Source organism: Streptomyces sp. NPDC008092 (genome assembly GCF_042957285.1).
GTDB lineage: Bacteria > Actinomycetota > Actinomycetes > Streptomycetales > Streptomycetaceae > Streptomyces.
Genome location: NZ_JBIBHY010000005.1, coordinates 1 through 56,929 on the forward strand (window position 1 = coordinate 1; position 56,929 = coordinate 56,929).

Here is a 56,929-nt window from a genome sequence, read left to right on the forward strand (position 1 = left end):
ACTCTCCGTGAATGTTTACCGGTAATCCGGTGCACACACACGAGAGCGGAACAGTCGGAGGAATGATCCGACCGTTCACAGCGTCCTCGCTGTGTTTTTCTTCAAAGGAACCTCGCCCCAGCCATGACGGCCGGAGACGGGGTATCAACATATCTGGCGTTGACTTTTGGCACGCTGTTGAGTTCTCAAGGAACGGTCGCTTCCTTTGTACTCACCCTCTCGGGCTTTCCTCCGGGCTTCCCTTCGGTGTTTCCAACCTTACCAGATCCGTTTTCCGTTCCGTTTCCGGTCGGAATTCATTTCCGGTGGCCGTTGGAGGGCCTTTGCCTTTTCGATTGCCTTCCGGCTCTCTTTCGGCGAGTCCGACTTTATCAGAAGTTCTTGGCCGGTCTGACCAGCCACTCATTTCTGAGTAAATCGGGGGTGGCTTCAATGTCTCGGAGAGAACTCTCCGTTGTGAAGCAGATCGATTCTAACGATCAGCCCTGAACCTGTCCAGTTCTAGGCAACTGTTTGAATCTACCTCCTCGTCCAACCCGTGTCAACGGGTCTTCCGGGGCGAAGAGGAGACTAGCAGCTCACAGGAGGTCTCCGCACATCAGGCGGCCGTGGGGACGAGCGCGCTGCGCTCGGTCTCGTCGAGGTCGCCCGTCTCACCGGCACGAGCGGCACGGCCGCCGACGATGAAGACGTAGGCCAGGAAGGCCAGCTCAGCCGCCACTCCGATGGCTATTCGCGCCCAGGTCGGCAGGCCCGACGGGGTGACGAAACCTTCGATGGCGCCGGACACGAACAGGACGAGAGCCAGGCCGATCGCCATGCCGACGGCGGCGCGTCCTTCTTCTGCCAGGGCTGTACGACGGCTGCGTGGGCCCGGATCTATGAGGGTCCAGCCGAGGCGGAGTCCGGTTCCCGCGGCCACGAAGACCGCGGTGAGCTCCAGCAGCCCGTGCGGGAGGACCAATCCCAGGAAGGTGTCGAGGCGGCCGGCCGAGGACATCAGGCCGAAGCCGACGCCCAGGTTCAGCATGTTCTCGAAGAGGATCCAGAGGACCGGGAGACCGAGAAAGACGCCCAGGACCAGGCACATCGCGGCGGCCCTGGCGTTGTTGGTCCACACCTGGGCCGCGAAGGAAGCCGCGGGATGGCTTGAGTAGTAGGTCTCGTACTCGCCGCCGGGGCGGGTCAGCTCGCGGAGCTGACTCGGGGCCGCGATGGTCGACTGCACGTCCGGGTGGGCGCCGATCCACCAGCCCAGGACGATCGCGACGGCGGTGGACACGAGCGCGGTGGGGACCCACCAGTGGCGGGAGCGGTAGACGGCGGCCGGGAATCCCTGTCCGAGGAAGCGGGCGACATCGCGCCAGGAGGCGCGGCGAGTGCCTGTCACGGCACTGCGCGCGCGTGCCACAAGTTGGCTGAGACGTCCGGTGAGCTGTGGATCGGGAGCGCTGGACTGGATCAGGGAGAGATGGGTCGCGGTGCGCTGGTAGAGCGTGACGAGTTCGTCGGCCTCGGCTCCGTTGAGGCGTCGCTGGCGGCGCAGGAGCGCGTCGAGGCGGTCCCACTCTGCTCGGTGTGCGGAGACGAAGACGTCGAGGTCCATCGGGTCTGCCTGCTCCTCGGCTGGTCGTCGACTGCCTGGTGTAGCAATGTCGCAGCTGTCAGCTTGTCGTACTGCGGCGCGATGCGTGCTCAGCTTGGCAGACTTGCGGTGTACAGGGCAGACCAGGGGAAGGCGGCGGGCGTGAGTGAGCTGGTGACGGGCGAGGCGGTGGCGCTCGAACTGCGTCCCGCGAGGCTGCCCAGCAGGGCACTCGCCGTGCTGCTCGACCTGATCGTGGCCTTCACCGTCTACATCGGTGTTTCGATCGGCCTTGCGGCGGCCACGGCCTCGCTCGACGACGCCGCGCAGATCGCCCTGACGATCGCGGCCTTCCTGCTGGTGCTGGTCGGTGCGCCGATCGCGGTGGAGACGCTGAGCCATGGGCGCTCGCTGGGGAAGATGGCGTGTGGACTGCGGGTCGTGCGGGACGACGGCGGGCCCATCCGGTTCCGTCATGCGCTGGTGCGGGGCGCTCTCGGCGTGGTCGAGATCCTGATGACGTTCGGGGTCGTCGCTTGTATCGCCTCGCTGGTCTCGGCACGTGGACGGCGGCTCGGGGACGTGTTCGCGGGGACCCTGGTCGTGCGGGAGCGGGTGCCCGTCGGGCAGGCCCGTTTCGTTCCGCCGCCCCCGCCCTGGCTGGCGGGGCGTTTCACCGAGCTGGACCTGTCGGCAGTTCCGGACGCGCTGTGGCTGGCTGTACGGCAGTACCTGACGCGGATGCAGCAGCTCGATCCGCAGGTCTCGTGGGCGATGGCCGTGCAGCTCGCGGGCGATCTCGCTTCGCGGACGGGTACTCCGGCGCCTCCGGACATCCCGCCGGCCGCGTATCTGGCGGCCGTCGTGCAGGAGCGGCAGGCCCGGGAAACCCGGCGGGCCTTCGCCGACCAGGTTGCTCAGTCCCCGGGTATCCCCGCCATCCCCACCGCGTACGCGCCTCCGGTACCCGGGGCGCACCCCTCCCTCGCACCTGCGCCCAGGGCTGCAGCTGTCCCGCCACCGCCTGCTGCGCCCCTGTCTCCCCCAGCGGCGGTTCCTCCCGCAGCGCCGGCCGAGCGGCCGGCCACCGGGTTCGTGCCGCCGGCCTAGGCAGGGTCCGGTTCGCGGGGCCTGCTGTTCAGTCCTCGGGGTCGGTGAAGAACGACGGCGGTGACCGCAGGTCCTCCAACTCGATCCCGGGGGCTGCCAGGACCACGTCGCCGGCGAGGTGGACGGGGTGCTGTTCTCCGGTGTCCAGGGCTGTGACCTGGTACTCGTCCACGGTCAGAGGGCCGTTGTCAGTGGCGTGTGTTTCTCTTCTCAGCAAGGCCCAGGACTGGTCCACGGTGCGGGGGGCGAGCACGGGATCCGTGAAGGCCACGAGGCGTACGCGGGTCGCGGTGGATGAGGGGGTGAGGCGCAGGAGACGGGCGGTGGCGACAAGGAACGCGGGGGACGTGCCGGTGAAGGCGTGGGCGCGCACATTGCCTTCGGTGGCATGGGTGCCGGTGGGGTCCGTACGGACCCAGGTGACGCCGTCGAGGGCGGCACCACGGACCTGCCAGCCCCCGGCGTGGAGTTCCATGCGGATCGGGCGGCCGAGTTCGTCGAGGGCGAGATCGACGGAGCCGCCGTGGTCACCGGAGGGGGTGGTCACTTGGGAGACGTATCGCCAGCCGGACGGACCGGGGGCGCACTGGAAGTGTTCCTCGCCGAGGGGGGTGTGATCGTGCGGATCGTGGAGCGAATAGCGGCCGCGGGGCATCGGAGTCCTGGGGCTTGACGGGGCGTGGGTCCGGCGCTCGGACCTGCGGTACGGCCGCGCGGGCGGTCGACGGACCAAAGGGGCAGGCCCCCGGCACGGGGGTGCGGGGGCCTGCCTCGGCGGACCGGAGGACCTGCCGCCGGGAGAGCGCATCGGTGCACGGGTGCGCTTCCCGGTGGGCGGGTCTCGGGCTCAGTAGCGGTAGTGGTCCGACTTGTACGGACCCTCGACCTCCACGCCGATGTACGAGGCCTGCTCGGGGCGGAGCGTCGTCAGCTTCACGCCGAGCGAGTCCAGGTGCAGGCGGGCGACCTTCTCGTCGAGGTGCTTGGGCAGCGTGTAGACGCCGACCGGGTACTCGTCCGGCTTGGTGAACAGCTCGATCTGGGCCAGGGTCTGGTCCGCGAAGGAGTTGGACATCACGAACGAGGGGTGGCCGGTGGCGTTGCCCAGGTTCAGCAGGCGGCCCTCGGAGAGGACGATGATCACCTTGCCGTCGGGGAACTTCCAGGTGTGGACCTGCGGCTTGACCTCGTCCTTGACGATGCCGGGGACCTTGGCGAGGCCGGCCATGTCGATCTCGTTGTCGAAGTGGCCGATGTTGCCGACGATGGCCTGGTGCTTCATCTTGGCCATGTCCGAGGCCATGATGATGTCCTTGTTGCCCGTCGTGGTGACGAAGATGTCGGCCTTGTCGATGACCTCGTCGAGGGTCGTGACCTGGTAGCCGTCCATCGCCGCCTGCAGGGCGCAGATCGGGTCGATCTCGGTGACGATCACGCGGGCGCCCTGTCCGCGCAGGGACTCCGCGCAGCCCTTGCCCACGTCGCCGTAGCCGCAGACGACCGCGGTCTTGCCGCCGATCAGGACGTCGGTGGCGCGGTTGATGCCGTCGATCAGCGAGTGGCGGCAGCCGTACTTGTTGTCGAACTTCGACTTGGTGACGGCGTCGTTGACGTTGATCGCCGGGAAGAGGAGGACGCCGTCGCGCTGCATCTCGTACAGGCGGTGGACGCCGGTCGTGGTCTCCTCGGTCACGCCGCGGATCTCGGAGGCGAGCTGGGTCCACTTCTGCGAGCCGTCCGTGATGGTGCGGTGCAGGAGTTCGAGGATGACGCGGTGCTCGTCGGACTCGGCGGTCTCCAGGCCGGGGACCTTGCCGTCCTTCTCGTACTCGACGCCCTTGTGGACGAGGAGGGTGGCGTCACCGCCGTCGTCGAGGATCATGTTGGGGCCGCCGGTGGGGCTGTCCGGCCAGGTCAGCGCCTGCTCGGTGCACCACCAGTACTCCTCCAGGGTCTCGCCCTTCCAGGCGAAGACCGGGACGCCCTGCGGGTTGTCGGGCGTGCCGTTCGGGCCGACGGCGATGGCGGCGGCCGCGTGGTCCTGGGTGGAGAAGATGTTGCAGGACGCCCAGCGGACCTGTGCGCCGAGCGCGACCAGGGTCTCGATCAGGACGGCGGTCTGCACGGTCATGTGCAGGGAGCCGGTGACGCGGGCGCCGGCCAGGGGCTGGGCGTCGGCGTACTCCTTGCGGATGGACATCAGGCCGGGCATCTCGTGCTCGGCGAGGGTGATCTCCTTGCGGCCGAACTCGGCCAGGGAGAGGTCGGCGACCTTGAAGTCCTGTCGGTTGTCGACAGTCGTCATTGCGAGCTGCTCCTCGGGTTGGGTCGAGGGTGGGTACGGCTGGTCTGCGCGGCGGCGGACACCGGGTGCCCGAGAAGAGGACACAGGCATGCCCGCGTGCGCGCAGCGCAGTCCGTCGGAGGCCCTCTCTCCCTCGGACGGTCCGCAGGGGGACCGCCCGACCGCCATCAGCAGCGACGTCTGGCTCCGTCCCAAGCTACACCGGAGGAGCGGGCCGTCCCCAGTCCGCCTCCGAACAGATCACGCCGTTCGAGGGGGTCAGTGGCCGGCGGGGTGGGGGGTCGGGCCGCCCGGGGTGGCTGCCGGGTCGGGGCCCTTGGCGGCCTCTGCCTCGCTGTAGATGTCGGGTTCCAGGTAGATCACGCGGGCGATGGGGACCGCGGTGCGGATGCGGGCCTCGGCCTCGTTGATGGCCCTGGCGACCTGGGCGGCCGTGTCGTCGTGCTGGACGGCGATCTTGGCGGCGACGAGGAGTTCCTCGGGGCCGAGATGGAGCGTGCGCATGTGGATGATGCCGGTGACGGTGTCGCCGTCGACGATCGCGGCCTCGATCTTCTTGACCTCCTCGACGCCGGCGGCCTCGCCGAGCAGGAGGGACTTGGTCTCGGCGGCCAGGACCAGGGCGATCATGACGAGCAGGACGCCGATGCAGACCGTGCCGATGCCGTCCCAGACGCCGTCGCCGGTGATCAGGGCGAGGCCGACGCCGAGGAGGGCGAGGACCAGGCCGATGAGTGCGCCGAAGTCCTCAAGGAGGACGACCGGCAGCTCGGGAGCCTTGGCGCGGCGGATGAACTGGGACCAGGACAGCTTGCCGCGCAGTTCGTTGGACTCCTTGATGGCCGTCCGGAAGGAGAAGCCCTCGGCGATGATCGCGAAGAGGAGCACGCCCACCGGCCAGTACCAGTGCTCCACCTCGTGCGGGTGGCTGATCTTCTCGTAGCCCTCGTAGATGGCGAACATGCCACCGACGGAGAAGAGGACGATCGAGACGAGGAAGGCGTAGATGTACCGCTCGCGGCCGTAGCCGAAGGGGTGTTGCGGGGTCGCCTCGCGCTGGGCCTTCTTGCCGCCGATGAGCAGCAGGAACTGGTTGCCGGAGTCGGCGAGCGAGTGGACGCCCTCGGCGAGCATCGACGAGGAGCCGCTGAACGCGAACGCCACGAACTTCGATACCGCGATCGCGAGGTTGGCGCCGAGTGCCGCCACGATCGCCCTGGTGCCGCCTGACGCGCTCATGTGTCCGCGGTGTCCCTTCTCGTTCTCGCCGTCGTCCGTCTACGCCGGTACTCGTCTTTGCCCGTGCTTTGCCGGTGGGTCATTCTTGCAGCCCCCTCGGCGGGAGATACGGACCCCCTCAGACGATCACCGTGGCACGGAAGACCGTGCCCGCGCCCGACACCTCCGCCTTCTCGCCGGCGGGGACGAACACCGAACGGCCGGGAGCCAGGTCGTACTCGCCGACGCGCACCGCACCGGCCGTGCAGAGCAGTATCTGCGGGGTGGGCAGGGTCAGGTCGTGGGCCGCGGTGCCCTCGGGCAGGACGTACCGGGAGAGCCGGAACTCGTCGATCGGCGTCTCGTAGACCTCCTCGCCGTCCGGGGCCGCCTCGGGACGCAGTACACCGGCGTCGCCCGCCTCGAAGCGGACGATGCGCAGGAGTTCGGGGACGTCGACGTGCTTGGGGGTCAGGCCGCAGCGCAGGACGTTGTCGGAGTTGGCCATGATCTCGACGCCGAGGCCGTTGAGGTAGGCGTGCGGGATGCCGGCGCCGAGGAAGAGGGCCTCGCCGGGCTGCAGGCGGACGTGGTTGAGGAGCATGGCGGCGATCACGCCGGGGTCGCCCGGGTAGTGGTGGGCGATGTCGGCGTAGGGCAGGTAGTCGCCGCCGAGGCGGGTGCAGGCGGCCGTGGTCTCCGCGACCGTGCGGGCCATCTCCTCGCGGTCGGCGCTGAGGATCGCGGTGAGGACCTCGCGCAGGGCCGCGTCCTCGGGGTGGGCACGCAGCAGGTCGACGTACGGCTTGAGGGAGTCCACGCCGAGGCCGTCGAGGAGTTCTGCCGTCCGCTCCGGGTCGCGGAAGCCGCACAGGCCGTCGAACTCGGTGAGCGCGCAGATCAGTTCGGGCTTGTGGTTGGCGTCCTTGTAGTTGCGGTCCGGGGCGTCGACCGGGATGCCGCGCCGCTCCTCGTCCTCGTACCCCTCCCTGGCCTGCTCCAGGTTGGGGTGCACCTGGAGGGAGAGGGGGGCGCCGGCGGCGAGGATCTTGAGCAGGAAGGGCAGCCGCGGGCCGAACCTGGCCACGGCCTCCTCGCCCAGTTCGGCCTTCGGGTCCGCGTCGATGACCTCGACGAGCGTTCCGCGCGCGGTGCGCGAGGGGGCGCCCGGGTGCGCGCCCATCCACATCTCCGCCTGCGGCTCGCCGCTCGGCTCGGCCCCGAGCAGTTCGGGGATGGCGGTCGGGGAACCCCAGGCGTAGGGGCGGATGGTGTTGTCGAGGAGATCCATGACTTCTCTCTGCGGTTCTCTCTGCGGGCGGGGGCGGACGGGGTTGCGCGGGGGCGCGGGGCGGGCACGGAGGCACAGGGTGCGCCGCCGTACGGGTCCGTACGAGGGCGTACGAGGGCGTACGAGGGTGCGCGACGGCCGTGTTCACCGTACGTTCCCCTACCGGTTCGCCTTCGGTACGGCCCTCAGGTCGTCCTTCGTGCGGCGGGTCCGGTGCCGGTGTCCACCTCAGGCCCTCGAAGCGAGCGTCAGGTAAACGGCGGCGAAATCCGTGACGGCGATCAGTTCCGCCAGGGTCTCCAGTTCGTCGCCCGCCTCGGGCTCCAGCTCGCTGATCGGGGTGTCATGGCTGAGGGCGAGGTCACGGGCGGCGGGTGCGGCGGTGAGGCCGCCGATGGGGCGGTCACGGAGCAGCACCACGCGCGCGTGCAGCGCGGGCGGCTCGTCCACGCGGTCGCGGAAGAAGTCGTCGGGGTCGGCGCTGGCGGCGAGCGGGCCGGCCAGCAGGGCGGTGTGGGCGGCCAGTGCCTCGGGGAGTTCGGCGACCAGGGCGGGGCGGCCGGCCAGCTCGGCGAGGGCCGCGGCGAAGCGGCGGCCGGCCGGGCCTGCCGACTCGCCTTCCGTCCAGACCACCGGGAGCGCGTCGGCGAGTTCCGCGGCGAGGGTCTTGGCGGGGTTGCTGTAGGTCACGATGGCCGGGCCGCAGCGCTCGGCGATGTGGTCGAGGCGGTCGGCGACCTTCTCCAGCGCGTCCGGCGGGGCGGTGAGCAGGCCGATGCGGTCGAGGAGCGCGAGCAGCGGGGTGAGCAGCGCCCACAGGACGCCCGGGGAGGAGCCGGCGAGCGGCTCGCCGTGGTCGTACGGGGCCGTCGCCATCGGCATGAACAGGCCGTGGGCGCCGGCCACCGCCTCTTCGAGCGGGGTGCCGGCGGGGGCTACGGCGGCGACCGAGCAGCCGCGCCGGTAGGCCTGGTCGGCGAGGAGGGAGAGGCTGGGTTCGGTGCCGTCCGGGGTGGCGATCAGCAGCAGGTCGACGGAGCCGGCCCAGCCGGGGAGCTCCCAGCGCAGGGCGCCGGCCGCCGGGGCGACGCCGGTGGGGGCCAGGCGGGTGACGGGGCTGCCGGGGCCGGCCAGCGTGCCGAGGAGGTCGGCGGCGTGGGTGGCGGCGACGCCGGGGCCCGCGATCAGGACGGCGCGCGGGCGGCCGTCCGGCTTCAGCTCCTGGACACCGGCCTCGGTGGCGTGCCGGGCTGCCGTACGGACACGGGCGCCGGCCTCTGCCGCGCCGCGCAGCAGACCTCGGCGGTCGGCCTCGGCGAGGCCCTCCGGGGTGTCGAGCAGCGTTTCGTCGAGCATGGAGCGGCCTCCGGTTGCCGGGGTCCTGATGTTTCGCGGTTGTGGGGGCTGCTGCTTACGCCGGGCGGCGGGCCTCGTCGACGAGGAGGACGGGGATGCCGTCGCGGACGGGGTACGCCAGGCCGCAGTCCTGACCGGTGCAGATCAGCTCGGCGTCCTGCTCCTTGAGGGTGGCGTGGCAGGCCGGGCAGGCGAGGATCTCCAGGAGGCCGGCTTCGAGCGGCATGGGGTTTCCCTTCGGGGGTGGATGTTCGCGTGCGGTCAGGTTACCGCCGGTGGGGTGGGTTGGGCTGGCCGTGGGTCCCGGCCGACCGTCGGCCGAAGCGACCGCCCAGGGGGCTCCGCCCCTTGGACCCCCGAAGCCTTCGTCCCCCACGCTTTCGCCCACCCGCACCTTCGCCCACCCACCACCCGACTCGGTCGCTTGAGAAGCGAGGGCGGGGCGAGGCGACTCGGAATCCCCCGACAAGTACGCGCCGCGCCGAGCGGCCCGGGTCCCCCGCAGACCCCCGGAACCCCCACCCCACCCGCATCCCCCGAGAGACGAGGCAGGCGAGGAGTCTGGTCAGGCCCTGATGATGGTCAGTACCTCGTCGCGGATCTTCGTCATCGTCGCCTCGTCCCTTGCCTCCGCGTTCAGGCGGAGCAGCGGTTCCGTGTTGGAGGGGCGGACGTTGAACCACCAGTCGGCGGCGGTGACGGTGAGGCCGTCGAGGTCGTCGAGGGTGACGTCGTCGCGGTCGCCGTAGGCCGCGCGGATCGCGGTGAGGCTGGCCTGCTGGTCGGCGACCGTGGAGTTGATCTCGCCGGAGCCGGTGTAGCGGTCGTACTGGGCGACCAGCGAGGAGAGGGGGGCGGACTGGCCGCCGAGGGCGGCGAGGACGTGCAGGGCCGCCAGCATGCCGGTGTCGGCGTTCCAGAAGTCCTTGAAGTAGTAGTGGGCCGAGTGCTCGCCGCCGAAGATCGCGCCGGACCTCGCCATCTCGGCCTTGATGAAGGAGTGGCCGACCCGGGTGCGGACCGGGGTGCCGCCGTTCTCCCGGACCACCTCGGGGACGGTCCAGGACGTGATCAGGTTGTGGATGACCGTGCCCTTGCCGCCGTTCTTCGCCAGTTCGCGCGCGGCCACGAGGGCCGTGATCGCCGACGGGGAGACCGGCTCGCCGCGCTCGTCCACGACGAAGCAGCGGTCCGCGTCGCCGTCGAAGGCCAGGCCGAGGTCGGCCGACTCGGCGCGCACGCGCTGCTGGAGATCCACGATGTTGGCGGGGTCGAGCGGGTTGGCCTCGTGGTTCGGGAAGGTGCCGTCCAGCTCGAAGTACATCGGGACCAGGGTCAGCGGCAGGCCTTCGAAGACCGTCGGGACCGTGTGGCCGCCCATGCCGTTGCCCGCGTCGACGACGACCTTCAGCGGGCGGATGGAGGTCAGGTCCACGAGTGAGCACAGGTGGGCCGCGTAGTCCGACAACGTCTCGCGCGTGGTGATCGTTCCCGGCGTGGCGGCCGGCTCGGGGGCGCCCTCCTGCAACCAGCGCTCGGCCAGCTCCCGGATCTCCGTCAGGCCCGTGTCCTGGCCCACCGGTGCGGCTCCCGCGCGGCACATCTTGATGCCGTTGTACTGCGCGGGGTTGTGCGAGGCCGTGAACATGGCACCGGGCAGGCCGAGGGCGCCCGAGGCGTAGTACAGCTGGTCGGTCGAGCACAGGCCGATCTCGGTGACGTCGACGCCCCGGGCCGCCGCACCGCGTCCGAAGGCGCGGGACAGGGCGGGCGAGGAGGGCCGCATGTCGTGGCCGACGACGATCGCGGCGGCGCCGGTCACCTGGACGAACGCGGCGCCGAACAGTTCGGCGAGTCCCTCGTCCCACTGGTCCGGAACCACTCCGCGCACGTCGTACGCCTTCACGATCTGCGACAGATCAGCTGCAGCAGCCACAGGCCAGCCCTCCTGGAATCCTCTCGGTCGCCCCAAAGTACCTGCCCCGGGTAAGGGCCCGACGCCGGATCCCCCCAGCGGATGCGTGGCGGACTCCTGGCTGTGATCTGCGGCGATCCGCCCAGGTCGAGTGCGGTCGCCCCCGGTCGATCCCGGTCGATCGCGGTCGACCCCCGTCGGGTGTGGGCGGCTGTGGGCGGTCCTGGGCTAGCGCGGCCGGGTACGGGCGCGTGTCCCGGTCGTGCACGGGCCCGGTGTCCTCCCCTCCGCTTGCACGCGGTGCCGCCGAGCGGTCCTGGCGGGGCCGGACCCGCTCGCCCGGCCCCGCCCCGGCTCACGGCAGCATCCAGCCCAGCACCGGACCGCTCTGCGCCACCACGATGAGGCACATCACCAGCAGCAGGCCGAGGCTCCACGGCAGCACCCTGCGCAGCAGGTCGCCCTCGCGGCCCGCCAGGCCCACCGCCGCGCAGGCGATCGTGAGGTTCTGCGGGGAGACCATCTTGCCGAGCACGCCGCCGGAGCTGTTGGCGGCCGCCAGGAGTTCCGGCGAGAGACCCGACTCGTGGGCGGCGCTCACCTGGAGGGCTCCGAAGAGCGCGTTGGCCGAGGTGTCGGAGCCGGAGACGGCGACGCCGAACCAGCCGAGGACCGGGGAGAGGAAGGCCAGACCCGCGCCTGCCGCCGCCACGAAGTGGCCGATCGTGGCCGCCTGTCCGGAGAGGTTCATGACGTAGGCGAGGGCGAGGACGGATGTCACGGTGAGGATCGCGAACCTCAACTCGCGTACGGTCGCCGCCCATTCCGCGATCGCCACGCGCGCGTGCACGCGCAGGACGGCCGCCGTGGCGATGCCGGCGAACAGGACCAGCGTGCCGCCCGTGGAGACGACCGGCCAGGTGAAGAGATTTCCTCCGACCGGTTCGCCCTTCGGGTTGACGACGTCCAGGAAGGGCCAGTCGTAGACGCGGTTCGCCTTCGCCAGCCAGTCCTTGACCGGCGGGATCTGGGCGATCGAGAAGACCGTGATGATCAGGGCGTACGGGGCGTAGGCGCGCAGGACTTGAGGCCGTTCGTCGTGCTCGTCCAGGTCCGCGCCGCGGGCGCCGGTGAGGACGGCCGCGCGGACCTCGTCGGCCGCCGGCACGCGCGCGTGCGGTACGGCGAGCAGGGCGGCCGTGCCGGCCAGGGCGGCGCAGATGTCGGCGAGTTGGGCGGAGACGTAGTTGGAGGCGGCGAACTGGGCGGCGGCGAAGGCGACTCCGCATGCCAGGGCCGGTACCCAGGTCTCTCGGAGCCCGCGTACGCCGTCGACCAGGCCGACCAGCGCCAGGGGCACCACCAGGGCGAGGAGCGGGGTCTGGCGGCCGACGACGGAGGCGACCGAGTCCAGGGGCAGACCGGTGACCTGGGCGAGCGTCACCACCGGGGTGCCCATCGCGCCGAAGGCCACCGGCGCGGTGTTGGCGACCAGGGAGACGACGGCCGCGCGGACCGGGTCGAAGCCGAGGGCGACGAGCATCACCGAGCAGATCGCGACCGGGGCGCCGAAGCCGGCGAGGGCCTCAAGGAGGGCGCCGAAGCAGAAGGCGACCACGAGGGCCTGGATGCGCGGGTCGTCGGAGAGTCGCCCGAACGAGCGACGCAGGACGTCGAAATGGCGGGTACGGACCGTCATCCGGTACACCCACAGGGCGTTGACGACGATCCACAGGATGGGGAACAGGCCGAACGCGGCGCCTTGGGCGGCGCTGGAGACGGTCTGGTCCAGCGGCATGCGGTAGGCGAGCCTCGCGACGAGTACGGCAGCGAGAAGGCCGCTCAGGCCCGCCAGATGGGCTTTCATGCGGACCCCGCCGAGCAGGACCAGGACGATCAGCAGCGGCAGGGCGGCCACCAGGGCGGACAGGCCGAGCGAGCCGGCGACGGGTTCCAGTTCCTGGACGTACACGGGCGCCTCCCCGGATTCCGGCATGCGGAAAGCGATTTCCCGCCGACGGTCATCCGGAATGGTCGTGTCCGCGACAAGCGCGCGTCAATGGGTGTGCACCGCGGAACGCAGCCGCGTCACACACAGGGAAAGCGATGGCGTGGAAAGCGGCGGTGCGGAGCGGAAGGGGGCCCGGCAGACGTCAGTTGTCCGGTGAGCGCAGTACCCGCAGATGGCCGCGCCGGGCGACCTCCATCGGGTCCGCGCCGCGGCCGCCGCCGCCCGCCTCGGCCGCCCGCTCCTGGGGGCGGGCCGCCTCGCGCACCGCGTTCGCCAGCGCCTCCAGGTCGTCCCCGCTCGGACGCGCGGGGGCGGAGCCGTCGAGGAGCCGGACGACCTCCCAGCCGCGCGGGGCGGTGAGGCGCTCGGAGTGCTGGGCGCACAGGTCGTAGCAGTGGGGTTCGGCGTAGGTGGCGAGCGGGCCGAGGACCGCGGTCGAGTCGGCGTAGACGTACGTCAGCGTCGCGACGGCGGGTCGGCCGCAGGCGGTTCGCGAACAGCGACGTACAGGGCTCACGATGTTGGACGGTACCGCACTCTTGAGCGGGCCGCGACGACTCTCCCCCAGGTCACTCCACCGTGTCGTACTGTGAAACGCCCCACACACCCCTCCCGACACGCCCTGCTGACCTGCACGAAACGGATCGTCCGGGGTCACGGCCGGTACCTCATCCGGTCACGAGTCGGTACAAACACCGTCAATTGCCTTGAGTTCGCCGGTCTCGTGGAGATACGGAAACGAGCCCAACCTTGGCCGGAATGGTCATCCTGCGACATGCCCTCCAGGGCGGTGTCGGTGCGTGGACCGGCGCGGCCGGAGCCCGCGAGGACTACGCTTCACCAGTGATGGACAACCGTGTACCGCCCCCTGCCGCCGGCACCGGGCCCCGTCGACGCGATCGCCACGGTCGGGGCATGCGCGGGCCGATCGCGCCGCCTCAGGTGCCGCTGGCCGCGAGCCGCGCCGACGTGTTCGCGGACCTGGTGCAGGACTCCGTGGAGCGCCTGGAGCGGCGCTGGCCGCAGCTCGCCGACATCGATTTCCTGGTGCTCGAAGTACCGCGGCTCCAGGACCGGCACGGCGAGAGCTGGGACGAGGAGGCGGTGCCGCTGGGCGGCATCATTCCCGCGCGCGAGGGACGCCGGGCGCGGGTGGTCGTCTACCGGCGGCCGGTCGAGATCCGCACCAAGGGGCGCGACGAGCGGGCCGCGCTGGTGCACGAGGTCGTCGTGGAGCAGGTCGCCGAGCTGCTCGGCCTCACCCCGGAGACGGTCGATCCCCGGTACGGCGAGGACTGAGCCCACCCACTGAGCCCACCCGGCGACCTCGCGCCTACTTCTGCAGCACCGACACGTCCTGGTCCGCCTGCGGTACGGCCACCGTGCCGCGGTCGTCCGGGAGGGTCTGGATCGTGAAGCCCGGGACGCCCTCCTCGGTGGCCGCGAGGGTACGGGCGCCGTAGACCGGGCCGCCGGAGACCGTCTCCACGGTCAGGGCGTAGGTGCCCTTGAGACCGGACGGGACCGGGGCGTCGACGTTCTGGGTGGTGCCGGACTTGATCGTGAACGTCTTGGAGACCGCCGTGCCGCCGCCGCTGCCCGCCGACGCCGTGACCTTGACCTGGGCGGTCGCGGTGGGCGCGGTCAGGGAGAGGGTGGTGCCCTTGCCGCTGTTGTCGGCGGACGTCGCGCGCGTGCCGACCGGTGCGGTCGCCGGGATGTAGGCGGTCTCCTGGTTGGCGCCCTTGCCGCGAGTGACGCGCAGGGCGGCCACCACCGGGACGGACTGGTCGGTGGGCGTGAGGATCAGCGAACCCGCCTCGCCGCGCGTGACGTCGCCGAGGTCGGTCGCGGTGGTCATGCCCGACTTCACGTGCAGCGTCTCGTTGCCGGCGGGGGTGATCGTGCCGTCCGGGGAGGCGAGGCGCACCTTCAGGTCCGCGTCGCTGTCGCCGGTGGTGAAGGCGATCAGCCGGACGTCGGTGGCGTCCTTGGGGATGCCGGGCAGCACCAGGCTGCCCGCCGGGTCCGCGGAGGCGGCCAGCCAGTCGCCGCCGGTCTTGTCGTCCAGGGCCTGCACACTCGCGCCGACCCGGCCGCTGCGCACGCTCACGTGGACGGTCAGGTCGGTCTGCCGCTCGTCGGTGAGCGTGGACAGCAGGACCGGCTCACTCGCGTGCGGCTGGACCGTGATGCCCTCCCCCACCGTGGACTTGAGCTGGCCGTCCTTGCCGTACAGCTCGATGTCGACCACGGCGGCGCCGTCGTCGGGGTTGGTGAGGTGCACGTAGTCGGTACGGCTCGCGGCGGTGCTGGCGCCGGGGAACCAGAAGTCGGTGTCGGCCGGCGTGCAGTTGACCCCCTGGAGGCCGCGCCCGGTGCCCGCGGCGACCTCGGTGGTCTCCTGGACCGTCCAGCCGGGGGCGTACTTGCCCTCGGCGGTGCCGACGTAGGCGGGCCCGTCGGCGCCGGAGGTGTCCCCGGTGGCCGGCGTGCCGGGCGTCTTGGGGGTGAGGACGGGCTTGGCGGCCTTCTTCTTGCCGCCGCCGCTGCCCGTCCCGTCCGCCGACTGCTCGGTGGCGGCCTGGAGCGCGGCCTTGCCGTCGCTCGTGGTGCCCTGGGTGACGGGCGTGAACGACGTGTACGAGGTGTCCGCGATGTCGGACAGGCTGGGCGCCGGGCACAGCAGGGTGGTGCGCTCCACGGGCAGCTGGGCGGCCGCCTCGGCGGTGTGCGCGGGGGTGGCGGCCGGCGGGCTGAGCTCGGCGAACCCGGTGACCGCCGCGAGGGCGGCCGTGCCGGCGAGCAGGGACAGGGTGGTGCGGTTCACTGCTGGCTCCCGTCGTGGTGCTCGCCGCCGGTGCCGCGGTGCTGCTGGGCGGCCGGGTCATAGGCGGGGTCGTAGGCGGGGTCGTAGCCCTGCTGGTACGTCGGGTCGTAGGCCGTCTGCCCCTGCTGACCGCCGTAGGCGTACGGGTCGTACTGGCCGTTCTGGTAGGGGTCGTACGTCTGCTGGTCGTAGCCGCCGGTCTGGTACTGGCCGGTGCCGGCGCCCTGGTACTGGTCGGCGTAGCCGGCGTCGTAGCCGTCGGTCTGCGGGTAGGAGGCGGGGTCCCATTCGTCGTACGACTGCTGGTGCGGGACCGCGGCCCGGGGCTCCTCCGCCGGGGCCTCCGGCGGGAAGTCGGCGTCCTCCGAGGTCTCCTGGGACTCCGGGAACTCCGGGAGCTCCTCCTCGGCCTCCGCCTGGGCGCGCAGGCGGCGGGCGCGGCGGCCCTCGCCGTCGGCGGCCTGGGCGGGGACCGGCTGCTCCTCGGGGAGGTCGTCGTCGACGTCACGGCGGCGGCCGGGCAGGGCGAGGACGACCAGGACGACGGCGAGCGCGCCCTGGACCCACAGCCAGGCGGTGTGGGTGAACGGGGTGTCGTAGGTGACGTCCAGCTTCCCGCCGGAGGACGGGAGTTCGAAGCCCTGGGCCCAGCCGTCGACGGTGGTGCGGGTGAGCGGCTTGCCGTCCAGGGTGGCCGTCCAGCCCGGGGAGGCCGAGTCGGCCAGGCGCAGGATGCGGCCGTCGGCACCGGTCGGGACGGTGGTGTGGATGTCGACCGGTCCGGCGGCGACGGAGTCGGGGGTGCCGGAGCCGTTCGCGGAGACGATGGTCGCGCGGGAGACCTGCTGGTCGACGCGCCACAGGGCGCCGCCGTTCTGCTGGCTGAGCCGGGACAGGCCGGGGGTGGCGTCGAGCACGCGCGTGATGTCACGCGGCGCGCCCTTGTGGACCAGGACGTAGCGCACCGCGAACCCGCCGAGCTGGTCGGCCTGGTCGGCGCCGGAGCCGGCGACAAGGTTGGCGACGACCTTGTCGAGCTGGGCGTTCTCGCCGTCGGCGGCGGCCACCTCGGCGTCGCCCATGCGGGCGCCGGAGCCGCGTACCAGCATGTAGGTCACGCGCGCGGTGCTGTCGCTGTCGAGGACGAGGGTGCGGACCTGGTCGGTGGTGGTGCTGTCCTCGGCGACGAAGGCCGGCACCTGGGTGGGGTCGCGGCGTTCGACCGGGCCGTCGGCGCCCGCGATCATCCAGCCGGCGGCGAGCAGCAGCGGACCCGCGGCGGCGGCGAAGGCGATCAGGGCGGCCACCGGCTGGCGCCAGCCGAAGCTCTGCTCGGCGACCCGCGAGCGGGCCCCGTCGGCGCCGAGCGCGGCGGCGGACAGGATCGCGATGCCGTAGACGAGGGTCGCGGGGCCGGCCCACGTGGACTTGTTGGACAGGACCGCGAAGACCAGGCCGACCAGGGCGACCGCCCAGGCGGTACGGACCGCGGACTGGCGCTCGGAGCGCAGCAGGGCGCCGAGCGCGGCCAGGACGACACCGATGAGCAGCAGCCCGTCGACGGTGCCGGGGCCGCCCGGGCTGGCGCCGAGCAGGTCGAGCGCGGAGGCGGCCGAGGAGCCGTACTCCAGCCCGGCCTCCTTGAAGAAGCCGGTCGGCAGCAGGGTCAGCGACCAGGGGGCGAGGACCAGCAGCGGGGTGCCTAGCTGGACCAGCAGCCGCAGGCCGGAGGCGACCAGGTCGGCGCGGCGCACGGCGAGCACGGCGAGGCCGAGGACCAGGGCGATCGGCCAGACGATCGGGGTGAACGCGGTGGTGACGGTCAGCAGCAGCGCGTACGCCCAGGTGGCGCGCCAGCTGCCGCGTGCTCCGGAGGAGTGCGCGAGGCCGCCGGCCGCGATGCCCGCGCGGGCGATCAGCGGCAGCAGGATCGCGAGGACGGCGGTGCCGATGCGGCCGCCCGCGAGCGCGCCGGTGGCGGCGGGCAGGAAGGCGTAGGCGATGGCCGCCCAGGCGCGCAGCAGGCGCGAGGTGACCAGCGGGCGGGAGGCGAAGTAGGCGGTGAACCCGGCCAGCGGGACCGAGGCGACCAGGAGCACCGTCACGGCGAGCCCGGTCGAGCCGAACAGCAGGGAGGCGAACGAGGCGACGATCGCGAGGTACGGCGGCGCGGCGGGGGTGCCGCCGGCGCCGACCGCGTGCCAGGCGTCCAGGTAGCGCGACCACAGCTCGCTCGCGCTGCCCGGGGCGGGCAGCAGGGCGCCGCCCGCGAGGGCGCCGGAGCCGAGCAGGGCGCGGCAGGCGGCCAGCGAGATCAGCAGCAGCACCAGGAAGAGCACCGGGCCCGGTTTGCGGGCGATGCGCTTGAGGCGGGCGAACTGCTCGATCTCCAGGAAGTCGGCGTCGTCGCCGCCGGGCCCGGACTCGACCGCGCCGCCGTGCCGGCCGGCCGCGGAGACCTCGTCGTCGGTACCGAAGAGGTTGCCCGCGACCTGTTCGACGGTGGCCCGGACGGTGGCGCCGGGCGGCGGGAACAGGGGGCGCAGCTCGCCCTTGTCGAGCTGGGAGCGGCCGCGCCTGCGCCGCCCGGCGATGATCCGCTCGGGCCGCAGCAGGGTGCCCAGCAGGCCGCGGATCTCGTCGAGGGCCTGTCCGGGGACCTTGCCGACGAGGTAGGCGACGGTGCGCAGCAGGGTGCCGAGGACCAGGCGGAGCAGGATCCAGGGCAGCGCCGCCGTGCGGGCGTTGACCAGCAGGGTGTAGATCGCGCCGGCCTTGTCGACCTTGTGCGGGGAGGTGGCGGTGCGGCCGGCGCAGTCGACGGCGCGGCGCTCGCGGGAGGCTGCCTCGGCGTGCCGTACGACGGCCTCGGGGGCGACCAGGACGCGGTGTCCCGCGTTGTGCGCGCGCCAGCACAGGTCGACGTCGTCGCGCATCAGGGGCAGCCGGCGGTCGAAGCCGCCGAGCTCCTCGAAGACGTCGCGGCGGATCAGCATGCCGGCGGTGGAGACGGAGAGCACGGGCCGTACGTGGTCGTGCTGGCCCTGGTCCTGCTCGCGGCGGTCCAGGCCGGTCCAGCGGCGGCCGGAGTTGGCGATGGTGACGCCGACCTCCAGGAGCTGCCGGCGGTCGTACCAGCCGCGCAGCTTGGGGCCGACGACCGCCACGTCGTCGCGGCCCAGCTCCAGCTCGTTGTCGACGACGCGGAGCAGCTGGGCCAGGGCGTCGGGTTCCGGGGCGCAGTCGTCGTGCAGCAGCCACAGCCACTGGACCGGTTCGCCGTGCGGCAGCTCGGGCATGTCGTAGGCGTCGTCGCGCCACTGGCGGGTGACCGGGTCCCAGCCGCTGGGCCGCTTCAGGTACGGCAGGTCGTCCGGGGTGAGGACGGGCGCGGTGCGGCTCGCCTCCTCGACGGCCTGGCCGAAGCCGGTGCGGCGGGCGAGGTGCAGGACGTTGGCGTCGCCGAGGGACGCGGTGAGCTGCTGGGCGGAGTCGTCCGCGCTGCCGGTGTCGGCCGCGACCGCGTACTGGACGGGGCGCTCCTGGCCGAGCAGCCCGGCGAGCGCGTCGGGCAGCCAGCGGGCGCCGTCGTGGGAGACGAGCACCGCGGTCACCACATGACGCGGAAACTCTGGTGTGGCAGCAGTGTCTTGGGCTGCCGTGTGGCTGTGCACGGACATCGAGGTACGGGCCCCGGTTCGATGGACTGCGGTGGACTCCTGCGCCCGCTGGTGGCGGCGAGGCGTCTCGGACGAGCGACCACACTATCGGCTGGGCATGTCGACGGCCCGCCGCCTGTGGATAACCCACCGGCGACGGGCCGTTCGCGCAGCTCAGATGTGTGCGTTGTGTGGACGCCCGCTTCGGACGGCAGCCCCCGCGGGTCAGACGGCGGCCTTCTTGAGGCGGCGGCGCTCCCGCTCGGAGAGTCCGCCCCAGATACCGAACCGCTCGTCGTTGGCGAGGGCGTACTCAAGGCACTCGGAGCGCACCTCGCAGGCGAGGCAGACCTTCTTGGCCTCTCTGGTGGAGCCGCCCTTCTCGGGGAAGAAGGACTCGGGGTCGGTCTGGGCGCACAGCGCGCGCTCCTGCCAGCCGAGTTCCTCGTCCGCGTCGTCGACCAGCAGTTGCTGCACCAGCTCGGTCATGTGCGCCCCTCGTCTGTCTTTCACGTCCCCGTGCGTGGCCGTTACCGATTTCGGCTGAACGACACGAGTGAAATTACAAGTGTGCTGCTCCGGGCGAGTCAAGCCGAGATCTGCTATTGGGCCCGTTATTCACTCTGCGGAACCAAGGCCGTGCGGAAAGTGTTCAAATCGGCATAAACCTTGACATGCAGACGAGGCCCCGTCCGGGGCCTCCGACCCCATACAGAGCTTGTACGGAGAAGGACGCCCAGATGTTCGATCGCGTTCCGAAGCGGCTCGCGTGCCCGGTTGTGCGCCATGTGTCCCGGGTGCCGTCTGAACAAACCTTTCGGCAGCGAGGTGAACCGGATGAGGTGAACCGTGTCCCACATACCGGGCGTCGAGTTGACACGGGAGGTGTGAACCGATGTCCTTGTGGGCATGCTCGCGAACTTGGCATTCACCTCGACCGGCACCGCCGGGTCCCACGGTGCTGCCCGCGCTCGCTGTAGCTGTTGCTGTCGCAGCTGTTGAGCCGTAGTCGTAGTCGTATCCGACCGCTCCCGCTCCAGCCGCAGACCGAGTCCCCCGGACTCGGTTTTCGCTTTTCGTTCCCCGCTGACCTTCTTCACTGAGGAACCACCGCACCCCCATGAACAGCGACAACGACCTCCAGATCGCCGGCGACATCCTCGAAGTCCAGCACCTGCTGCAGCCCCCGCGCGAGCACCCGGTCACGGTGGCCGAGTTCGTCGGCCTGGCCCGCGCGATCGCCGCCGACCGCGCGCAGTGGGAGCACCTCGTCGAGTACGACGCGACCAGCCGCTGGTACCACCGGCTGCGCACCGGCCCCGGCTACGAGGTGTGGCTGCTGTCCTGGGTGCCTGGGCAGGGCAGCGGACTGCACGACCACGGCCGCTCCTCCGGGGTGCTGACCGTCCTGGAGGGCACGCTCACCGAACGCACCGGGCGCGGCACGCGCGCGTTGGGCGCCGGCGCGCAACGGGTGTTCGCGCCGGGGTACGTGCACGAGGTCGTGAACGACGCGCTGGAGCCGGCGGTGAGCCTGCACGTCTACTACCCGGGCCTGACCGAGATGCCCATGCACACGGCGGCCGCCGCGGCCTGCGAGGCCCGTCCCGTGACTGCGTGACGCGTTGTCCGACCCGCCTGCAAGACTTGGCCCATGCGCATTGTGGTTCTGGCAGGCGGTATCGGCGGTGCCCGGTTCCTGCGCGGTCTGAAGCAGGCCGTGCCGGACGCCGACGTGACCGTCATCGGCAACACCGGGGACGACATCCACCTCTTCGGGCTGAAGGTCTGCCCGGACCTCGACACGGTGATGTACACGCTCGGTGGCGGCATCGACGAGGAGCAGGGCTGGGGGCGGGCGGACGAGACCTTCCGCCTCAAGGAGGAACTCGCCGCCTACGGGGTGGGGCCGGACTGGTTCGGGCTCGGCGACCGGGACTTCGCGACGCACGTCGTGCGCACCCAGATGCTGGGTGCCGGTTACCCGCTGAGCGCGGTGACCGAGGCGCTGTGCGACCGCTGGAAGCCGGGCGTGAAGCTGATCCCGATGACCGACGACCGGGTCGAGACCCATGTGGCCGTAGAGGTCGACGGCGAGCGCAAGGCAGTGCACTTCCAGGAGTACTGGGTACGGCTGCGGGCCGGCGTCCCCGCCGAGGCGGTCGTCCCGGTCGGCGCCGAGCAGTCCAAGCCGGCGCCCGGCGTCCTGGAGGCGATCGCCGCCGCAGACGTGATCCTCTTCCCGCCGTCCAACCCGGTGGTCTCCGTCGGCACGATCCTCGCGGTCCCCGGCATCCGGGAGGCGATCGCGGACGCCGGGGTGCCGGTGGTGGGCCTCTCCCCCATCGTCGGGGACGCGCCGGTGCGCGGGATGGCCGACAAGGTGCTCGCGGCGGTGGGCGTGGAGTCGACGGCGGCGGCGGTCGCCGAGCACTACGGCTCGGGCCTGCTGGACGGCTGGCTCGTCGACTCCGTGGACGCGGGCAGCGTCGCGCGCGTGGAGGCGGCCGGCATCCGCTGCCGGGCCGTACCGCTGATGATGACCGACCTGGACGCGGCCGCGCAGATGGCCCGGGAGGCCCTGGCGCTGGCCGAGGAGGTGCGCGCGGCATGACCGACGCGACCGACACGACGGGCACGACCGGCACGGCCGATACCGCCGGCACGGCCGACGCGGTGCCCGCCTACCGGGTGTGGGCGCTGCCCGGGATCCCCGAGGTCCAGCAGGGCGACGACCTGGCGAAGCTGATCGCCGCGGCCGAGCCGGGGCTGGCCGACGGGGACGTGGTGATCGTCACGTCCAAGATCGTCTCCAAGGCCGAGGGGCGGATCGTCGAGGCGGCCGACCGGGAGGCGGCGATCGACGCCGAGACCGTGCGGGTGGTGGCCCGGCGCGGGACCCTGCGGATCGTGGAGAACCGGCAGGGCCTGGTGATGGCCGCGGCGGGCGTGGACGCGTCCAACACCCCGGCCGGGACCGTGCTGTTGCTGCCCGAGGATCCCGACGCCTCGGCGCGTGCCGTCCGCGCGGGCCTGCGGGACGCCCTCGGCGTCAACGTGGGCGTCGTCGTCACGGACACCTTCGGGCGACCCTGGCGCTCGGGGCTCACGGACGTCACCATCGGCGCCGCCGGCGTGGAGGTGCTGGACGATCTGCGCGGAGGCGTGGACGCGCACGGCAACCCGCTGGTCGCCACGGTCGTCGCCACGGCCGACGAACTGGCCGCCGCCGGTGACCTGGTCAAGGGCAAGGCGACGGGGATGCCGGTCGCCGTGGTGCGGGGCCTCGCGCACGTGGTGGCCGACGCCGGTGACGACGGGGACGGTGCGCGGGCGCTGGTCCGGGACGCGGGCAGCGACATGTTCCGGCTCGGGACGTCCGAGGCGGTCCGGGAGGCGGTGCGGCTGCGGCGGACGGTGCGGGCGTTCACCGACGACCCCGTCGACCCCGGGGCGGTACGGCGCGCGGTCGCCGCGGCGGTGACCGCGCCGGCGCCGCATCACACGACACCGTGGCGGTTCGTGCTGCTGGAGTCTGCCGAGGCGCGCGTCCGGCTGCTGGACGCGATGCGGGACGCGTGGATCGCCGACCTGAGGAAGGACGGCAAGTCGGAGGAGTCGATCGCGAAGCGGGTGCGGCGCGGTGACGTGCTGCGGAACGCGCCGTACCTGGTCGTGCCCTGCCTCGTGATGGACGGGTCGCACACGTACGGGGACGCGCGGCGGGACGCGGCCGAGCGCGAGATGTTCGTGGTCGCGGCGGGGGCCGCGGTGCAGAACTTCCTGGTCGCGCTGGCCGGGGAGCAGCTGGGGTCGGCGTGGGTCTCGTCGACGATGTTCTGCCGGGATGTGGTGCGGGATGCGCTCGCGCTGCCGGCCGAGTGGGATCCGATGGGGGCGGTTGCGGTGGGGACGGCCGCGGAGGCTCCGCGGGAGAGGGCGCCGAGGGAGGCCGGGGACTTCATCGAGGTGCGGTGAGTTGCTTTGCGCCTGCGGTTCGGGGACGTCCGGTTTCGTGGGCGGGTGCGGGCCGAGTGTGGCTGGTCGCGCAGTTCCCCGCGCCCCCGAAGGGGCGCCTGAGGCCTAGGATTCTTTGAATGGCTGGTCGGTTTGCTCCTGAGCCCACGCGTGCGACGGTGCGGGGTGGGCAGGTCGTCGTGCCTGCCGGCGGTGTTCCGAGGCAGGCTGTCGCGGCGGGGCGGGTGCGGCTCTGGAAGCCCAACGGGGTTCTTGATCTGGGGCTCGTGCTGGGACCGCTGCGGCGGGGGCCCGGGGATCCGACCTTCCGGGCCACCCGGGACGGGTCCGTGTGGCGGGCCAGTCTGACGCCTGCCGGGCCAGGGACGCTGCGGGTCGCCGGGTACGGCGGTGAGGTGCGCGGGGAGGCCTGGGGGCCGGGGGCCGATTGGCTGCTTGAGCGGCTGCCGGAGATGCTCGGGTCCGCCGACGACCCGTCCGCGTTCGTGCCCCGGCACCGGGTCGTGGCGGCGGCCCGGCACCGGCGGCCGGGGCTGCGGCTGACGCGGACCGGGCTGGTGCTGGAGTCGTTGATCCCGTCGGTCCTGGAGCAGAAGGTCACCACCGACGAGGCGTACCGGGCCTGGCGGTTGCTGGTGCGCAGGTTCGGGGAGCGGGCGCCGGGTCCGGCGGGCGTGGGCGAGCGGCCGATGTGGGTGATGCCGGCGCCGCGTACCTGGGCGCTGATCCCGTCCTGGGAGTGGCACAAGGCGGGCGTCGACGACAAGCGGGCCTCGACGATCCTGCGGGCGGTACGGGTCGCCGCGCGGCTGGAGCAGGCCGTGGGGATGGCGGCGGAGGCGGCGCAGGCGCGGCTGGAGGTGGTGCCGGGGGTGGGGCCGTGGACGTCGGCGGAGACCGTGCAGCGCAGTCATGGGGCGGCGGACGCGGTGACGGTCGGGGACCTGCACCTGCCGGGGATCGTGGGGTGGGCGCTGGCCGGGGACCGGGATGCCGACGACGAGGTGATGCTGCGGTTGCTGGAGCCGTATGCGGGGCAGCGGCATCGGGCGGCTCGGCTGATCCTGCTGAGCGGGCAGACGCCGGCGAGGCGGGCGCCGCGGATGCCGCGGGGGGATATCGGGCGGTTGTGAGCGGGTGCGGGTGGGTGGGGGCGGGGGGACGCTTACCGGCGCTTGCAGGGTGCCGCTGCGCCCACCCGTGCCGCCCTGCGGCACGCCTGCCCGCAGCTGTGGAGCCCCGTAAGGGGCGCGGGGAACTGCGCGACCAGCCCCCGCTCACCCGCAGCCGAAACGCAAGGACCGGACCCTACTGGTCCGAAGAGAACCGCACCGCCCCCGCCGGGATCATCGCGTCGCACCACACCCTCGCGCCGTCCCGGAGTTCGTTGTCGGCGCCGATGACCGCGCCGTCGCCGATCACCGTGCCGGTGAGGACCGAGCGTTCGCCGACGCGGGCGCGGTTGCCGATGAGGGAGTCGGTGATGACGGCGCCGGGTTCGATCACGGCGCCCGGGAGGATCGTCGAGCCGAAGACCCGCGCGCCCTCCGCCACGAACGCGCCCTCGCCCACCACCGTGCCGCCCGTCAGCTTCGCGTCCGCCGCGACCCGGGCCGTGGGGAGGACGAGGCGGTCGCCGCAGCGGCCGGGGACCGCCGGGGACGGGGCGCGGCCGAGGACGAGGTCCGCCGAGCCGCGGACGAAGGCCGCGGGCGTGCCGAGGTCGAGCCAGTACGTGGAGTCGACCATGCCCTGGAGGTGGGCGCCGGCCGCGAGCAGTTCGGGGAAGGTCTCGCGCTCCACGGACACCGGGCGGCCCGCCGGGATCGTGTCGATGACCGAGCGGCGGAAGACGTACGCCCCCGCGTTGATCTGGTCGGTGACGATCTCCTCGGGGGTCTGGGGCTTCTCCAGGAAGGCGAGGACGCGGCCCGTCCCGTCGGTGGGGACGAGGCCGTACGCGCGGGGGTCCGTCACCTGGGTGAGGTGCAGGGAGATGTCCGCCGAGGTCGACTCGTGCGTGGCCACCAGGGCGCGGATGTCCAGGCCCGTCAGGATGTCGCCGTTGAAGACCAGGACCGGGTCGTCGGGGCCGGAGTGCAGCCGGGCGGCCACGTTGCGGATCGCGCCGCCGGTGCCGAGGGGTTCTTCCTCGGTGACGTACTCGATGTGCAGGCCGAGTGCCGCGCCGTCGCCGAAGTACGGTTCGAAGACGTCCGCCAGGTAGCTCGTCGCGAGGACGATGTGCTCCACGCCCGCCGCTCTGGCTCTGGCCAGCTGGTGTGTCAGGAACGGCACGCCGGCCGCCGGGACCATCGGCTTGGGCGTGTGGACCGTGAGCGGCCGCAGCCGGGTGCCTTTGCCGCCGACCAGGAGGATCGCTTCTGTCACCTGTCGTCTCTGCTTCCTGCCGGGACCGGCCGAACTCTGTGTCGGCCGGCCAGTGTATGCAGACCGTGCGACGGCGCCCTCGACGGCCGCGTGGTGCCACGCGGCATGGGTGTGCGGTTTCCCCCGACTGCCCCCGACGGCGGTGAACGCCGGCCCGCGCTCAGCGCCCCTGGAGGTGCGCGGAACTGGTCCGGGCCGAGCCGAGCTTGGCGTAGAGCTTGGCGCCTGGGCATTCGGTGGCGTACCCGTCCCTGTGGCCGGAGATCACGTTCAGTCGTACGTTCTTCCCCTTTGGGTAGAGATTGCCACCCCCGGACTTCAGATATGTCTTTCCCTTCGGATTGGCCCCGAAGAGCCCGAGTTTCCACGCGGTGAGCTTGGCGACGCCGGTCACGGCGGCCACGGGCGGCTTGTGCGAAGCGAATGTGCCGATCACCGCGATGCCCATGCTGTTGTTGTTGAACCCGAGGGTGTGGGCGCCCCTGACGGCCTTCGCCGCTCCCCCGGCGCGGCCCTCGTAGAGGGTTCCGCACTTGTCGACGAGGAAGTTGTAGCCGATGTCCCGCCAGCCCATGGTCACGACGTGGTAGCGGTAGATACTGCGGATGACGGACGGGGCCTCGGAGCAGCGGTAACCGTTGCCGGAGTCGGTGTGGTGGACGAAGGCCGCCTTGATCTTCCCCGTGTAGACGAACCCCTTCTCGCGCAGCGACTCGTCGGCGCCCCAGCCGCGGCGGGTGACGATCCTCGGGCGCGGTCCGATGTACGGCTTCGCGAGCGGGGCGCCGGCGTCGCCCAGCTCGCGGAGTTCGCGTTCGGTGTCCTCCCGGCTCAGCGCGGGGATCTCGGTGGCGGCGAAGGACACGAGGCCGGCGTTGACCGCGGCCGCCGGGTCGGCCTCGGTGTCGGTGCGCGGTCTGTCGGCGGGCGGGCCCTCGGACGGGGCCTCGTCGCCGGGGTCGACGAGTTCGAGGCGCAGGCCGGCCGGGAGCAGGTCGCGTCCGACGCCGGGGCCGGGGCCGAGGCCACGCCGGTCGGAGTCGTCGCCGGCTGCGGTGCGTACACGTACGTCGACTCCGTCCGAGTCACCGACCCACAGGGGCGCGGTGGCGCCGTGCACCCGGCCGGAGGAGGCCTCCGCCGTGTCCGGGTCGGCGCCGTGGTCGGCGTTGTGCGTGTCGACGTCCTGCCAGCCCGACCAGAGGCCGGTGGCCGCGGCCCGGGTGCGCACCTGGACCTGGCCGTGCAGCTCGGCTCCGGGGTCGTCCCAGCTGACGCCGACGAGCGAGAAGTGCCGTACGTCGGTGCGGTACGCGCCCTGTTCCGGGGCCTGGCCGAGGACGCGCTCGCGGGTGCGGGGGGTGAGGGGCAGCGACTGGGTGCTGCCGGAGAGGGCGGCGGCCGTGGCGGGGCGGGCGGTGGTCGTCGTGGCCCGGTCCGCGGGTGCGGCGGCCGCGGACGGCACGTTGAGCAGGGCCGGCGGGAGGGTGAGGGCCGCCGCGCAGGTCACGCCCATCGAGCAAGTCAGGAATCCACGCATGCCCCTGATATTGAACACAGTCAGACAAACGTGCCCATCGGGGAACTGACGGTCCGTCGGGGCCCGCTACGCCGAACCGGTGGCCCCGCCGGCCGGTGCGGGGGCCGGCCGCGGCGTACCCTTGCGCGGGTGAACGCCACCGATCGCACCCCTGCCGACCTGCTGCGTTCCGCGCTCGCCGCGGATCCCGGACGCCCCCTGGTGACCTTCTACGACGACGCGACGGGCGAGCGCGTCGAATTGTCCGTGGCCACTTTCGCCAATTGGGTGGCGAAGACGGCGAATCTGTTGCAGACCGATCTCGCGGTGGGGCCGGGTGACCGGGTCGCCCTGCTGCTGCCGGCGCACTGGCAGACGGCGGTGTGGCTGCTGGCGTGTTCGTCGGTGGGCGCGGTCGCCGACGTGGCCGGGGAGCCGGGGGCGGCCGACGTGGTCGTCAGCGGGCCGGACTCGCTGGAGGCGGCGCGGGCGTGCCGGGGGGAGCGGGTCGCTCTCGCGCTGCGGCCGCTGGGTGGGCGGTTCCCGCGGACGCCGGAGGGGTTCGTCGACTACGCCGTCGAGGTGCCGAGTCAGGGGGACCGGTTCGTGCCGTTCTCTCCGGTGGATCCGGAGGAGCCCGCGCTGATCGTCGCGGGGGCGGAGATGAGCGGTGCCGAGGTGGTGGAGCGGGCGCTCGGGGATGCGGCGGGGCTGGGGCTGACCGGGCCGGGGGCGCGGTTGCTGTCGGGGCTGGGGTACGACACGTGGGAGGGGCTGAGCGCGGGGTTGTATGCGCCGCTCGCCGTCGGGGGGTCGGTGGTGCTGTGCCGGCATCTTGGTGAGCTGGGTGAGGAAGGGATCGCGAAGCGGATCGAGAGCGAGCGGGTCACGGCTTCCGCTCGCTGAGCCCGTGCTTCGGCTGCGGGCCGGTGGGGGCCGTTCGCGCAGTTCCCCGCGCCCCCAAGAAGGTGGGACCACCACCCGCGTGAACAGCCGACCGCCCCACACGCCCACTCACCCGCGTAAGCAGCCAGCCGCCCCGACAAGACCGCTCACCGGCATAAGCAGCCGACCGCTCCCGGACAGACCCGCTCACCCGCGTGAGCAGCTGACCGCCCCACGCACACGACCGCCCACCCCCGTAGGCAGCCGGCCCCCCGCACACAAGACCACCCACCCGCGTAAACAGCCGGTCGCCCCCGGCAGGGCCACCCGCCCGCGTGAGCAGTCGGCGTCTCGGTGGGACCGCTCACCCGCGTGGACCAGTTGGTCCGGCTTCGGGTCTCGTCCCGGGGCACTGTTGAGGAGTGACCGACGTCGTAGGGGCATCCGCCACCGGGTACGGGCTTGCCCGGCGGCGGCGTCGGCGTTGGGTGCGGGGGGCGGCTCTGGGTGTCGGTGTGGTGCTGGTCGGTGCCGTCGGTGGCGGCTGGGCCCTGTACGCCAAGCTCAGTCACAACATCACCGCCGACGAGGCGGCCGAGGCCGAGCTCGCCCGGTACGAGCGGGAGCGGCCCACCGCGCTGGTGCGGGGCGCGCAGAACATCCTCCTCATCGGGTCGGACACCCGCGCCGGGGACGGCAACGGCCGCTACGGCAAGGACTCGGGCACCGAACGCTCCGACACGACCATCCTGCTGCACCTCGCCCGCGACCGGCGCAGCGCCACCGCGGTCTCGCTGCCCCGGGACCTGATGGTGCACGTGCCGGACTGCCTGCGCGCCGACGGGCGGCGCAGCGAGCCCTCGTTCACGCTGTTCAACTCGGCCTTCGAGGTGGGGGGTTCGGCCTGCACCATCCGTACCGTCGAGAAGCTCACGGACATCCGGATCGACCACCACGTCGTCGTCGACTTCAGCGGGTTCAAGGACATGGTCGACGCGATCGACGGGGTGCAGGTGTGCCTGGAGAAGCCGATCGACGACAAGGCGGCGAAGCTGCGGCTGCCCGCCGGGCGGGTCACCCTCGACGGGGAGCAGGCGCTGGGGTACGTACGGGTGCGCAAGTCGCTCGGGGACGGCAGTGACACCGGGCGGATGGACCGCCAGCAGCAGTTCCTGGGGGCGCTCGTCAACAAGGTGCGGAGCAGCGACGTACTGCTGAATCCGGCGAAGCTCTACCCGCTGCTGGACGCGGCGACCTCGGCGCTCACCACCGATCCGGAGCTGGCCAGTCTGCGGGGGCTGTACCAACTGGTGCGCGGGCTGCGGGACATCCCCACCGACCAGGTGCAGTTCCTCACCGTGCCGCGGGAGCCGTACGTGTACGACTCGAATCGCGACCAGTTGGTGGCGGGCCGGGCGGACGCGCTGTTCGCACTGCTGCGGGCGGACCGGCCGGTGAAGGTCGCGAAGAAGAACGCTTCCTCCGGGGACTCCGCGGGGTCCGCATTTCGCGGTAACACCGCCGCCGAGGACAGTTGCGCGTAAAGCACTCGCCAAGGCGGCGAACTTCCGCGCCGTTCGTTGTCAGTTAAATGAGACGGATTGCCCGGTTGTAGGGAGGACGAATTTGTCACTGGCGTCACTCGACGCTGAACTGGGCGGATAGTGTGAGCGCTCCGGTGCATCCGGCCGCGAGGTCCGTCCTGGGGTCGCGCACCGCGAAACGTGACCGAGCGCCTTGGTGGGGGGAAGGCGCCGCGTGGCCCCGACGGAGGATTCGGACAACCGTGGACGCGCAAGGCCGTGGGCGGGCGGACAACATCGATCCCGCAGACCAGTGGGTGCTCAATCCGAACACCGGTGAATACGAACTGCGACTGACGCATTCCGCACCGCAGTCGCCGGTACCCGGACCGCGCAGACCGGCTTCGCCGGGCGCCGGCGCGGGCGATACCCGGGAGACCGCGAGCCCGGAGATCCCGGGGCAGCGCAGACGGCGCGCCGAGCCCGAGCCTGCGGCGGGCCGGCGCTCGCGGCGGCAGCCGGTGAAGAAGAAGTCGAAGGCCAAGAAGGTCCTGCTGTGGACCGGCGGGACGATGGCCTTCGTGCTGGTCGCCGCCTCGGCCGCCGGCTACCTCTACATCAAGCACCTCAACGACAACATCACGTCCGTCTCCGACGACGGCGCGAGCACCGGTGGCTTCAGCAAGGACAAGGCCATCAACCTGCTGATCATCGGCACCGACAAGCGGACGGGCTCGGGCAACGAGGGCTACGGCGACGCCGGCAGCGTCGGGCACGCCGACACCACGATCCTGCTGCACATCGCCAAGGACCGCTCGAACGCCACCGCGCTGAGCATCCCGCGCGACCTCATCGTCGACGTGCCCGACTGCCAGACACAGCAGTCGGACGGGACCGAGAAGGTCATCGCGGGCACCGAGAACGTCCGGTTCAACACCAGCCTGGGCCAGGACGGCCGTACCGCCAGCTGCACCGTGCGCACGGTGACCGAGCTGACCGGGATCCAGGCCGACAACTTCATGGTGGCCGACTTCAACGCGGTCAAGACACTGACCGACGCCGTCGGCGGGGTCGAGGTGTGTCTCGCCAAGGACATCGACGACTCGGACTCGCACCTGAAGCTGTCCAAGGGCACCCACAACATCTCCGGCGAGACCGCGCTGGCGTTCGTGCGCACCCGGCACTCGGTCGGCTTCGGCGGCGACCTGAGCCGGATCCAGCTCCAACAGCAGTTCCTCAGCGCCCTGATGCGCAAGCTCAGCTCCAACTCGACGCTGACCAGCCCGACCAAGCTGCTGAAGCTGGCCGAGGTCGGCACCAAGGCGCTCACCGTCGACTCCCAGCTGGACAGCATCGGCAAGCTGAAGGACCTCGGTCTGGAGCTCGGCAAGCTCAACCCGAAGAACCTGACCTTCACCACCATCCCGGTGCTGGACAACCCGGCGGAGAAGGTGAAGGCGACCGTCGTGCTCAACGAGACGAAGGCGCCCGCCGTCTTCCAGGCGATCAAGGACGACGTCTCCTTCACGGCCGTCAAGAAGAAGCAGGCGCAGGCCAGCAAGGACGCGGCCGCCGCCCGCCTGGAGGGCAGCAAGTCGGCGGCCTCCGAGGTGCGGGTGCGGATCCTCAACGGCGGGGCCCAGGCCGGCAGCGCCCAGGAGACCCTCAACTGGCTGCAGAACGAGCAGGGCGTCCTCAAGTCGGAGAACGCCGGCAACGCGGCCGCCGCACTCAGCAAGACCACCCTGGAGTACGCGCCCGACCAGGCCGACCAGGCGCGTGAACTGGCCAGCCTCATGGGGCTGTCCGGGTCGGCGATGAAGCCGGGCAAGAGCGTGACCAACTCCCAGGGCCTGCCCGCGATCACGCTGACGCTGGGCAAGGACTTCCAGGGGGCGGGAGTCTCCCTCACCACTCCGACAAAGGCGCCGGACGTGGACAGCAAGACGACGGCGGACAAGGTGACCTGCGCCAAGTAGGGCGGCGCGACGAAGAGTTACGGCACACGACCGTCAAGTAACGGCGAATAAGTAGGTAACCCTATGGGTCCGTCACGCGTCTAACCGGGCGCGGGGCGGACCCGTGTGGTCCGTGTGGCGTCCGACGGGGGGCGTGGCGGCGGGCCTGTGCGCACAGGGCGCAGGGTGGGGAGGGCAGGGCGTTGACGCGGAGCGATGTGCGGGGGGAGGTGCCTGCGGTCGAGGACACGATGTCCCTCGCGCCGAAGGCACGCAAGGCACCGTCGAAGGCACCGGAGGCACCTGACGTGCCGGGCGGCGCCGGCGACGGGCCTCGCAAGGGCGGCCCGGCCGGTGGCCCGGGAAGACGCGGCCGACGCGTGCTGCGCTGGTCGGCGACCGTGCTGTCGGTGGTGATCCTCGGTACGGCCGGCGCCGGTTACCTCTACTACCAGCACCTGAACGGCAACATCCAGAAGGGCCAGCGCGAGAGCGGCGACGCCAAGGCGCGCAGGACCGCGGCCAACGCGGCCGGCCAGACGCCGCTGAACATCCTGCTGATCGGCTCCGACAGCCGTAACTCCGACGAGAACGTGAAGCTCGGCGGCGCCAAGTACGACCGGGGCAGCCCGCCCCTCGGCGACGTGCAGATGCTGATCCACCTGTCGGCGGACCGGAAGAGCGCGGCGATGGTGAGCATCCCCCGGGACACCCGCGTCGACATCCCCAAGTGCACGGACCCGAAGACCGGCAAGGTGTACCCGGCGACCAACACCATCATCAACGAGTCGCTGGCCCGCGGCGGCGCCGGCTGCACGCTGGCCACCTGGGAGAACCTCACCGGGGTCTACATCGACCACTGGATCACGATCGACTTCGCGGGCGTGGTGAGCATGGCGGACGCCATCGGCGGCGTCGACGTCTGTGTGAACCAGAACGTGTGGGACCGGCCGACGGCCGCGGTGCCCGGCGGCTCCGGGCTCAAGCTGACCGCCGGCACCCACAAGGTGCAGGGCAAGCAGGCCCTGCAGTGGCTGCGCACCCGGCACGCCTGGGGCAGCGACCCGCTGCGGGCCAAGGCCCAGCACATGTACCTCAACTCGATGATCCGGACGCTGAAGGGGCAGAACGTCTTCACCGACACCGGCAGGCTGATGGACCTGGCCGAGGCGGCCACCAAGTCGCTGACGGTCTCCGAGGAGATAGGCAGCCCGAAGAAGCTCTACGACCTGGGCATGCAGCTCAAGTCGGTGCCCACGGACCGCATCACCTCGCTCACGATGCCGAACGTCCAGGACCCGCAGAACAAGGACCACCTCGTGCCGGACGGCGCCAACGCCGACCGGATGTGGCAGATGCTCCGCGACGACGTGGCGTTCGACAAGAACGGCGGCGCCGCGGAGGGCAGGAAGAAGACCACGGCGAGCGCCACGCCCGCCAAGGAGCCGTCCGTCCCGGCGGGCAGCCTCGGCGTGCTGGTGCGCAACGCCACCGGTACCGCCACCGAGGCCGCGGTCCCCGGCCGGGCCCGGACGCTCGCCCAGGAGCTGGCCGCCAAGGGCTACGGCCGGGCCACCGCGGACACCTCGGGGGCCGCCCAGGCGGTGGAGAAGACGGTGGTCCAGTACCCGAGCGCGGATCTGGAGGGCGACGCCCAGGCGGTCGCCAAGGCGCTGGGCATCCCGACGGGCCAGGTGCAGCAGACCACCGATGTGTCGGGGGTCACGCTCGTCGTCGGCGCCGACTGGCGGGACGGGACGGCGTACCCGAAGCAGTCCGCGCCGAAGGCCGGTGACCTGCCGGAGAACGCGGACGCGATCAACGGTTCGGACACCAAGCAGTGCATGGACGTGTACGCGCCCTATCGCTGGTAGCCGGAGCACACAGGTCCGCACAGGTAGGCACAGGTAACTCCTAAACCACTGCATGACACTGCCGCCGTGCCCAGGTGCCCGGGAGTTCCGGGTGCGGTGGCAGGTGCGAGCGGGAGGGCGGGCAAGGTGGTGCGCAGCAGTGTGCGGGGGGAGGTGTCCGACGTGGTGTCCGCGGTCGAGGACACCATGTCTCTCACCCCTCAGGACGGCGGGGGCCGGCGGAGCGGGCACGGTACGGAGGCCGGCGACCGCAGACGCCGCAGACGCCGGATCGTGCGCTGGTCGGCCTCGGTGCTGGCGCTGGCCCTGGCCGGCACCGCGACCGCCGGGTACCTGTACTACGAGCACCTCAACGGCAACATCAAGAAGGAGTCCCTGAACATCGGGGACTCCAAGGACCGCGCCACGAAGGCCAAGGCGAACGCGGCCGGCCAGACCCCGCTGAACATCCTGCTGATCGGCTCCGACGCCCGGGACTCCGCCGAGAACGTGAAGCTGGGCGGCGCCGCGGACATCGGCACCGCCGCCCGCGCCGACGTCCAGATGCTGCTGCACGTGTCGGCCGACCGCACCAACATGTCGGTGGTGTCGATGCCCCGCGACACACTCGTCTCCATCCCCAAGTGCACCGACGCCAAGACCGGCAAGGTGTACGCGGCCACCGACGACACGATGACCAACGCCTCCCTGGAACGCGGCGGCCCCGGCTGCACGGTGGCCACCTGGGAGAAGCTCACCGACATCCACATCGACCACTTCATGATGGTCGACTTCTCGGGCGTGGTGTCCATGGCGGACGCGATCGGCGGGGTGCCGGTGTGTGTGGACGCCAACATCTACTCGCACACCTCCACCGGCCACGGCTCCGGCCTGAAGCTGACGAAGGGCACCACCTCCGTCAAGGGCAAGCAGGCCCTGCAGTGGCTGCGCACCCGCTACGGCTTCGAGGACGGCAGTGACATAGCCCGGACCAAGGCCCAGCACATGTACATGAACTCGATGGTCCGCCAGCTGCGCTCCAACGCCACCCTCAGCAACCCCGACAAGCTCCTGGGGCTCGCCGAGACCGCCACCAAGGCGCTCACGGTCGACACCGGCCTCGGCTCGGTCACCAAGCTCTACGACCTGAGCAAGGAGCTGAAGAAGGTCCCCACCGACCGCATCACCATGACGACGATGCCGTTCGTGTACTCCTCCGACGGCAACCGCGTCCTGCCCAAGCCCACCGACGCGGCCAAGCTGTGGCGGCTGGTCCGCGAGGACGTCGCGCTGGACGGCAAGGACAAGAAGAAGACCACGACGGCCACGACGAAGGTCACCGACAAGGCGGCGGCGGACGACAAGATCGCCGTACAGGTGCAGAACGGCACGAAGAGCAGCACGGAGACCGCCGTCACCGGCCGGGCCGCCGCCGTCACCGGACTGCTCGTCGGCAAGGGCTTCACGAAGGCGGCGGCCGACACGTCGGCGCTGCTGAGCGAGGACGAGACGCTGGTGCGCTATCCGAGCGCGGACCTGGCGGGCGACGCCCAGCGGGTCGCGAAGGTCCTGGGCATCCCCAGTGACCAGGTGAAGAAGTCCACCGCCGTCGACGGCGTCACGCTGGTCGTCGGCGCCGACTGGCGCTCGGGCACCGAGTACACCGCGGACGACGACACCACCACCCCGGCGTCCGCGAACGCCCTCAACGCCTCGGACACCAAGGCGTGCATGCACGTCGACCCGGACTACACCTGGTGACGCCCGCGGGGCCGGTGGCGCCGGTGCTCAGTTCGAGGAGGGGCTGAGCACCGCGGGGCGACGGGACGCGATGACCCGCTTCGCCAGCGACCTGGGGCTGGTCAGGAAGCCGTACCCCCACGACATGTGCATGGTGGCGAGGGCGACGGGGATCTGCAGCCGTGCCCTCGGCGGCAGCCCCTTGCCGGCCGGGAGGGACCCGGCGACGATCGCCGCGAGATAGCCGCCGGGGATCACGAAGGCGAGCGGGGTGACCAGCGCCCCGGCGACGATCCCCGCGGCTATCGCGCACACCGCCACCGGCGGCGCGAGGTAGCGCAGGTTGATGGAGCCCTCGTGGTAGCGGGCCACGACGTGCCGCCAACGGCCGTAGTCCTTGTACTGCTTGGCGAGCGCCTGCACGCTCGGGCGCGGCCGGTACGACACCTTCAGCTCCGGCGAGAACCAGATCAGCCCGCCGGCCTCACGGATCCGGAAGTTCAGCTCCCAGTCCTGGGCGCGGATGAACTCCTCGTTGTAGCCGCCCTGTTGCTCCAGCGCCTCGCGCCGGAAGACGCCCAGGTAGACCGTGTCGGCGGGGCCTGCCTCGCCACCCGTGTGGAAGGCCGCGTTGCCGACGCCGATCTTCGAGGTCATGGCCGCCGCGACGGCGTGCTCCCAGTCGTTCTCGCCCTCGGCGTGCATGATGCCGCCGACGTTCATCGCGCCGGTCTCCGCCAGGAGCCGTACCGCGGTGGCGATGTAGTTCGGGGAGAGCATGCCGTGGCCGTCGACGCGGACCACGACCGGGTGCCGGGAGGCCTTGATCGCGGCGTTCAGCGCGGCCGGGGTGCGCCCGGTCGGGTTCGGGACGGTGTGCACGCGAGGGTCTTCGGCCACGAGCGCGGCGGCGATCTCGTCCGTGCGGTCCTTGGACGGACCGAGGGCGATGACGACCTCCAGCTCACCGGCGTACTCCTGCGCGAGGATCGCTTGGACGGCCCCGCGCAGGTGCCGCTCCTCGTCGAGGACGGGCATGATCACAGAAACTGCGGGGTGCCGCACGTCGGGCTTGGCGTTCATAGGGGGCTCACGTTACCGCGAACGGGGGACACCGGTGCGCGCCGCATGGGCGGTGACGCGGGCTGAAGGTCGTATCGGCCTACCGTGCTCACGGATCCCACGTACGGCCTCGTCCGGAGGTGTCCTTTGTCCGCCAGCCCGCCCCGGTCCCCCGCCCGGCCCGTCCGGCCGCAGCGCCGACCGCAGCCCACCCGTCAGGCCCCGCGGCCGCCGGTACGACCCGCAAGGCCCCGGCGGCCGCGCTGGGCCATGCGGGCCGTGACCACGCTCTCGGTGGTGGTGCTGGCGTCGGCCGGGATCGGACACTCGGTGATGGCCGGCCTGGACGCGGACATCGCCCGGGTCGACCCCTTCAAGGACATGAAGAACCGTCCCGCCGCCGGCCACGGCATGAACGTGCTGCTGGTCGGCACCGACGGCCGCGACAAGATCACCGAGCGGGAGCGGCGGAGGTACCGGCTGGGCGGGGCGCCCTGCCACTGCACCGACACGATCATGATCGTGCACATCTCGGCGGACCGGGAGCGGGCGACGGTGGTCAGCCTGCCGCGCGACTCGTACGCCGAGGTCCCGGCGCATGTGGACGAGACGACGCACCGCACGTACCCGGCCCACCCCATCAAGCTGAACGCGGCCTACGCGGAGGGCGGCCCGCAGCTGACCGTCCGCACGGTGGAGGACATGACCCATCTGAAGATCGACCACTACCTGGAGGTCGACTTCATCACCTTCATGCGGACCGTCGACGTGCTCGGCGGGGTCCAGGTCTGCACCGCCCTGCCGATGAAGGACTCCTACACCGGCCTGAACCTCTCCCCCGGCACGCACACCCTGAACGGCGGCCAGTCCCTGCAGTACGTCCGCGCCCGGCACGTCGACGCGGCCAGCGACCTGGGCCGGATGAAGCGGCAGCAGCGGTTCCTGGCGTCGTTGATCGAGCGGGCCACGTCGAGCGGGGTGCTGCTGAACCCGATCCGGTTCCGGGACGTGACGCGGGCGGTGCTGGGGTCGGTGCGGGCCGACACGGGCTTCGGCACGGACGAGCTGCTGGACCTCGGCCGGGCGATGCGCAACTTCTCCCCGTCCTCGTCCGAGTTCACGACCGTCCCCATCGGGCAGCTGGCGTACCCCGTGAAGGGCATCGGCTCGACGCTGAAGTGGGACCGGGCCGGGTCGGACCGGCTGTTCCGGTCCCTGCGCGACGACCAGCCGCTCGCGCCGGCCGCGCCCGCGCATGCGCCGCCGGCCGCGCCGAAGCCGCAGGGGCCGCCGCCGGCGACGGTGGAGGTGGCGCCGGCCACGATCCGGGTCCAGGTGGAGAACGGCACGGCCACGGCGGGGGTGGCGCGGCGGATGGACGCGGCGCTGGCGGCGACGGGCTTCGCGACGAACCACCGGCCGGTGACGGCCGCGCACCGCGACGTGAAGCGGACGGTGGTCTCCTTCGACCCGCGGTGGGACCGCTCGGCCCGGTCCCTGGCGGCGGCCCTGCCGGGCAGCGAGCTGCGGGCCGTGCCGGGGCTCGGGCCGGTGCTGCGGGTGACGGTGGGGGCGGACTTCAAGGGTGCGGTGCGGAAGGTGCGGGTGGACGAGCCGGCACCGCAGGGCACCTCTTCTGTGATCCGGGGGGACGAGAAGGTCTGCTGAGGGTCGTGGGTCGGGTGCGGGTGCGTGGGGGCTGGTCGCGCAGTTCCCCGCGCCCCTAAAAGCAGGGCGCGGCCGACGGCGCACCGCCCTAGTCCAGGTACCCTTCGGCCACCCTGCGCTCGCGCAGCTCCCTGATCTCCCGCCGCCTCGCCAGCCGGTGCGTGCGCCTGATCTGGGCCTCCTGGTAGCGCCGCCGGTCCCGGTCGGTCTCCGGCAGGACCGGCGGTACCCGGCGCGGCTTGCCGTCCGCGTCGACCGCCGCGAAGACCAGGTAGGCCGAGCCGACCTGGGTGGCGGGCGTCGACTCGTTCCAGCGTTCGGCGAGGACCCGGACCCCCACCTCCATCGACGTCCGGCCGGTCCAGTTGACCTGCGCCTTGACGTGCACGAGGTCGCCGACGCGGACCGGCTCCAGGAACGCCATCTCGTCCATGGACGCGGTGACGGCGGGACCGCCCGAGTGGCGCCCGGCGACCGCGCCCGCCGCGTCGTCCACGAGCTTCATGATCACGCCGCCGTGCACCGTCCCGAGGAGGTTGGTGTCGCTGTGGGTCATGATGTGGCTCAGCGTGGTCCGGGACGCGGACGTCGGCTTGCCGGGTATACCGGATTCCGCCTCGGGGGCCTGGTCTGTCATGGCCCCCACCTTATGCCGAAGCGACAATCGCGGAATTTGTGTCGGGTTCGCAACAGCGGCGCCCTGATTTTCCTACGACCCTTGTAAGAGGCACAGTCGCTGCCTGCACACTGGGGCCCATGAACGAATGGCCCGAGGGATGGTCGGACGGCAACCGCGACAACCGATACGGACGCGGTAGCGCAGGCGCGCAGCCTGAGGGCGCCCGCGTGATGCGCCAGGTACGCCGCGGAGAGCCGTCGGCACCGCCGTACGGCGCCCCGCAGCAGGGCGGCGGCGGGTACGCCGGGGTCCCGCAGCAGCCGTCGTACAACAACGGGTACGACGACGGCGGCGGGTACGACGGCTACGACAGCGGCTACAACACCGGCCAGGTCTACGGCGGCGGCCCGGGCGGCGGCGGGCCCGACGGCACGCGGGAGCGCGAGCCGCGGCCTGCTCCCAACTGGCGCAAGCGGATCAAGTGGACGGCGATCGTCGTCCTCAGCGTGGTGATCGTCACGTCGGTGTCGACCTACTTCTGGGCCGACTCCAAGCTGCACCGGGACGTCGACCTGTCGAAGGTGATCGACCGGCCCGCGGCCGGCGACGGCACCAACTACCTGATCGTCGGCTCCGACAGCCGCCAGGGCCTGTCCGACGCGCAGAAGAAGGAGCTGCACACGGGCTCCGCCGAGGGCAAGCGCACGGACTCGATGATGATCCTGCACGTCGGCGACAGCGGCGACACCCTGATCTCGCTGCCGCGTGACTCGAACGTGGAGATCCCGTCGTACCAGGGGTCGACGTCCGGCAAGGTCTACAAGGGCACCGGCCGGCAGACCAAGCTGAACGCGGCGTACGCCGAGGACGGTCCGACCCTGCTGGTCCGCACGGTCGAGTACAACACCGGGCTGCACATCGACCACTACGTCGAGATCGGCTTCGCCGGCTTCGCGAACATCGTGGACGCGGTCGGCGGGGTCACCATCGACATCGACAAGGGCTTCAAGGACAAGTACTCGGGCGCGGACTTCAAGGCGGGCAAGCAGACCCTGAACGGCGAGGAGGCCCTCGCCTTCGTCCGCACCCGGCACGCCTTCGCCGCGTCGGACCTCCAGCGCACCAAGAACCAGCAGAAGTTCCTGGCGGCGCTGGCCCATCAGGTGGCCACCCCGGGGACGATCCTGAACCCCTTCAAGCTCTACCCGACCCTCGGCGCGGGCCTGGACTCCCTCACCGTCGACAAGGACATGAGCCTGTGGGACCTGGGCTCGATGTTCTTCGCGATGAAGGACGTCAACGGCGGCAACGGCGTCTCGATGAACATGCCGATCTCCGGCTCCACCGGCGGCAACCTCGTCTGGGACAAGGCGAAGGTGAAGACCCTGGTCGACGAACTGAACAACGACCAGAAGGTCACCGTGTCCGGCAACTAGGCCGTACCGACGGCGAGCAGCGCCACATGGGGAAGGGCCAGGCGTCCTTCCCCGTCGGCATGTCCGGCGGCGAGCCGCTCGTACGCCCGCCGGATCCGTACGACCGTCGCCGCGTCCTGCGCGGTCACCACCAGGCCGATGGTGGCCACCCCGCCGACGGCACCGCTCCACCACTCGTCCAGCCCGGCACGGTGGTCCCACTCCAGTTCGGTGGCGTGGGCACCGATGAACCCGGCCTCCGTCAGCAGCTCCGCCAGCCCCTCGGCCGAGCGCGCGAAGTCCTCCGCGGGGTCGAGCCGGGGCAGGTACGGCGGCGGTACCGCGCCGCCTTCCGCGCAGGCCCGGCCGAGCAGGTCCTGGCCGGCGCCGCGTCTGGCGCTCCATGTCGTCACGGCGAGCCGCCCTCCCGGGCGCAGGACCCGGCGGAGTTCGGAGAGGGCGGTGCGGGGGCGGCCGACGTGGTTGAGTACGAAGTTTCCGACGACCACGTCGAACTCCCCGTCGGCGAAAGGGAGTTCCGGGAGTACGGCGAGCCGCGCGTCGACGCCGTTCCCGCGGGCCGCGGTCACCATTCCGGCGTCCGCGTCCACCGCGACCACCCGGGCGCCGCGCAGCCGGGCCGCCAGGGCCGCCGTACCCGTGCCCGTGCCGACGTCGAGGAGCCGGGTGCCCGCGGTCACGTCCGCCGCGTCCAGCAGCGGTTCCACGAGGTGGGCGCACAGACGGCCGAAGCTGCCGGCGTAGGCACCCGCCCGGCCCGTCCACATGGCCCGCTCGGCGCTGTCGAAGGCGTCGGAGGTGTCACCGGTCATGGGCCAAGCATGCCGGAGCGTGCGTCGAGGGCACCCCGCCGGGGTGCCCTCGGCACCGGTTCAGCGGGGTGTCACATGGAGACGCCCGCCATCGAGCGGCACATCTCGGCGCAGCGGCGACACGCCTCCGCGCAGCGCTTCATCTGTGGGTCGTCCGGCATGGTCATACACGCCTCGGCACACATGTCGCAGGCCTTGGCGCACATCGCACACATCTCGGGCGAGAGCGGCGAGCGCCGCATCATCATGTCGGCGCACATCCGGGTCATCTCGGAGCAGTCCATCAGCGCGCGCATGATCCGCATGTGGGCGGGGCCGCCCTCCATGGACATGCACGAGCTCATGGTCTCCTCGCACATCGTGTGCGTGGCCATGCACATGTTGACGCATTCCTGCATCTGCTTGGACATGGCCGTCATGGGTCCGGTCTGGGTCATGGCTCCTCCAGGGGAAGGGAAGGGGAAGGGGGCCGGGGCGGACCCCGTGTGGTTCCCGTCCTAAGCCCGACCGTGGGGTAGCGCCATTCGAGACGGACAGGGAAAAGGCACTCCGAGGGACGTCGGCCGACCTCGACAGGCACCCCCGCCTACCTCTGTGACCTGCGCGGACAACCCCGTCACCGCACGTCACGCCAGAGATGTCAGCACGTCCGCCATCAGAGGGCGCTCGGCCGCTCCAGGTGGTCCTTCAGCCGTCGGTGGTCAGAACCTTCACCAGTGCCTCGACAGCGACCGCCGCCTCCGGGGTGGCCAGCACGAGCACCGGATCAGGAGTCCGCAACAGCATTCCGCTCCAGACCCGGAAGACGGCGCCGCCGTCCGCCCCCTCTTTCGCGAAGGAGATGGATCCCGGCAGGTACCTCACGTCGTCGCGCCCTCCGGGCACCCACGGCGCCGGGCCGTCCAGAAACCGGAGGTAGTTGTGACTGGTGGACGGATACCACCGGCTCAACGCACTCGCCCGGGCGGCCAGCACCAGCTCCTCCTCGACAGGAGGCACCCACGAGTCCGTGTCACGCAGCGACGCGTCATGAGCCCGTGCGCACTGCAGCTGCCAGTCCCAGTCGTCGTCCAACGACCATCGGGTGCCCTCTCCCATGCGCCGAGTGTGACCGAACTCCTGAGTGCAGGTAACCCCCGACGGGTCGGAGCCGATCGCAGGCTCCACTCCTCTCGTCGGCTGCGCGGCCGAGGCATCGGAGGCCGCCTGATCCTCGTACGACGACAGCCCCCGGCGTCGCGCCGGGGGCTGTGTTGTCTGTGCAGGTCAGCGAACGGCACCCGACCTGCAGCAACCCTGCTACGGCAGGTTGCGGGCCATCACGATCCGCTGGACCTGGTTGGTGCCCTCGTAGATCTGGGTGATCTTCGCGTCGCGCATCATGCGCTCGACGGGGTAGTCGCGGGTGTAGCCGTAGCCGCCGAGGAGCTGGACGGCGTCCGTGGTGACCTCCATGGCGACGTCGGAGGCGAAGCACTTCGCCGCCGCGCCCTGGAAGGTGAGGTCGGCGTCGCCGCGCTCGGAGGCGGCCGCGGCCTGGTAGGTCAGGGCGCGGGCGGCGGCGATCTTCATGGCCATGTCGGCGAGCATGAACTGGATGCCCTGGAAGTCGGCGATCGGCTTGCCGAACTGCTTGCGCTCCTGGACGTAGCCCTTGGCGTAGTCGAGGGCGCCCTGGGCGACGCCGAGGGCCTGGGCCGCGATGGTGATGCGGGTGTGGTCCAGGGTCTTCATCGCGGTGGCGAAGCCGGTGCCCTCCGCGCCGATCATGCGGTCGGCGGGGATGCGGACGTTGTCGAAGTAGACCTCGCGGGTCGGCGAGCCCTTGATGCCGAGCTTCTTCTCCGGGGCGCCGAAGGAGACGCCCTCGTCGGACTTCTCCACGACGAAGGCGGAGATCCCCTTGGTGCGCTTCTCCGGGTCCGTCACGGCCATCACCGTGTAGTAGTCGGAGACGCCCGCGTTGGTGATCCAGCGCTTCACGCCGTTGAGGACGTAGTGGTCGCCGTCGCGGACCGCCTTCGTCTTCATGCCGCCGGCGTCGGATCCGGCCTCCGGCTCGGAGAGGCAGTACGAGAACATCGCGTCGCCCTTGGCCAGCGGCGTGAGGTACCTCTTCTTCAGGTCCTCGGAGCCGGAGAGGATCACCGGGAGCGAGCCCAGCTTGTTCACGGCCGGGATGAGGGAGGAGGAGACGCAGGCACGGGCGACCTCTTCGATCACGATGACCGTGGCGAGCGCGTCGGCGCCGGCGCCGCCGTACTCCTCGGGCACGTGCACGGCGTGCAGGTCGTTGGCGACCAGGGCGTCGAGCGCCTCCTGCGGGAAGCGGGCCTCCTCGTCCACCGCGGCGGCGTACGGGGCGATCTTCGCCTCGACCAGCGCGCGGACGACGTCCCGGAGCATGTCGTGCTCCTCGGACGGGCGGTACAGGTCGAAGTCAGCCGATCCGGCCAAGGTCTCTCACTCCAGACACTACGGTGCCGACGCTAATTACTGTTAAGTAACTCAAAGTTTAGAGCGCAGCCCACGGAACGGTGACGTGAGGTACGCGACAGCGGGAAAGTTGCCCGCAAGGGGGCCCGGTTATGCTCGGCCCCGCAGCAGCACCAACGTCCCCGAGCTGGAGCATTCCATGAGCCTCAAGATCACTGTGATCGGCACCGGCTACCTCGGCGCCACGCATGCCGCGGCCATGGCGGAGCTCGGCTTCGAGGTGCTCGGGCTCGACGTCGTACCCGAGAAGATCGCGATGCTGGAGCGCGGCGAGACCCCGATGTACGAGCCGGGTCTCGACGAGCTGCTGCGCCGGCACGTGGCGGGCTTCGAGGGCTCCTCCGGGCGGCTGCGCTTCACCACCGACTGGGCCGAGGTGGGCGCGTTCGGCGACGTCCACTTCGTCTGCGTGAACACCCCGCAGAAGCACGGCGAGTACGCCTGCGACATGTCGTACGTCGACTCCGCGATCGCCTCGCTGGCCCCGCACCTGACCGGGCCCGCGCTCGTCGTCGGCAAGTCGACCGTGCCGGTCGGCTCGGCCGAGCGGCTGGCAACCTACCTCGCCGGGCACGCGCCCGCCGGTGCGGATGCCGAGCTGGCCTGGAACCCGGAGTTCCTGCGCGAGGGCTTCGCCGTCCAGGACACGCTGCACCCCGACCGGATCGTGGTCGGCGTGCGCAGCGAGCGGGCCGAGAAGCTGCTGCGCGAGGTGTACGCGACGCCGGTCGGCGAGGGTACGCCGTTCGTGGTGACCGACTTCCCGACGGCCGAGCTGGTGAAGACGTCCGCGAACTCCTTCCTCGCGACCAAGATCTCCTTCATCAACGCCATGGCCGAGGTGTGCGAGGCCGCGGGCGGCGACGTCGCGAGGCTCGCGGAGGCGATCGGGTACGACGACCGGATCGGGAAGAAGTTCCTGCGCGCCGGGATCGGGTTCGGCGGCGGCTGCCTGCCGAAGGACATCCGCGCCTTCATGGCCCGTGCGGGTGAGCTGGGCGCCGACCAGGCGCTGACCTTCCTGCGCGAGATCGACTCCATCAACATGCGGCGCCGGGGGCAGATGGTCGAGATGGCCCGGGACGCGCTCGGCGGCGGGTCCTTCCTGGGGAAGCGGGTCGCGGTGCTCGGCGCGACGTTCAAGCCGGACTCGGACGACGTCCGGGACTCGCCGGCGCTGAACGTCGCCGGGCAGATCCATCTGCAGGGCGGCCAGGTGACGGTGTACGACCCGAAGGGGATGGCCAACGCACGGCGGCTGTTCCCGACGCTCGGCTACGCGGAGACCGCGCGGGAGGCCGTGCGGGGGGCGCATGTCGTGCTCCATCTGACGGAGTGGCGGGAGTTTCGGGAGCTGGACCCGGCGGCGCTGGGAGAGGCGGCCACGGAGAAGGTGATCCTCGACGGACGGAACGCGCTGGATCCCGGGATCTGGCGGCGGGCCGGGTGGACGTACCGCGCGATGGGACGTCCGACCGCGTAGGGCCGCTCGACGACACCGGTTCGGCCGAGGCTCAGTCGGCCGAACCGGTGTCTTGTTGCATTCTGCACCACGCGGCACGTGTGTATCCGGTGAACGGGCCGCGCCGTACCGGTCCTTGGCCCGGTACGACCGCCTCGAGATCCCCTACGCCCGGCCCTAGGGGGCGAGGAACTCGGCGAGCGGGAAGGAGCGGTGGCGGCGCGGTGGGACCAGGTAGTTCTGCCGGTGGGTCGTGTTCAGGACCGAGTTGATGCCGGCGTGGGGGCTGCGCGGTGCGACGGGGAGGGTCATGTCGGGATAGTGGCCGTCCATGGCGAGCCGGACGATGTTGAAGATCCCGATCGTCGGCTGGAACTGGATGAAGTGCAACCCGGCCGCCGGTTTCGAGCTGTAGTGGTCCGCCGCCGGATCGGACGTGTAGTGGAACGGGTTGTCCAGCGTGTCGAAGTCGCCGCGCACGGGGATGGTCGTCCCCGCGGGATAGCTCTTGCCGTAGTTGCTGGTCTCCTGCGCCGTGGTGCTGTCCACCTCGGCCATGCTCCCGGTGTGGCCGAAGGAGTGGTAGCGGTCGACGCCCTTCGCCACCTCGGCCTCGGTCGGCCCCGGCGGCTGGAGGGCATAGGTGCCCGGCGCGGGAGCGGGCGTCAGGCCCGGCTGGAGCATGGCCTGGACGCGGTCCGCGTACTGGGGGAAGTTCTTCTCGTACCAGGTCTCCAGGTTCTGGAAAAGGTGCGAGAGATGCATGGTGGTGCCCTGTTTGAAGTAGCCGTCGGGCCACTGGTCGGTGAAACCGGGCAGGGTTTCGAGATTCGCGATGTTGTCGGGCCCCATGTTCGACACCAGGGTGGTGGCGAAGCCCAGGAAACCTTGGGCCTGCCGGGGAATCGACTCGGCACCCGGGATGTTCGCCGCCAGCGCCAGCTTGCTCGGCAGGCCCTGCCGCCCGTAGAAACCGCCCCCGGAGAAGCCCTGGCGGATACTCGTCACCTTGAAAAGGCTGCCCGCCTGGTTGCTTCTGGAGCCGAAGACCGCGTCGGAGGCCGCCTTGATGTTGGCGAGCGTGTCACTGCGGAGCAGCACCGCCACGTCGTTCTGTTCCAGGCGGACCGGCCCGAATCCGGGCGGAGGCTGGTCGCTGGGGAACGTCCTGGCCTCCTGCAGCGCACGGACGGTACGGCCCTCCGTCTTGGACGTCATCAGGTCGACCGGCAGATAGGCCGGATAGCGTGTCCCCGCCTTGAAGAATTCCGACCCCTTGCCCAGGGTCGGGATGTACTGGTGGAAATAGGGAAGTCCCCAGGCCACCGTGATGCCCACTCCCGTGGGAGTGGGCGGGAACTCGCGTTCCAGACCCAGGAGCGCGGACTCCAGCTGGTGCTGCGCCTCCTGCAGCGCCTTGGCGTTCGACGCGACATTCAGCCTCGCGGTGACGACGTGGTCGTGCAGGGCCGGTACCCGGACCGCGATCGTGCCCTTGCTGCTCTGCACGGCCGAGTCGTCGACCATGACGACCTGCTCGTTCTGCAGGAGGTACTGCTCCTGGACGGGCGGGCCGTCGGAGGCGGTCGGGCGGTCCGGCGGTTCCGCGATCGCATCGATCATCTTGTAGATGCCGACGGATGCCAGCGCGGCACCGAAGGTGCCCGCCGTCCCCTGGAGAAGAAGCCGCCTGTTCAGGGCTCGGCGCGGTCCGCCCGCACGCTCATCTTCGTTGCCGTCTGTCATTGAATTTCCAACCCGTCCGAACGGCCGTTATTCAGGGGACCAGGGGGTGAAACGGCAGATAAGGGCTGAATCGCCGCCGCGATACAACCACGCGGAGAGCGGGCCACCGAAGCCAACACGCCGCCCCGGTCAGCGCGGCCGGCCCCGTTCGGATCGGGCCCGCCGAATCACCGGTGGACCCGGCGACGACTGAAGAGCCTCCCGTCTGGTTAGGAAGTCCTGGAGGCAACTCCCCACTTCGAGGAGGAAGTCATGGCTCTCGCCAAGCTCGGTGTCGTCGTGCTGGACTGCCCCGACCCGTCCGCGCTGGCCGCCTTCTACGCCGGCGTGCTGGGCGGCGGTGCCGAGGGGGACGAGGACTGGGTGGACCTGGCGGTGCCCGGCGGGCAGACGCTGGCGTTCCAGAGGGCCCCCGGATTCGTGGCGCCGCGGTGGCCCTCGCCCGACGGTTCGCAGCAGTTCCACCTGGACCTGGTGGTGGACGACCTGGACGCGGCCGAGAAGGGGGTGCTGGAGCTGGGCGCGAAGCCGCTGGACACGGCGGACCGGGAGCGCACCTTCCGGGTGTACGCCGACCCGGCGGGGCACCCGTTCTGTCTCTGCGCCTGCTGACCGAGGAGGATCCATGGCGTCCGTCGCGCGTCTGCGCAACGTGGTGATCGACTGTCCCGACCCGCACGCGCTGGCCGCCTTCTACGCGGCCGTCGCCGGCGGCACCCTGGTGGCCGAGGAGGACGACTGGGTCGTGCTGCGCCTGCCGGACGGGCTGCGGCTGGGCTTCCAGCTCGCGGAGGGGTACACCCCGCCCGAGTGGCCGCGCGCCGACCACGGCTCCCAGCAGTTCCATCTCGACTTCGACGCCGGGCCGGCCTGGGCGGACGTCGACGCGGCCGAGCAGAAGGTGCTGGCCCTCGGGGCCCGGCTGCTGCGGCGGGAGAAGGACCAGGTCACGGAGGACTTCCGGGTGTTCGCCGATCCGGCCGGCCACCCGTTCTGCCTGTGCCGGATCGACTGATCAGGCCTCGGTGTCGGCCGGGCGGGGCGGGGTCGGTTCCCTGCGGCGCTGGGTCGCACGGGCGGTGAAGTCGGCGCTGCGCAGGGCCCGCTGCACGTTTCCCCAGGTCAGCAGGGACAGCTCGGTCTCCGACCAGCCGCGTCGGAGCAGCTCGGCGATCAGGTGGGGGTAGCCGGAGGTGTCGTCGAGGTCGCGGGGATGGGCGGCGCCGGAGTCGTAGGTGCCGGACAGCGCGACGCACTCGGGGCCCGCGACCATCCGGACGTGGTCGAGGTGGTCGGCGACGTCCGGGACGGTCGGCCCGGTCTGTTCCGCGGCCAGCGGCACCATGCACACGCCCTTGTGCTCCCCCAGCTGCCCGAGCAGCTCGTCGGAGAGGTTCGCGGGGTGCGGGCGTACGGCCGCGGCGGCGGAGCGGGTGCACAGGACCGGGGTCTTGGAGAGCGCCAGCGTCCGGGCGAGGGCGGCCTCCGGGGCGCCGGACAGGTCGGCGAGCACCCCGAGCCGGTTCATCTCCCGGACCACCTCCTCGCCGAACCGGGTCAGCCCCTCCGCCCCGGCCCAGACGGCGCCGGCCAGGGACAGCACGCGCAGCCCCAGGGACTGCAGGACCCGCAGGATGCCGAGGGAGTCGTCGATGGCGGCGGCGGAGGCCGGGCCGAGGACGACGGCGACCCGGCCGCAGTTGCGGGCGTCGATGACCTGCCCGGCGGTGCGCACCAGGCGGAGCCCCTCCGGGTGCATCTCGACCACCCGGCGCACCAGGTCCAGCTGCTCCAGGGTGGCCCCCACGGCCCGCACGCCCCACTCCCGCGCCGGCAGGTCCAGCGACCAGAACAGCGCGCCCACGTGCCCCTCGCGCAGCCGGGGCACGTCCGTGTCCACCGCCGTCTCGCCCAGCTCCAGGTCGTACCAGGGCAGCGCCCCGAGCGCCCGGGGCAGCCCGCAGTAGCCGTCCGCGACCGGATGCGCCTCCAGCAGCGCGTGGGCCCGCTCCAGGAACGCGGTGCCGGACTCCATCGGGAACGGGTCGTCCGGGAGGAAGTCCTCCCTGCCGACCTCGGTCGTGGTGTGGATGTCGTGCTGGAGGTCGGCCATGAAGGGCTCCGTACGTCGCGTGACCTACGTCGTGAAGGGGCTGTAGCCCACCGTCGCACGGCCGCCCGGGAGGGTTCCTGGTGGATGGGGCGTTCGGGGGTACGGCCCGAACGCCCACGTACTCCGCGCGGCGCTCGGGGGCCGCCCGCTGCCGTTCAGCCGTCGAGCTCGGCGATGGTCGCGTGGGACGGTCCCCGCGTCTCCTGGAGGCCGCGGGCCACGTCCTCCGCGGCCCCCAGCACCCGGACCGCGTTCTGCCAGGTCAGCTTGGCCAGGTCGGACCGGGACCAGCCGCGGTCCAGCAGCTCGGCGACGAGGTTGGGGTAGCCGGAGACGTCGTCGAGGCCGTCGGGGGTGAAGGCGGTGCCGTCGTAGTCGCCGCCGATGCCGAGGTGGTCGATGCCGGCGGCCTCGCGCATGTGGTCGAGGTGGTCGGCGACCGTGGCGGTGGTGGCGACCGGGCGGGGGTGGCTCTCCTCGAAGGCCCGGTGGATCTTCATCGCGTCCTCGGTGGTGTCGAGGTGGTGGAAGCCGTGGGCGCGCATGTTGTCGTCGGCCGCCGCCGTCCAGTCGACCGCCGCCTGGAGCACGAACTTCGGCACGAACGTCACCATCGCCATGCCGCCGTTGCCGGGGAGGCGTTCGAGGACGTCGTCCGGGATGTTGCGGGGGTGGTCGCAGACGGCCCGGGAGGAGGAGTGGGAGAAGATCACCGGGGCGGTGCTGGTGTCGAGGGCGGCGCGCATGGTCGTGGCCGCCACGTGGGAGAGGTCGACCAGCATGCCGAGGCGGTTCATCTCCCGCACGACCTCGCGGCCGAAGGCCGACAGGCCGCCGACGTTCGGCTCGTCGGTCGCCGAGTCCGCCCAGTCGTTGTTGTCGTTGTGGGTGAGCGTCATGTAGCGCACGCCCAGCTCGTACAGGCCGCGCAGGGTGCCCAGCGAGTTGTCGATGGAGTGGCCGCCCTCCGCCCCCATGAGCGAGGCGATACGGCCTTCCGCGCGCGCCGCCTCCATGTCCGCGGCGGTCAGCGCGGCCCGCAGGTCGGCCGGGTAACGGGCGATCAGCTGCCGTACGCAGTCGATCTGTTCGAGGGTCGCCGGGACCGCGCCCGGCAGGTCCGAGCGGACGTACACCGACCAGTACTGCGCACCCACCCCGCCCTCGCGCAGACGCGGGATGTCGGTGTGCAGATGCGTGTTCTGGTGGGTGGCGATGTCACGGGCGTCGAGGTCGTAGCGGACCTGCTCGCGCAGTGCGTACGGCAGGTCGTTGTGGCCGTCGACGACCGGGAACTCGCGCAGCAGGGACCGGGCTTCGTCGAGAGAGGTCATTGCGTATTGCTTCCCGGAGTCCTACTTGCCGAAGCCGAAGCCGTTCGACCCACCGTCGACCTTGGCCCGCAGCCGCTTGCCCTTCTCGGTGGCCTGGTCGTTGAGGTCCTGCTGGAAGTCGCGCATCTTCTGCAGCAGGTCCTCGTCGTGCGCGGCGAGGATCCGGGCGGCCAGCAGGCCCGCGTTGCGGGCACCGGCGACGGAGACCGCGGCGACCGGGACACCGGCCGGCATCTGCACGATGGACAGGAGGCTGTCCATGCCGTCGAGGTACTTCAGCGGGACGGGTACGCCGATGACCGGGAGGGGGGTGACGGAGGCGAGCATGCCGGGCAGGTGGGCGGCACCGCCCGCGCCCGCGATGATCACCTTGAGGCCGCGCTCGGCGGCCTGCTCGCCGTACGTCACCATCTCGCGCGGCATGCGGTGCGCGGAGACGACGTCCACCTCGTACGCGATCTCGAACTCGTCGAGGGCCTGGGCCGCGGCCTCCATGACGGGCCAGTCGGAGTCCGAACCCATGACGATGCCAACAACGGGGCTCATTCTGTGATCGTGCCTCTCAGGTAGCCGGCAGCGTGACGTGCGCGGTCGAGAACGTCGTCCAGGTCGTCGCCGTAGGTGTTGACGTGACCGACCTTGCGGCCGGGCTTCACGTCCTTGCCGTACATGTGGATCTTCAGTTTGGGGTCGCGGGCCATGCAGTGCAGGTACGCGGAGTACATGTCCGGGTAGTCGCCGCCCAGGACGTTGACCATGACCGTCCACTTGGCGCGCGGCCGCGGGTCGCCCAGGGGCAGGTCTAGGACGGCGCGGACGTGGTTGGCGAACTGGCTGGTGATCGCGCCGTCCTGGCTCCAGTGGCCGGAGTTGTGCGGGCGCATCGCCAGTTCGTTGACGAGGATGCGGCCGTCGCGGGTCTGGAACAGCTCGACGGCCAGGTGGCCGACCACGCCCAGCTCCTTGGCGATCCGCAGGGCCATCTCCTCGGCCTGCAGCGCGAGGGACTCGTCGAGGTCGGGGGCGGGCGCGATGACCGTGTCGCAGACGCCGTTCACCTGCTGGGACTCGACCACCGGGTAGGCGACCGCCTGGCCGTGCGGGGAGCGTACGACGTTGGCGGCGAGCTCGCGGACGTAGTCGACCTTCTCCTCGGCGAGGACGGGCACGCCGGCCCGGAAGGGGTCGGCGGCCTCCTCGGCCGTCTCGACGACCCACACGCCCTTGCCGTCGTAGCCGCCGCGCACGGTCTTCAGGACGACGGGGAAGCCGTCGCCCTCGGCCGCGAACCGGACCACGTCCTCCTGGTCGGTCACGATCCGGTGCCGCGGACACGGCACGCCGATCGCGTCGAGCTTCGCCCGCATCACGCCCTTGTCCTGGGCGTGCACCAGCGCGTCCGGACCGGGGCGCACGGGGACGCCGTCCGCCTCCAGGGCCCGCAGGTGCTCGGTCGGCACGTGCTCGTGGTCGAAGGTGATCACGTCGCAGCCGCGCGCGAACGCGCGCAGCGTCTCCAGGTCGCGGTAGTCGCCGATGACGACATCGCTCACCACCTGGGCCGCGGAATCCTGGGGGGTGTCACTGAGGAGCTTGAACCTGATGCCCAGCGGGATGCCTGCCTCGTGCGTCATACGCGCGAGCTGACCCCCGCCGACCATGCCGACTACCGGGAACGTCACGCCCCTAGGGTATCGGCCGCGCCGGGGTGGCCGGTTTCCGCGCCCGCGACCTGGGCTCTTACCCGACGCTTCGACGCCTCTTGCCCCGCTTTTCCCGCGCGTTTCCGCAGCTCTTCCCAAGCCTTTCCCGACCTGTGTCGCCATCCACAGCCATCGGAGATACTGGGTCGTTAGAGTGGCTGGGTCGCAATACCTACGGACAGGAGCCCGCACAACCATGGAACGTGGTTCCTCGGGGCTGCAACGGCTCGTACGCGAGGTCGCCAAATTCGGCGCGGTCGGCGGGGCCGGCATTCTCGTCAATCTCGGCGTCTTCAACCTGGTCCGGCACGTCACCGACCTGCCGGTGGTGCGGGCGAGCGTCATAGCGACGGTCGTCGCGATCGTCTTCAACTACCTCGGCTTCCGCTACTGGACGTACCGGGACCGCGAGAAGAGCGGCCGCACCAAGGAACTCACCCTGTTCCTGCTGTTCAGCGCGGTCGGCCTGGTCATCGAGAACGGGCTGCTGTACCTGGCCACCTACGGCTTCGGCTGGGACAGCCCGCTGCAGAGCAACGTCTTCAAGTTCGTCGGCATCGGCGTGGCGACGCTGTTCCGCTTCTGGTCGTACCGCACGTGGGTGTTCAAGGCGCTGCCGGCGCGTGAGGCGGTCGCCGACGCGGAGGCCATCCTGGAGCGGGCGGCCGACACCGAGAAGCCCGCGCAGCGGGTTCGGTAGGCGGTAGGACATCCCCCGGCAGGCCCCTGGCAAGCCCCCGGGCAGGCCTCCCGGCAGGTCCTAGCGGACCATCGGCAGGTCGTCGTCCGGCTTGTGCGGCGGCGGGGTGCGGGACAGGAACAGGCCGAACACCGGCGGCTGGGCCTGCAGCAGCTCCAGCCGGCCTCCGTCGGCCTCCGCGAGGTCACGTGCGACGGCCAGCCCGATCCCGGTGGAGTTGCGGCCGCTGATGGTCCGCTCGAAGATGCGGTTGCCCAGGTCGGCGGGGACGCCGGCGCCCTCGTCGGTCACCTCGACCACCGCCTGGTTGCCGGTGACCCGGGTGCGCAGGGCGACGGTGCCGCCCCCGTGCATCAGCGAGTTCTCGATCAGCGCGGCCAGCACCTGCGCCACCGCGCCCGGCGTGCCGACCGCGCGCAGGTGCCGCTTGCCGGAGCTGACGATCGCCCGGCCCGAGCTGCGGTAGGCGGGCCGCCACTCGGCGAGCTGCTGCTGGATGACCTCGTCCAGGTCGAAGGAGACGGCGGAGCCGGTACGCGGGTCCCGGGAGTTCGTCAGCAGCCGCTCCACGACGTCCGTGAGCCGCTCCACCTGCGTGAGCGCCACGTTCGCCTCCTCCTTCACGATGTCCGGGTCGTCGGTGAGGGTGATCTCCTCCAGCCGCATGGACAGCGCGGTCAGGGGCGTGCGCAGCTGGTGGGAGGCGTCGGCGGCGAGGCGCCGCTCGGCGGTGAGCATCCGCCCGATCCGCTCGGCGGAGGAGTCCAGCACATCGGCGACCCGGTCCAGCTCGGGTACGCCGTACCGCTTGTGCCGGGGCCGCGGGTCACCGGACCCCAGCCGCTCGGCGGTCTCCGCGAGGTCGGTGAGCGGGGAGGCGAGCCGGTTGGCCTGCCGGATGGCGAGCAGCACGGCGGCGATCACGGCGAGCAGCGCGACGGCCCCGATGATCAGCAGCGTACGGCCGACCTCCCGGGTCACCGTCGACCGCGGCTCCTGGACGGTGACCGTCTCGCCTTCCTCACCGTCGGCCGTGTAGTGGATGACATCGCCCTCGGGCCTGACCCCGAGCTCGATCGGCGCCTTGCCGGGGATCCGGATGACGGCGTACTGGTCCTTGCCGACCTGGCTCCGCAGTATCGCGGCGGTGACGTCCTCGTCCCCGAGGATCCGGCTGTCGACGATGCTCGCGAGGCGGAGCGCCTCGGAGTCGACGCGTTCCTGGGCGCTGTTGCTGATGGTCCGGCTCTCGACGATCACCAGGGAGACCCCGAACACGGCGATGACGACGAGCACGACGGCGAGGGTGGACTGAATCAGACGACGACGCACGACACTCTCCGGGAAACGGCCACATCAGCGCCCCGAAAGGAGCGCGGGACGCTATCGATATGCGGCTGCCGCCGCGGGGCGCGACCAGCCCACTGCGACGGCCCGTCGCGCACACCACACCAGCCACCCACGGCGCAACGCGCGTAGCCGATCTAGCTCTTCTCGAACCGGAACCCGACACCACGCACGGTAGCGATGTACCGGGGGTTCGCCGCGTCGTCGCCGAGCTTCTTGCGCAGCCACGAGATGTGCATGTCGAGCGTCTTGGTCGACGACCACCAGGTCGTGTCCCAGACCTCCCGCATCAGCTGGTCCCGCGTGACGACCCGCCCCGCGTCCCGCACCAGCACCCGCAGCAGGTCGAACTCCTTCGCGGTGAGCTGGAGTTCCTCGTCGCCCATCCACGCCCGGTGCGACTCGACGTCGATCCGCACACCGTGCGTGGCCGGCGGCTGCGCCGGCTCCGCGGCGCCGCGCCGCAGCAGCGCCCGCACCCGGGCGAGCAGTTCGGCGAGGCGGAACGGCTTGGTGACGTAGTCGTCGGCGCCCGCGTCGAGGCCGACGACGGTGTCCACCTCGTCGGCCCGCGCGGTCAGGATGAGGATCGGCACGGCGTGGCCCTCGGCACGCAGCCGGCGCGCCACCTCCAGGCCGTCCATGCCGGGCAGCCCGAGGTCCAGCACGACCAGGTCGATGCCGCCCTGCATTCCGGCGTCGAGCGCGGTGGGTCCGTCCTCGCGCACCTCGACCTCGTAACCTTCCCGGCGCAGTGCGCGGGCCAGCGGCTCCGAGATGGACGCGTCGTCCTCGGCGAGCAGTACACGGGTCATGGGGTGATGGTAGTCCGATTACGCGCAGTACTGGAGTGTGATCGGCACCAGGGATTCTTACCTTGGGGCACAGTGGTACGAACCTATGGGCGAGAGGTGCGATCGTAGGAGGGACCTTCGAAACCGGGTGCGAGGTTCCACCGACACCTGTGATCCCTGTCTCAAGTCCTTCCATATCCGGCAGTGTCCTGACGTACAGTGACGTGAACGCCTGTAGTACACCCGGTGACCTTTGGTGGGAATGTCGCACTGAAGGTCTCTTTTGTGTGCGGGCTGGCCTGGCCAGCCTTGAAAGGAATGACCTCTGGCCGGGCTCCGGACGCGACACAGCGTCACGGGGCGTGGATCCCGGTGGTCGCCGTCCGCCGCTCCGTGATCCGGAGCGGACTCCCCCTGGGCGTGGGGTGGACGGTCCGACCCGCCGGTGCCGGCCGCTCCCCCCACGGGCGCGCACAGCCCCACCGCGCGCTCCGACCAGCAAGGAACGACCCATGGCGTCCAGCCTGACGAAGGACTCGGTCCGACCGGGCACCCCCGGTTCCGAGAAGACCTTCTTCGGCCACCCCCGCGGACTGGCCACTCTCTTCATGACCGAGATGTGGGAGCGGTTCTCCTACTACGGCATGAAGGCCCTGCTCCCGCTGTACCTGGTCGCTCCCGGCGGCCTGCACATGACCGCGGCCACGGCGACGGCGATCTACTCCGTGTACCTGTCGCTCGTGTACCTGCTCGCCCTGCCGGGCGGCTGGTTCGCCGACCGTGTGCTCGGCCCCCGCAAGACGGTCGCCGTCGCGGGCACGATCATCATGCTCGGCCACCTGACGCTGGCGCTGCCCAGCGCCGGCACCTTCTTCGCGGGTCTCGGCCTGGTCGCCATAGGTTCCGGTCTGCTGAAGGCCAACATCTCCACGATGGTCGGCCACCTGTACGAGGGCCCGGACGACCCGCGCCGTGACGGTGGCTTCACGCTCTTCTACATCGGCATCAACGTGGGCGCGTTCGCCGCGCCGCTGGTCATCGGCACGGTCGGCGAGAACTACAACTGGCACCTGGGCTTCGCCCTCGCCGCGGTCGGCATGGCCCTGGGTCTCGCCCAGTTCCTGCTCGGCACCCGCCACCTGAACTCGCGCTCGGACATCGTCCCGACGCCGCTGTCCGCCGCGGAGAAGAAGGCGACGCTGACGAAGGCCGGCTTCTGGGCCGCCGTCGCCGCGGTCTTCTACGTCGTCGTGGGTGTCTCCGGCGTCTACACGCTGAACTGGCTGCTGGTCCCGATCACGATCGCCGGTCTGGTGATCCCGGTCTTCGTCATCGCCCGCATCAAGCGCGACAAGGACCTGGACCGCGCCGAGCAGTCCAAGATGAGCGCGTACATCTGGTTCTTCGTGGCCGCCGCCGTCTTCTGGATGATCTACGACCAGGGCGGTTCGACCGTCTCCCTGTTCGCCGACGCGTCCGCGAAGAACACGATCTTCGGCTGGAACTTCCCGGTCTCCTGGTACCAGTCCGTCAACCCGGTCATGATCATGGCGTTCGCGCCGGTGTTCGCCTGGGCGTGGCTGGCGATGGCGCGGCGCGGCAAGGAGCCGAGCACGGCCGTGAAGTTCGCCGGTGGCCTGGTGCTGATCGGTGCGTCGTTCTTCCTGTTCCTCGCGCCGCTGTCGATCGCCGACGGCGGTCACAAGGCCGCGGCGATGTGGCTGGTCGGGATCTACTTCGTGCAGACCGTGGGCGAGCTGATGCTGTCCCCGGTGGGTCTGTCCGTGACGACCAAGATGGCGCCGGCGAAGTACGCGTCCCAGATGATGGGTGTGTGGTTCCTGGCGGTCACCGCGGGTGACGCGACGACCGGTCTGCTGTCCATCGCGGGTGTCGACCTGAACAAGACGGGGATCGTGGCGTTCCAGGCGGCGCTCGCGGTGCTTGCCGGTGCGGCTGTGTGGATGTACCGGAAGAAGGTACGCGAGCTCATGGGCGACGTTCACTAGCGTCTTCGACAGAGGGCCACCGGGATTCTGGATTCCGGTGGCCCTCTTGCGTTTTCGGCTGTCCGCTGTATGTGGCTGGTCGCGCAGTTTCTCCCCCAGCGCCCCTAGGGAATCAGCGCGTCCTCTTCCGAGGCATGAACGTGAAGACCGCGCCGCCCAGCAGGATCGCGGTGCCCGCCACCAGGCCCAGCGCCTTCAGTGCGCCGTTGCTGCTGTCGCCGGTCTCCGCGAGGCCGCCGCTGCTGCTCGAACCGCTCGTCGAACCCGATGCCCCGCTCGCCTGTTCCGTCGTGTCCAGGGTCAGCGAGACCGCGGTCTTCGTCGGCGTGCACGTCGTCGTCGTACCGAGTGCCGTGACCGTCAGGACGCCCGGCGACAGGGTCGACTCGCCGCTCGCCCCCGGCTTGTAGGTGCCCGTCAGGTCGGGGATCGTGATCGGGTCGCCGGTCTTGATGGCCGCGGAGTTGGTCGGGCCCTCCACATGGACCGTGCCCTTGTCGG

The 56,929-nt window shown here is 71.3% G+C and carries 47 protein-coding genes (1 of these 47 cut by a window edge); 18 read left to right on the forward strand and 29 right to left on the reverse strand.

Annotated features, from left to right (window positions below):
- Positions 1-598 precede the first annotated feature (598 nt).
- Positions 599-1,606, reverse strand: coding sequence for a stage II sporulation protein M (locus ACFZB3_RS16500; RefSeq protein WP_391375865.1), 1,008 nt, complete (start codon positions 1,604-1,606; stop codon positions 599-601).
- A 141-nt stretch (positions 1,607-1,747) separates the two neighbouring features.
- Between ACFZB3_RS16500 and ACFZB3_RS16505 the strand changes: the two genes are divergently transcribed.
- Positions 1,748-2,695, forward strand: coding sequence for an RDD family protein (locus ACFZB3_RS16505; protein ID WP_391375868.1), 948 nt, complete (start codon positions 1,748-1,750; stop codon positions 2,693-2,695).
- A gap of 28 nt (positions 2,696-2,723) precedes the next feature.
- Here ACFZB3_RS16505 and ACFZB3_RS16510 read toward each other — a convergent pair whose 3' ends face one another.
- The 9 genes from ACFZB3_RS16510 to ACFZB3_RS16550 all read right to left on the reverse strand — a co-directional run bounded on the left by ACFZB3_RS16510 (position 2,724) and on the right by ACFZB3_RS16550 (position 13,308).
- Positions 2,724-3,350, reverse strand: a complete 627-nt coding sequence (locus tag ACFZB3_RS16510; RefSeq protein WP_391375870.1) for a hypothetical protein — start codon at positions 3,348-3,350, stop codon at positions 2,724-2,726.
- 192 nt (positions 3,351-3,542) lie between these two features.
- The gene (gene ahcY / locus ACFZB3_RS16515) at positions 3,543-5,000 is read right to left on the reverse strand and encodes an adenosylhomocysteinase (RefSeq protein ID WP_391375873.1); all 1,458 of its coding nucleotides are present in this window, start codon (positions 4,998-5,000) and stop codon (positions 3,543-3,545) included.
- A gap of 258 nt (positions 5,001-5,258) precedes the next feature.
- Positions 5,259-6,239 (reverse strand): cation diffusion facilitator family transporter, encoded by a 981-nt coding sequence (locus tag ACFZB3_RS16520; protein ID WP_391375876.1) that lies wholly within the window; start codon positions 6,237-6,239, stop codon positions 5,259-5,261.
- Positions 6,240-6,357: 118 nt separating this feature from the next.
- Positions 6,358-7,509: a mannose-6-phosphate isomerase, class I gene (gene manA / locus ACFZB3_RS16525; RefSeq protein WP_391375878.1), complete on the reverse strand. Its 1,152-nt coding sequence runs from the start codon at positions 7,507-7,509 to the stop codon at positions 6,358-6,360.
- Between the two features lie 228 nt (positions 7,510-7,737).
- Positions 7,738-8,865, reverse strand: coding sequence for an SIS domain-containing protein (locus tag ACFZB3_RS16530; protein ID WP_391375881.1), 1,128 nt, complete (start codon positions 8,863-8,865; stop codon positions 7,738-7,740).
- A 55-nt stretch (positions 8,866-8,920) separates the two neighbouring features.
- Positions 8,921-9,091, reverse strand: a complete 171-nt coding sequence (locus ACFZB3_RS16535) for a Trm112 family protein (RefSeq protein ID WP_293993735.1) — start codon at positions 9,089-9,091, stop codon at positions 8,921-8,923.
- Positions 9,092-9,430: 339 nt separating this feature from the next.
- On the reverse strand, positions 9,431-10,801 hold the full coding sequence (locus tag ACFZB3_RS16540; protein ID WP_391375884.1) for a phosphomannomutase/phosphoglucomutase: 1,371 nt from the start codon (positions 10,799-10,801) through the stop codon (positions 9,431-9,433).
- A 334-nt stretch (positions 10,802-11,135) separates the two neighbouring features.
- A complete protein-coding gene (locus ACFZB3_RS16545; RefSeq protein WP_391376923.1) occupies positions 11,136-12,752 on the reverse strand; it encodes a lactate permease LctP family transporter in 1,617 nt (538 codons plus the stop codon).
- A gap of 181 nt (positions 12,753-12,933) precedes the next feature.
- The gene (locus tag ACFZB3_RS16550; protein WP_391375886.1) at positions 12,934-13,308 is read right to left on the reverse strand and encodes a DUF3499 family protein; all 375 of its coding nucleotides are present in this window, start codon (positions 13,306-13,308) and stop codon (positions 12,934-12,936) included.
- 329 nt (positions 13,309-13,637) lie between these two features.
- Between ACFZB3_RS16550 and ACFZB3_RS16555 the strand changes: the two genes are divergently transcribed.
- Positions 13,638-14,090: a metallopeptidase family protein gene (locus ACFZB3_RS16555; protein ID WP_391376924.1), complete on the forward strand. Its 453-nt coding sequence runs from the start codon at positions 13,638-13,640 to the stop codon at positions 14,088-14,090.
- Between the two features lie 34 nt (positions 14,091-14,124).
- Here ACFZB3_RS16555 and ACFZB3_RS16560 read toward each other — a convergent pair whose 3' ends face one another.
- From ACFZB3_RS16560 to ACFZB3_RS16570, 3 genes are all read right to left on the reverse strand, one after another.
- A complete protein-coding gene (locus tag ACFZB3_RS16560; protein ID WP_391375889.1) occupies positions 14,125-15,621 on the reverse strand; it encodes a DUF5719 family protein in 1,497 nt (498 codons plus the stop codon).
- The gene (locus ACFZB3_RS16565; protein ID WP_391375892.1) at positions 15,618-19,301 is read right to left on the reverse strand and encodes a glycosyltransferase; all 3,684 of its coding nucleotides are present in this window, start codon (positions 19,299-19,301) and stop codon (positions 15,618-15,620) included. The genes ACFZB3_RS16560 and ACFZB3_RS16565 overlap by 4 nt, the downstream gene beginning before the upstream one ends.
- A 204-nt stretch (positions 19,302-19,505) precedes the next feature.
- Positions 19,506-19,769, reverse strand: coding sequence for a WhiB family transcriptional regulator (locus ACFZB3_RS16570; protein ID WP_003975777.1), 264 nt, complete (start codon positions 19,767-19,769; stop codon positions 19,506-19,508).
- A 631-nt stretch (positions 19,770-20,400) separates the two neighbouring features.
- Between ACFZB3_RS16570 and ACFZB3_RS16575 the strand changes: the two genes are divergently transcribed.
- The 4 genes from ACFZB3_RS16575 (at position 20,401) to ACFZB3_RS16590 (ending at position 24,391) form a co-directional block, all read left to right on the forward strand.
- Positions 20,401-20,901: a cupin domain-containing protein gene (locus tag ACFZB3_RS16575; RefSeq protein ID WP_391375895.1), complete on the forward strand. Its 501-nt coding sequence runs from the start codon at positions 20,401-20,403 to the stop codon at positions 20,899-20,901.
- Between the two features lie 33 nt (positions 20,902-20,934).
- Positions 20,935-21,894: a 2-phospho-L-lactate transferase gene (gene cofD / locus ACFZB3_RS16580; protein WP_391375898.1), complete on the forward strand. Its 960-nt coding sequence runs from the start codon at positions 20,935-20,937 to the stop codon at positions 21,892-21,894.
- Positions 21,891-23,258, forward strand: a complete 1,368-nt coding sequence (locus ACFZB3_RS16585) for a coenzyme F420-0:L-glutamate ligase (RefSeq protein WP_391375901.1) — start codon at positions 21,891-21,893, stop codon at positions 23,256-23,258. Before cofD ends, ACFZB3_RS16585 begins: the two co-directional genes overlap by 4 nt.
- Before the next feature lie 119 nt (positions 23,259-23,377).
- Positions 23,378-24,391: a DNA-3-methyladenine glycosylase family protein gene (locus ACFZB3_RS16590; protein ID WP_391375904.1), complete on the forward strand. Its 1,014-nt coding sequence runs from the start codon at positions 23,378-23,380 to the stop codon at positions 24,389-24,391.
- 175 nt (positions 24,392-24,566) lie between these two features.
- Here the strand turns inward: ACFZB3_RS16590 and ACFZB3_RS16595 are convergent, their stop codons facing one another.
- Positions 24,567-25,649, reverse strand: coding sequence for a sugar phosphate nucleotidyltransferase (locus ACFZB3_RS16595; protein WP_391375907.1), 1,083 nt, complete (start codon positions 25,647-25,649; stop codon positions 24,567-24,569).
- 160 nt (positions 25,650-25,809) lie between these two features.
- On the reverse strand, positions 25,810-27,189 hold the full coding sequence (locus ACFZB3_RS16600) for an N-acetylmuramoyl-L-alanine amidase (RefSeq protein ID WP_391375909.1): 1,380 nt from the start codon (positions 27,187-27,189) through the stop codon (positions 25,810-25,812).
- A gap of 129 nt (positions 27,190-27,318) precedes the next feature.
- Between ACFZB3_RS16600 and ACFZB3_RS16605 the strand changes: the two genes are divergently transcribed.
- From ACFZB3_RS16605 to ACFZB3_RS16625, 5 genes are all read left to right on the forward strand, one after another.
- Entirely contained in the window at positions 27,319-28,074 is a 756-nt protein-coding gene (locus ACFZB3_RS16605; RefSeq protein WP_391375912.1) for a TIGR03089 family protein, read from the forward strand.
- A gap of 401 nt (positions 28,075-28,475) precedes the next feature.
- Complete coding sequence (locus tag ACFZB3_RS16610; protein WP_391375915.1) at positions 28,476-29,597, forward strand: LCP family protein; 1,122 nt, start codon at positions 28,476-28,478, stop codon at positions 29,595-29,597.
- A gap of 242 nt (positions 29,598-29,839) precedes the next feature.
- The gene (locus tag ACFZB3_RS16615; RefSeq protein ID WP_391375918.1) at positions 29,840-31,555 is read left to right on the forward strand and encodes an LCP family protein; all 1,716 of its coding nucleotides are present in this window, start codon (positions 29,840-29,842) and stop codon (positions 31,553-31,555) included.
- Between the two features lie 230 nt (positions 31,556-31,785).
- A complete protein-coding gene (locus ACFZB3_RS16620) occupies positions 31,786-33,408 on the forward strand; it encodes an LCP family protein (RefSeq protein WP_391376925.1) in 1,623 nt (540 codons plus the stop codon).
- A gap of 186 nt (positions 33,409-33,594) precedes the next feature.
- Positions 33,595-35,148: an LCP family protein gene (locus tag ACFZB3_RS16625; RefSeq protein ID WP_391375921.1), complete on the forward strand. Its 1,554-nt coding sequence runs from the start codon at positions 33,595-33,597 to the stop codon at positions 35,146-35,148.
- Between the two features lie 27 nt (positions 35,149-35,175).
- On the opposite strand, the gene ACFZB3_RS16630 is transcribed toward ACFZB3_RS16625, so the two are convergent.
- On the reverse strand, positions 35,176-36,210 hold the full coding sequence (locus tag ACFZB3_RS16630) for a glycosyltransferase (protein WP_391375924.1): 1,035 nt from the start codon (positions 36,208-36,210) through the stop codon (positions 35,176-35,178).
- Positions 36,211-36,459: 249 nt separating this feature from the next.
- On the opposite strand from ACFZB3_RS16630, the gene ACFZB3_RS16635 reads away from it, so the two are divergent.
- Positions 36,460-37,857: an LCP family protein gene (locus tag ACFZB3_RS16635; RefSeq protein WP_391375927.1), complete on the forward strand. Its 1,398-nt coding sequence runs from the start codon at positions 36,460-36,462 to the stop codon at positions 37,855-37,857.
- 88 nt (positions 37,858-37,945) lie between these two features.
- Here the strand turns inward: ACFZB3_RS16635 and ACFZB3_RS16640 are convergent, their stop codons facing one another.
- Complete coding sequence (locus ACFZB3_RS16640) at positions 37,946-38,494, reverse strand: hotdog domain-containing protein (RefSeq protein WP_391375929.1); 549 nt, start codon at positions 38,492-38,494, stop codon at positions 37,946-37,948.
- Positions 38,495-38,613: 119 nt separating this feature from the next.
- On the opposite strand from ACFZB3_RS16640, the gene ACFZB3_RS16645 reads away from it, so the two are divergent.
- On the forward strand, positions 38,614-39,912 hold the full coding sequence (locus ACFZB3_RS16645) for an LCP family protein (protein WP_391375932.1): 1,299 nt from the start codon (positions 38,614-38,616) through the stop codon (positions 39,910-39,912).
- Here ACFZB3_RS16645 and ACFZB3_RS16650 read toward each other — a convergent pair.
- From ACFZB3_RS16650 to ACFZB3_RS16665, 4 genes are all read right to left on the reverse strand, one after another.
- A complete protein-coding gene (locus tag ACFZB3_RS16650) occupies positions 39,909-40,724 on the reverse strand; it encodes a methyltransferase domain-containing protein (RefSeq protein WP_391375935.1) in 816 nt (271 codons plus the stop codon). The genes ACFZB3_RS16645 and ACFZB3_RS16650 overlap by 4 nt on opposite strands.
- 71 nt (positions 40,725-40,795) lie before the next feature.
- A complete protein-coding gene (locus ACFZB3_RS16655; RefSeq protein ID WP_355717395.1) occupies positions 40,796-41,161 on the reverse strand; it encodes a four-helix bundle copper-binding protein in 366 nt (121 codons plus the stop codon).
- Between the two features lie 250 nt (positions 41,162-41,411).
- Positions 41,412-41,822 (reverse strand): hypothetical protein, encoded by a 411-nt coding sequence (locus tag ACFZB3_RS16660; RefSeq protein WP_391375938.1) that lies wholly within the window; start codon positions 41,820-41,822, stop codon positions 41,412-41,414.
- 201 nt (positions 41,823-42,023) lie between these two features.
- Positions 42,024-43,181 (reverse strand): acyl-CoA dehydrogenase family protein, encoded by a 1,158-nt coding sequence (locus tag ACFZB3_RS16665; RefSeq protein ID WP_391375941.1) that lies wholly within the window; start codon positions 43,179-43,181, stop codon positions 42,024-42,026.
- Positions 43,182-43,359: 178 nt separating this feature from the next.
- Here ACFZB3_RS16665 and ACFZB3_RS16670 point away from each other — a divergent pair, with 178 nt between their 5' ends.
- Positions 43,360-44,703 carry a nucleotide sugar dehydrogenase gene (locus ACFZB3_RS16670; protein WP_391375944.1) on the forward strand — a complete coding sequence of 448 codons (1,344 nt, stop codon included), beginning with the start codon at positions 43,360-43,362 and terminating at the stop codon, positions 44,701-44,703.
- 156 nt (positions 44,704-44,859) lie between these two features.
- Here the strand turns inward: ACFZB3_RS16670 and ACFZB3_RS16675 are convergent, their stop codons facing one another.
- Complete coding sequence (locus ACFZB3_RS16675) at positions 44,860-46,428, reverse strand: hypothetical protein (RefSeq protein ID WP_391375947.1); 1,569 nt, start codon at positions 46,426-46,428, stop codon at positions 44,860-44,862.
- Between the two features lie 252 nt (positions 46,429-46,680).
- Here ACFZB3_RS16675 and ACFZB3_RS16680 point away from each other — a divergent pair, with 252 nt between their 5' ends.
- Complete coding sequence (locus ACFZB3_RS16680; protein WP_391375950.1) at positions 46,681-47,040, forward strand: VOC family protein; 360 nt, start codon at positions 46,681-46,683, stop codon at positions 47,038-47,040.
- Between the two features lie 13 nt (positions 47,041-47,053).
- Complete coding sequence (locus ACFZB3_RS16685) at positions 47,054-47,443, forward strand: VOC family protein (RefSeq protein WP_391375953.1); 390 nt, start codon at positions 47,054-47,056, stop codon at positions 47,441-47,443.
- Here the strand turns inward: ACFZB3_RS16685 and ACFZB3_RS16690 are convergent, their stop codons facing one another.
- The 4 genes from ACFZB3_RS16690 to ACFZB3_RS16705 all read right to left on the reverse strand — a co-directional run bounded on the left by ACFZB3_RS16690 (position 47,444) and on the right by ACFZB3_RS16705 (position 51,557).
- Positions 47,444-48,541: a membrane dipeptidase gene (locus tag ACFZB3_RS16690; protein ID WP_391375956.1), complete on the reverse strand. Its 1,098-nt coding sequence runs from the start codon at positions 48,539-48,541 to the stop codon at positions 47,444-47,446.
- Between the two features lie 155 nt (positions 48,542-48,696).
- A complete protein-coding gene (locus ACFZB3_RS16695) occupies positions 48,697-49,875 on the reverse strand; it encodes a membrane dipeptidase (protein ID WP_391375959.1) in 1,179 nt (392 codons plus the stop codon).
- Positions 49,876-49,896: 21 nt separating this feature from the next.
- Positions 49,897-50,421, reverse strand: coding sequence for a 5-(carboxyamino)imidazole ribonucleotide mutase (purE, locus tag ACFZB3_RS16700; protein ID WP_391375962.1), 525 nt, complete (start codon positions 50,419-50,421; stop codon positions 49,897-49,899).
- The gene (locus ACFZB3_RS16705) at positions 50,418-51,557 is read right to left on the reverse strand and encodes a 5-(carboxyamino)imidazole ribonucleotide synthase (protein WP_391375965.1); all 1,140 of its coding nucleotides are present in this window, start codon (positions 51,555-51,557) and stop codon (positions 50,418-50,420) included. Before ACFZB3_RS16705 ends, purE begins: the two co-directional genes overlap by 4 nt.
- Positions 51,558-51,774: 217 nt before the next feature.
- Here ACFZB3_RS16705 and ACFZB3_RS16710 point away from each other — a divergent pair, with 217 nt between their 5' ends.
- On the forward strand, positions 51,775-52,278 hold the full coding sequence (locus ACFZB3_RS16710) for a GtrA family protein (protein ID WP_391375969.1): 504 nt from the start codon (positions 51,775-51,777) through the stop codon (positions 52,276-52,278).
- Positions 52,279-52,338: 60 nt separating this feature from the next.
- Here ACFZB3_RS16710 and ACFZB3_RS16715 read toward each other — a convergent pair whose 3' ends face one another.
- Complete coding sequence (locus tag ACFZB3_RS16715) at positions 52,339-53,610, reverse strand: ATP-binding protein (RefSeq protein ID WP_391375972.1); 1,272 nt, start codon at positions 53,608-53,610, stop codon at positions 52,339-52,341.
- 152 nt (positions 53,611-53,762) lie between these two features.
- Positions 53,763-54,440 (reverse strand): response regulator transcription factor, encoded by a 678-nt coding sequence (locus ACFZB3_RS16720; RefSeq protein WP_007382513.1) that lies wholly within the window; start codon positions 54,438-54,440, stop codon positions 53,763-53,765.
- Between the two features lie 491 nt (positions 54,441-54,931).
- Between ACFZB3_RS16720 and ACFZB3_RS16725 the strand changes: the two genes are divergently transcribed.
- Positions 54,932-56,428, forward strand: coding sequence for an oligopeptide:H+ symporter (locus tag ACFZB3_RS16725; protein WP_391375974.1), 1,497 nt, complete (start codon positions 54,932-54,934; stop codon positions 56,426-56,428).
- Between the two features lie 112 nt (positions 56,429-56,540).
- Here the strand turns inward: ACFZB3_RS16725 and ACFZB3_RS16730 are convergent, their stop codons facing one another.
- A protein-coding gene (locus ACFZB3_RS16730; RefSeq protein WP_391375977.1) for a hypothetical protein crosses the window boundary here: on the reverse strand, positions 56,541-56,929 show its final stretch. 892 nt of this gene lie beyond the right edge of the window; the window shows 389 of its 1,281 coding nt (coding positions 893-1,281); its start codon lies beyond the right edge, outside the window; the stop codon is at positions 56,541-56,543.

Bases quoted from the DNA above. Each gene is read 5' to 3' on its own strand.
- ACFZB3_RS16680 (WP_391375950.1), top strand. From the start codon at position 46,681: ATGGCTCTCGCCAAGCTCGGTGTCGTCGTGCTGGACTGCCCCGACCCG.
- cofD (WP_391375898.1), top strand. From the start codon at position 20,935: ATGCGCATTGTGGTTCTGGCAGGCGGTATCGGCGGTGCCCGGTTCCTG.
- ACFZB3_RS16535 (WP_293993735.1), bottom strand. From the start codon at position 9,091: ATGCCGCTCGAAGCCGGCCTCCTGGAGATCCTCGCCTGCCCGGCCTGC.
- ACFZB3_RS16520 (WP_391375876.1), bottom strand. From the start codon at position 6,239: ATGAGCGCGTCAGGCGGCACCAGGGCGATCGTGGCGGCACTCGGCGCC.
- ACFZB3_RS16510 (WP_391375870.1), bottom strand. From the start codon at position 3,350: ATGCCCCGCGGCCGCTATTCGCTCCACGATCCGCACGATCACACCCCC.
- ACFZB3_RS16600 (WP_391375909.1), bottom strand. From the start codon at position 27,189: ATGCGTGGATTCCTGACTTGCTCGATGGGCGTGACCTGCGCGGCGGCC.
- ACFZB3_RS16725 (WP_391375974.1), top strand. From the start codon at position 54,932: ATGGCGTCCAGCCTGACGAAGGACTCGGTCCGACCGGGCACCCCCGGT.
- ACFZB3_RS16710 (WP_391375969.1), top strand. From the start codon at position 51,775: ATGGAACGTGGTTCCTCGGGGCTGCAACGGCTCGTACGCGAGGTCGCC.
- ACFZB3_RS16500 (WP_391375865.1), bottom strand. From the start codon at position 1,606: ATGGACCTCGACGTCTTCGTCTCCGCACACCGAGCAGAGTGGGACCGC.
- ACFZB3_RS16620 (WP_391376925.1), top strand. From the start codon at position 31,786: ATGTCCCTCGCGCCGAAGGCACGCAAGGCACCGTCGAAGGCACCGGAG.
- ACFZB3_RS16675 (WP_391375947.1), bottom strand. From the start codon at position 46,428: ATGACAGACGGCAACGAAGATGAGCGTGCGGGCGGACCGCGCCGAGCC.
- purE (WP_391375962.1), bottom strand. From the start codon at position 50,421: ATGAGCCCCGTTGTTGGCATCGTCATGGGTTCGGACTCCGACTGGCCC.
- ACFZB3_RS16645 (WP_391375932.1), top strand. From the start codon at position 38,614: ATGAACGAATGGCCCGAGGGATGGTCGGACGGCAACCGCGACAACCGA.
- ACFZB3_RS16625 (WP_391375921.1), top strand. From the start codon at position 33,595: ATGTCTCTCACCCCTCAGGACGGCGGGGGCCGGCGGAGCGGGCACGGT.
- ACFZB3_RS16640 (WP_391375929.1), bottom strand. From the start codon at position 38,494: ATGACAGACCAGGCCCCCGAGGCGGAATCCGGTATACCCGGCAAGCCG.
- ACFZB3_RS16555 (WP_391376924.1), top strand. From the start codon at position 13,638: ATGGACAACCGTGTACCGCCCCCTGCCGCCGGCACCGGGCCCCGTCGA.
- ACFZB3_RS16650 (WP_391375935.1), bottom strand. From the start codon at position 40,724: ATGACCGGTGACACCTCCGACGCCTTCGACAGCGCCGAGCGGGCCATG.
- ACFZB3_RS16575 (WP_391375895.1), top strand. From the start codon at position 20,401: ATGAACAGCGACAACGACCTCCAGATCGCCGGCGACATCCTCGAAGTC.
- ACFZB3_RS16670 (WP_391375944.1), top strand. From the start codon at position 43,360: ATGAGCCTCAAGATCACTGTGATCGGCACCGGCTACCTCGGCGCCACG.
- ACFZB3_RS16565 (WP_391375892.1), bottom strand. From the start codon at position 19,301: ATGTCCGTGCACAGCCACACGGCAGCCCAAGACACTGCTGCCACACCA.
- ACFZB3_RS16585 (WP_391375901.1), top strand. From the start codon at position 21,891: ATGACCGACGCGACCGACACGACGGGCACGACCGGCACGGCCGATACC.
- ACFZB3_RS16630 (WP_391375924.1), bottom strand. From the start codon at position 36,210: ATGAACGCCAAGCCCGACGTGCGGCACCCCGCAGTTTCTGTGATCATG.
- ACFZB3_RS16685 (WP_391375953.1), top strand. From the start codon at position 47,054: ATGGCGTCCGTCGCGCGTCTGCGCAACGTGGTGATCGACTGTCCCGAC.
- ACFZB3_RS16530 (WP_391375881.1), bottom strand. From the start codon at position 8,865: ATGCTCGACGAAACGCTGCTCGACACCCCGGAGGGCCTCGCCGAGGCC.
- ACFZB3_RS16690 (WP_391375956.1), bottom strand. From the start codon at position 48,541: ATGGCCGACCTCCAGCACGACATCCACACCACGACCGAGGTCGGCAGG.
- ACFZB3_RS16720 (WP_007382513.1), bottom strand. From the start codon at position 54,440: ATGACCCGTGTACTGCTCGCCGAGGACGACGCGTCCATCTCGGAGCCG.
- ACFZB3_RS16695 (WP_391375959.1), bottom strand. From the start codon at position 49,875: ATGACCTCTCTCGACGAAGCCCGGTCCCTGCTGCGCGAGTTCCCGGTC.
- manA (WP_391375878.1), bottom strand. From the start codon at position 7,509: ATGGATCTCCTCGACAACACCATCCGCCCCTACGCCTGGGGTTCCCCG.
- ahcY (WP_391375873.1), bottom strand. From the start codon at position 5,000: ATGACGACTGTCGACAACCGACAGGACTTCAAGGTCGCCGACCTCTCC.
- ACFZB3_RS16655 (WP_355717395.1), bottom strand. From the start codon at position 41,161: ATGACCCAGACCGGACCCATGACGGCCATGTCCAAGCAGATGCAGGAA.
- ACFZB3_RS16570 (WP_003975777.1), bottom strand. From the start codon at position 19,769: ATGACCGAGCTGGTGCAGCAACTGCTGGTCGACGACGCGGACGAGGAA.
- ACFZB3_RS16635 (WP_391375927.1), top strand. From the start codon at position 36,460: ATGCGGGCCGTGACCACGCTCTCGGTGGTGGTGCTGGCGTCGGCCGGG.
- ACFZB3_RS16590 (WP_391375904.1), top strand. From the start codon at position 23,378: ATGGCTGGTCGGTTTGCTCCTGAGCCCACGCGTGCGACGGTGCGGGGT.
- ACFZB3_RS16660 (WP_391375938.1), bottom strand. From the start codon at position 41,822: ATGGGAGAGGGCACCCGATGGTCGTTGGACGACGACTGGGACTGGCAG.